The organism is Streptomyces sp. NPDC029151 (assembly GCF_055564315.1).
Genome location: NZ_JBVHWQ010000011.1, coordinates 211,543 through 256,279, shown reverse-complemented (window position 1 = coordinate 256,279; position 44,737 = coordinate 211,543). Strand labels below are relative to the sequence as shown.

Here is a 44,737-nt window from a genome sequence, read left to right as displayed (position 1 = left end):
CTCTGTTTTGCTCTGGTGTTTTTTGGACTGCGGGGACGGTGGCGGCCCCCTTGTCCGTGGGTTTGGCCTTCGGCCGCACCCCCCATCGGGGACCCCCCCTTTTTGGGTTTCCCCGCGGCCCTCACCCGCCGCGCCGCACCTCGAAGTGGTCGATCCGCCGCCCGTCCTGCGCCAGTGCCGACACCGCGAGCCGCGGTGCGGTGCCCGCCCGGACCTCCACCGACAGCAGCGAGAAGCCGGTGTAGCGCACCCGCGACCACTCCGCCGTCTCCGGCGCGCGGCCCCCGCCCTTCGTCCAGGCGAAGGTCCGCACGGCCTCGTGCCGGGTGACGTGACCCTCGTAGCTGTCCCTCACGCCCGTGGGGAAGCCGTACAGGTCACGGCCGCCGCCACCCGCCGTGACGTACACCGTGCCGTCCCGGGCGGGGTCGGTGGAGCCGCCGACCGGCACCGCCCGGCCGACCCGTCCGCCCCTGATCGCGTCCGTGCGCTCGTACACGTGGTTGTGCCCGTTGATCACCAGGTCCACCCGGTGCTCCGCGAACAGCGGCAGCCACTCCCGGCGCACGCCCCCGTCCGAGGCGTGCCGGGAGGTGGAGTAGGCGCAGTGGTGGAAGAAGACCACCACGAAGTCGACGTCCGCGCTCGCGCGCAGCCGGCGCAGCGTCCGGTCCAGCCAGGCCGTCTGCCGGCCACCGCTGTTGCCGAGGTTGGCGGGGATCTCGTACGACACGTCGTTGGCGTCCAGCGCGACGAAGCCGGCGTTGCCGTAGCGGAAGGTGTAGGCGCCCGGCGTGCCGCGCGGGTCGAAGCCGGTCTCCGGCAGGGCGAACCGGGCCAGCTGGCCGCCGTAGCCGTCCGCCGAGTACCAGGCCTCCATGTCGTGGTTCCCGGTCGTCACCATCCACGGCACGGACCGCGCGACCGGCTCGTTCTGCCGCAGGAACAGGTCCCAGGAGGCGGGGTCGTAGCCGTCCGTCGTGCGGCCCGTCCCGCTCACGTCCGCGTAGCAGATGTCGCCCGCGTGCAGGTGGAACGCGGGCTCCTGGCGCAGCAGCAGACGGTCGTTGGCGTCCGCCGCCCGGCTCACGCCCTGGTCGCCGAAGGCCGTGAACACGAACCGTTCCGGGCGCGCGGGCGCCGTGCGGAAGGAGGCGACGGCGGCGCGGTGGGCGGGGGCGGTGGGGTCCCAGCCGTCGTGGCCGACGCCGTAGTGGTACGTCGTGCCGGGCGCGAGGCCGGCCACGGACGCGTGCACGTAGTACTGCTCCAGTGCCGGCCGCACCCCCGCCACCCCGGGCGTGCGCAGCGGGCGGACCTCGGCCGGGATCCGGTGCCCGAGGTCGTCGGGCCGCAGCCCGACCCGTACGTACGGCCGCCGCACCGCCGAGGGCACCTGCCAGGAGATCCGCATCCCGCTCCGTGGATCGGCGCCGAGGGCGAGGTGGCGGCCGAACGGGCGCGCCGCCCAGCCCGGCACCCCGGAGGCGGCCGGCCCCGGCTTCCCGGCGGACGCGGCGCCGCACCCGGTCGGCAGGCCGCCCGCCACCGCGGCCGCCGTCACCAGCGTGCGGCGCGGGAGCACACGGGTGCGCAGGTACTCGTACTGCTCGGCCATGGTCAGTCGCCCGGCGAGCGGGCGGGGGATGCCGACGTCAGGGGTGTCCATGTCCGGGAACCTTCCACCGGACGCCAACTTCCCTGCCGCGCAAGGGTGAACAGCGGCCGACGGGATGACCTCCGCAACCCGTCCGGGTGTCCGCATGGCGGACAGGGTGTGTCAGCGGATGGGACGAGGAGTAGGGTGCCCGCATGTCTCGCAGCATCAATCTCGCAGTGATCCCCGGTGACGGCATCGGCCAGGAGGTCGTGGCCGAGGGTCTCAAGGTCCTCTCCGCCGTCCTGCCGCAGGATGTGAAGCTGGAGACCAAGGAATACGACTTCGGCGCCCGGCGCTACCACGCGACCGGAGAGACCCTCACCGACGCCGACCTGGCGCAGCTCAAGCAGCATGACGCCATCCTGCTCGGCGCGATCGGCGACCCGTCGGTGCCGTCCGGCGTCCTGGAGCGCGGCTTCCTGCTCAAGCTCCGCTTCGCCTTCGACCACCACGTCAACCTGCGCCCGTCGAAGCTCCTGCCCGGCGTCGCCACCCCGCTCGCCGGCCAGCCGGAGATCGACTTCGTCGTGGTCCGCGAGGGCACCGAGGGCCCGTACACCGGCAACGGCGGCACCATCCGCAAGGGCACCCCGCACGAGGTCGCCACCGAGGTGTCCGTCAACACCGCCTTCGGTGTCGAGCGCGTGGTCCGCGACGCCTTCGAGCGCGCTCAGGCCCGCCCGCGCAAGAAGCTCACGCTGGTCCACAAGAACAACGTGCTGAGCTTCGCCGGACACCTGTGGACGAACGTCTTCGACAAGGTGGCCCAGGAGTACCCCGAGGTCACCACCGACTACATCCACGTCGACGCGGCCACCATCTACCTGGTCACCGACCCGGCCCGCTTCGACGTCATCGTCACCGACAACCTCTTCGGCGACATCATCACCGACCTCGCCGCGGCCGTCTCCGGCGGCATCGGCGTCGCCGCGAGCGGGAACATCAACCCCTCCCGCGAGTTCCCCTCGATGTTCGAGCCGGTCCACGGTTCCGCGCCCGACATCGCCGGCCAGGGCAAGGCCGACCCGACCGCCACGGTCCTGTCCGTCGCCCTGCTCCTGCGCCACCTCGGCTACGACGAGGAGGCCGACCGCATCGACGCGGCGGTCGCCGCCGACCTCACCGAGCGTGCCGGGAAGCCGGCCCGCTCCACCTCCGGGATCGGCGACGCGCTCGCCGTACGCGTAGCCGGCTGACCCGCCGCGCTCACCTCCAGCCGCCGGGTCGCGACCGCACCCGGCGGCTTTTCCTGTGCCTCGCCGGGTGCCACCATCAACCCCTGGGCCGCTTCACCCCGATTCCGTCCGCCACCGCCCCCGCGCGATAATCGAACGCGGAGCCGCGGTATGAGGGAATGCTCGGACGTCCTAGCACTGGCGACCAGCAGTACAGGCGTGAGCGCGGCCCGTCACTACAACCGGTGAAGGACAACACATGACGACGCCCACGATCGAGCTCAAGCCCTCCGCCAGCCCGCTCGCCGCCGCAGAGCGCGAGGCGATCCTGGCCAACCCCGGGTTCGGCCGCCACTTCACCGACCACATGGTGACGATCAAGTGGACGGAGGGCCGGGGCTGGCACGACGGCCAGCTCGTCCCGTACGCGCCGATCCCCCTCGATCCGGCCACCAACGTCCTGCACTACGCCCAGGAGATCTTCGAGGGCCTGAAGGCCTACCGTCAGCCCGACGGCTCGGTGGCCATGTTCCGCCCGGACCAGAACGCCAAGCGTTTCCAGCGTTCCGCCCGCCGCCTCGCCATGCCCGAGCTGCCGGTCGAGACCTTCATCGAGGCCTGTGACGCCCTGGTCCGCCAGGACGTCGACTGGGTGCCCGCGCACGGCGGCGAGGAGTCGCTGTACCTGCGCCCGTTCATGATCGGCACCGAGGTCGGCCTCGGCGTCAAGCCCGCCAACGAGTACCTGTTCATCGTCATCGCCTCCCCGGCCGGCGCCTACTTCCCGGGCGGCGTCAAGCCGGTCTCCATCTGGGTCTCCGAGGACCGCGTCCGCGCCGTCCCCGGCGGCATGGGCGACGCCAAGACCGGCGGCAACTACGCCGCTTCCCTGCTCGCCCAGGCCGAGGCCGCCGCCAAGGGCTGCGACCAGGTCTGCTACCTCGACGCGGTCGAGCACACGTGGGTCGAGGAGCTGGGCGGGATGAACCTGTACTTCGTGTACGGCGACAAGATCATCACCCCCACGCTGACCGGCTCCATCCTGGAGGGCGTCACCCGCGACTCCCTGCTGGCCGTCGCCCGTGACCTGGGGTACGAGTCCGAGGAGGGCCGCGTCTCCGTCGACCAGTGGCAGCGCGACTCCGAGAACGGCACCCTCACCGAGGTCTTCGCCTGCGGCACCGCGGCCGTGATCACCCCGGTCGGCACCGTCAAGCGGGCCGGCGGCGAGTGGCGGCAGAGCGGCGGGGAGCCGGGTGAGGTCACGCTGCGGCTGCGTCAGGCGCTGCTCGACCTCCAGCGGGGCACGGCCGAGGACAAGCACGACTGGATGCACCGCATCGCCTGACGGCTCAGCGGGAACCGCGTGACAGGCGGTCGGCCGCCCGAGCGTCCGCCGTGGCCTGTCGCGTGGTTCCCCGCGCCCCTTCCGGGCGCTCCAGCAGCAGGTAGGCCGCCCCGCCGACCGCGCCCGACAGCAGGAAGCTGCAGTCCACCCCGCCCGTCCAGGCCAGCAGCGGGCCCTCGTACGACGGCAGGGACACCGCCAGCAGGCCGGCCAGCGCGCCCAGCGCCCAGGACGCGGTGGCCCGCGGGTTCCAGCCCGCCCGGTACCAGTAGGTCCCGCCCCGCGAGCGGCGGTTGAAGACCTGGAGGGCGTCGGGGTCGTACACCCCGCGGCAGCGGGCGAAGCCGATGAGGGTGATGACCGCCCAGGGCGTGCCGAGGGCGGTGAGCAGCAGCACGAAGGACGTCATCGCGGACTGCGCGTCCCAGGCGTAGTGGCCGGCGAAGACGCAGGCCGTGGCCACGACCGCCACGGTGCAGGTGGCGCGGGCGCGGGAGGCGCGGGGCAGGATGGCGTCGAGGTCCAGGCCCATGGAGTACAGCATCAGACCCGCGTTGCCGACCGAGCCGGCCGACGCCGACAGCAGCAGCGGCACCAGGTACCAGGTGGGGGAGGCGGCGACCAGCGGGCCCGCGTAGTCGGTGGCCGCGCGGGCCGCGTACGCCGTGAAGGTGCCGAAGAGCTGGGGGACCAGCAGGCCGAGGACCAGGCCGAGCCAGGTGGCGTGCAGCACCCGGCGCGAGGAGTGGCGGGCCGGGGAGATGTAGCGGGTGTAGTCGCCGAGCAGCGTGATGAAGGCGATGGGGCCGGACAGGCCCGCCGCCACCGCCGCGAGGAACCAGGTGGGCCAGAAGGAGCCCAGCAGGTAGCCGCCCGCGTCCGGCAGGGCGGCGGTGGTGAAGTGCGGCCCGTAGGCGAGGACGCCGAGCAGCAGCAGGGCCGTCATGCCGACGGCCAGTATCCGGGACATGGCGAGCAGGACCCGGTAGCCGTAGACCGCGCCCGCGACGGTCGCCGCGGCGAGCACCGCGTAGACGAGGGCGTACGACACCCCGTCCGCCGGCACCCCGAAGAGCCGGCCGAGGACCATCAGCATGACGTCGCCGCCGATCCACACCGTCAGGGCGGTGTAGCCGAGCGCCAGCAGCAGTCCGACCACCGAGCCGACGAGCCGGCCGCGCACGCCGAAGTGGGCGCCGGAGGAGGTGGACAGGTTGGTCGCGGTGCGCAGGGAGACCAGCGCCAGGGGGGCCGTGAACAGCGTGCCGATCACCGTGCCCGCCGCGATCGCGCTCACCGACGCCCACCAGCCGAGCCCGAAGGACGCCGGCAGCCAGCCGAAGACGATCACCCCGAGGCAGAGGTTGGAGCCGAGCAGGATCGACACGAGGTCGCGTGGCCCGCTGGTCCGTTCCCCGTCCGGGATGGTGTCGACACCGCGCTGTTCAATCGGCATGGCTGGTCTCCTTCGACGGCCGCCTCACTGGTTTAGAGCGACGTTCAATGTGACGTGTGGCCCGGCTCTCGGTCAATGCTTCTGTTCCGTGAAATCTGTGTTTAGAGTGGTGCTCTAATCTGCTGGAGGCAAGGAGGTGCCGGGTCGTGAGACTCACTCCCACGGAACGTGACCGGCTGCTGCTCTTCGGAGCCGCCGAGCTGGCCCGTGCCCGCCGGGCGCGCGGCCTGAGGCTGAACGTGCCCGAGGCCACCGCGCTGATCGCGGACACCGTCTGCGAGGCGGCCCGGGACGGCAGGCGGCTCGCGGAGGCCATCGAGGCGGCCCGCTCGGTGCTCGGCCCCGAGGACGTCCTGCCGGGCGTCGCCGACGTCGTCACCGAGGTGATGGTCGAGGCCGTCTTCGACGACGGCTCCCGGCTCGCGGTCGTCTCCGACCCCATCGGCGGCGGCTCGGGCCCGGAGGGGCCCGGTGCGCTGCTGCCGGGCCCCGAGCACCCCGAGCCCGGGCCCGCCCTGCGCCTCACCGTCACCAACACCGCGACCGTCCCGGTCTCCGTCACCTCCCACTTCCACTTCTTCGAGGCCAACCCGCGGCTCGACTTCGACCGCGCCCGGGCCTACGGCATGCGGCTCGCCGTGCCCGCCGGGTCCTCGGTGCGCTTCGGACCGGGGGAGAGCGCCGAGGTCGGACTGACGCCGATCGGCGGCGACCGGATCGCGATCGGCTTCGCCGGACTGGTCGACGGGCCGCTGGACGCGCCCGGAGCCCGCGAGGAAGCCCTGCGCAGGGCCGCCGCCTGCGGATACCTGGGAGTCTCCCGTGAGGAGGGCAACCGATGAGCCGCCCCGGAGGACACCCCGCGGAAGCCCGCCGTCTCACCCACTACGAGTACGCCGCCACCCACGGCCCCCGCGCCGGCGACCGCATCCGGCTCGGCGACAGCGGGCTGACCGTCCGGGTGGAGTCCGACGCCCAGAAGTACGGCGACGAGTTCCTCGCCGGCTTCGGCAAGACCGCCCGCGACGGACTGCACCTCAAGGCCGCCGCCGTCCGCGACACCTGTGACGTCGTCATCAGCAACGTCGTCGTCATCGACCCGGTCCAGGGCATCCGCAAGGTGTCCATCGGTATCCGCGAAGGCCGCATCCACGCCATCGGACGGGCCGGCAACCCGGACACCCTCGACGGTGTGGACGTCGTCGTCGGCACCGGCACCTCGATCGTCTCCGGCGAGGGGCTGATCGCCACCGCCGGCGCCGTCGACACCCACGTCCACCTGCTGTCACCGCGCATCATGGAGGCCTCCCTGGCCTCCGGCGTGACCACGGTCATCGGCCAGGAGTTCGGCCCCGTGTGGGGCGTCGGCGTCAACTCGCCCTGGGCGCTGCGGCACGCCTTCAACGCCTTCGACGCCTGGCCGGTCAACATCGGCTTCCTCGGCCGGGGTTCCTCCTCCCACGCGGCCCCGCTGATCGAGGCCCTGGCCGAGGGCGGGGCCAGCGGCTTCAAGGTGCACGAGGACATGGGCGCCCACAGCCGCGCGCTGGACACCGCGCTCCGGGTCGCCGAGGAGCACGACGTCCAGGTGGCCCTGCACAGCGACGGCCTGAACGAGTGCCTGTCCGTCGAGGACACCCTGCGCGTCCTGGAGGGCCGCACGATCCACGCCTTCCACATCGAGGGCTGCGGCGGCGGACACGTCCCGAACGTGCTGAAGATGGCCGGCGTCCCGAACGTCATCGGCTCCTCCACCAACCCCACCCTGCCCTTCGGCCGGGACGCGGTCGCCGAGCACTACGGCATGATCGTCTCCGTCCACGACCTCAAGCCCGACCTGCCCGGCGACGCCGCCATGGCCCGCGACCGGATCCGGGCCGGCACCATGGGCGCCGAGGACGTGCTGCACGACCTGGGCGCGATCGGCATCACCTCCTCCGACGCCCAGGGCATGGGCCGGGCCGGGGAGACGGTCCGCCGCACCTTCGCCATGGCCGCCAAGATGAAGGCCGAGCTGGGTCCCCTGGACGGTGACGGCGACGGCGACGACAACGCCCGCGTCCTGCGCTACATGGCCAAGCTGACGATCAACCCGGCCATCGCGCACGGCCTCGCCCACGAGGTCGGCTCGATCGAGGCCGGCAAGCTCGCCGACATCGTGCTGTGGCGCCCGGAGTACTTCGGCGCCAAGCCGCAGCTCGTCCTCAAGGCCGGGTTCCCCGCCTACGGCGTGGTCGGCGACCCCAACGCGGCCACCGACACCTGCGAACCCCTCGTCCTCGGCCCGCAGTTCGGGGCGTACGGCGCGACCGCGGCCGACATCTCGGTGGCGTTCGTCGCCCAGGCCGCCGTCGACCAGGGAGGCGACGCGATGCCCACCCGGCGCCGCCGGGTCGCCGTGCGCGGCACCCGTGGCATCGGCCCCGCCGACCTGCGCCTGAACTCGCGCACCGGAGCGGTCGACGTCGACCAGCGCACCGGCCTGGTCACCCTCGACGGCGACCCGCTGCGCTCCGAGCCGGCCGACTCCGTCTCCCTCAACCGCCTGTACTTCCTGTGAGGATCACCATGTCTGCTGCCGCCGACGGCTTCCGCATGCCCGCCGAGTGGACCCCGCACGAGCGCACCTGGATGGCCTGGCCCGGCCCCAACCCCACCTTCGACGACCCGGACGACCTGGCCGCCGCCCGGACCGCCTGGGCGTCCGTCGCCCGCGCGGTCCGCCGCTTCGAGCCGGTGACCGTCGTGTGCGGGCCCGGCCAGTCCGCCGGGGCGCGGGCCCTCCTCGGCCCCGGCGTCGACACCGTCGAGCGGGAGCTGGACGACGCCTGGATGCGGGACATCGGCCCCACCTTCCTCACCGACGGCAAGGGCCGGCTGGCCGCCGTCGACTGGACGTTCAACGGCTGGGGGGCCCAGGACTGGGCCCGCTGGGAGCACGACTCCACGATCGGCGCGTACGTCGGCGACCTCGCGGGCGCGAAGACGTACGCCTCGCGGCTGGTCAACGAGGGCGGCGCCATCCACGTCGACGGCGAGGGCACCGTGCTGCTCACCGAGACCGTGCAGCTGGGCCCCGAGCGCAACCCGCACTGGACGAAGGCGGAGGTCGAGGCGGAGATCCACGCCCAGCTCGGCACGGAGAAGGCGATCTGGCTGCCGCGCGGCCTGACCGGCGACTACCCTCCCCACGGCTTCGGCACCCTCGGCCACGTCGACATCGTCGCCGCCTTCGCCCGCCCGGGTGTCGTCGTCGCCCACCACCAGCCGGACCCGGCGCACCCCGACCACGAGGTCACCCGGGAGGTCATCGGCCTGCTGAGGTCGGCGACCGACGCCCGGGGCCGCCGCCTGGAGGTCGTGGAGGTACCCGCGCCCACCGTCCTGGAGGCCGACGGCCACTGGGCCGACTACTCCTACATCAACCACTACCTCTGCAACGGCGGCCTGGTCCTGTGCGGCTTCGAGGACCCGCGCGACGAGATCGCCGCCGGTATCTTCCGCCGCCTGTTCCCGGAGCGGACCGTGACCCTGGTGGACGCGCGTACGATCTTCGCGGGCGGAGGCGGTATCCACTGCATCACGCAACAGCAGCCGAAGGTCTGACACGTATCCGACACGTACAGGAGCAGCAGATGGCCGGTGCGGGCCGGGCGCGCAGGAACGCGCCGCCGCGCGAGGAGGTCCTCGCCGCCGCCATGGACATGATCGCCGAGCGCGGCCTGGAGAAGCTCACCATGGCGGGGCTCGGCCGCGAGGTCGGCATGAGCAGCGGCCATCTCCTGTACTACTTCCGCTCCAAGGACGAGCTGCTGCTGCAGGCCCTGGAGTGGAGCGAGGGCCGGCTGGGCGCGGAGCGGGGCCGCCTCCTCGCGGCGCCGGGAACCGCCCGTGAGCGTCTGTCCGCCTACGTCGACCTGTACGTCCCCGACGGGCACCGCGACCCGCACTGGACGCTCTGGCTGGAGGTCTGGAACCGCTCGCAGAACGCCGACGACGACGCCCGCGCCCGGCAGGCCGCCATCGAGGGCGCCTGGCACCGCGACCTGGTCGCGCTGATCGCCGAGGGCACCTCCCGCGGGGAGTTCCGGCGGGTGGACGCGGACCGCTTCGCGGCGAGGCTGCGCGCGCTGCTCGACGGGTTCTCCATCCACGTCGCCATCGGGTTGCGCGGCACCGACCGGGAGCAGGTCCTGCGGCACGTGCGGGAGTTCGTCGAGGACGCGCTGGTGGCGTCGTAGCCGAAGGAATCGTCGGCTCCGTCTTCGGGCAGTAACGGCCCATGGGACCACAACACTGGAAGAAGATCTGGGTCGGCTCGGCGGGCAACATGGTCGAGTGGTTCGACTGGTTCGTGTACGCGAGCTTCGCCACGTACTTCGCCGGCGCGTTCTTCCCGAGCGGCAACCCCACCGCCCAGCTGATGAACACCGCCGGCATCTTCGCCGTCGGCTTCTTCATGCGCCCCGTGGGCGGCTGGCTGCTCGGCAGGGTCGGTGACCGCAAGGGCCGCAAGGCGGCGCTGACGCTGACCGTCAGCCTCATGTCGGCCTCGGCGGTCCTCATCGCCGTCGCCCCGACCTACGGGGTGGCCGGCTACGGCGGCGCCCTCGTGCTGCTCGTCGCCCGGCTGCTGCAGGGCCTGTCGGTGGGCGGCGAGTACGCGGCCAGCGCCACCTACCTCACCGAGGCCTCGGACCCGCGGCGGCGCGGCTTCGCCTCCAGCTTCCAGTACGTGTCCATGACGGCCGGCCAGATCGTCGGCCTGGGCCTCCAGATCGTCCTGCAGCGCACCATGTCCGACGACGCCCTGCACAGCTACGGCTGGCGCATCCCGTTCGTGGTCGGCGCGCTCGGCGCGGCCGTCGTCTTCTACCTGCGCCGGAACATGCTGGAGACCGAGGTCTACGCGGAGGACACCTCGCACTCCGAGGAGCGCGGCACGCTGCGCGCGCTGTGGCAGCACAAGCGGGAGGCGTTCCTCGTCGTCGCCCTCACCATGGGCGGCACGGTGGCGTACTACACGTACACCACCTACCTCACCAAGTACCTGTCCAACTCGGCGGGCCTGTCCAAGCAGACCGCGACCCTCGTCTCCTTCACCGCGTTGATCGTCTTCGCCTGCCTCCAGCCGCTCGCGGGCGCCCTCTCCGACCGCATCGGCCGCCGCCCGCTGCTGATCACCTTCGCCGTCGGCTCCACCTTCCTCACGGTGCCGGTCATGACGCTGCTGAAGCACGCCGACGGCTACTGGCCCGCCCTCGGCCTCGCCCTGCTCGCGCTGGTCGTGGTCACCGGCTACACCTCCATCAACGCCTGTGTGAAGGCCGAGCTGTTCCCGACCGGGGTGCGCGCGCTCGGCGTCGCCCTGCCGTACGCCATCGCCAACGCCCTCTTCGGCGGCACGGCGGAATACGTCGCGCTGTGGTTCAAGAAGGGCGGCATCGAGTCGGGCTTCTACTGGTACGTGGCCGCCTGTGCCGCCGTCTCCCTCGTGGTGTACGTCACCATGCGCGAGACGAAGGACCTGGATCTGGCCCGGGTGAACGCCGCCGAGGACTCCGGGGAGTCCAGCCTGACGCCCGCATCCTGAGACGGTCGGTGAGCCGGGGGCGGTGCTGTGCCAGACTGCCCCCGTGCTCTCGTTCGCCATGATTATGGGCAGCAGGCGCGCCGGTCCGCAGTGACCACCTCGTACGACCAGGTGCGGGTGGCCACCGTCGTCCTCGACCCGCGCGCAGACCTCTCGCACCCGCGAGGGGTTTTTTCGTTTTCCGGCCCACCTTCAGCCGGAGGCGGAGCGCGAGGGAGCATGGAGGAACGGTGGAGCCGGTCATTCCGGTACAGACCGAAGATCCACAACAGGAGCCTTGACACCATGACCGAGACGGCAACCAACGAGCTGGACGACTCGTTCCACGTCTTCGACACCACGCTGCGCGACGGCGCGCAGCGCGAGGGCATCAACCTCACCGTCGCGGACAAGCTCGCCATCGCCCGGCACCTGGACGACTTCGGCGTCGGCTTCATCGAGGGCGGCTGGCCCGGCGCCAACCCCCGCGACACCGAGTTCTTCGCCCGCGCCCAGGCGGAGATCGACTTCCGGCACGCCCAGCTGGTCGCGTTCGGCGCCACCCGCCGCGCCGGCGCCAAAGCCGCCGACGACCCGCAGGTCAGGGCGCTGCTGGAGTCCGGCGCCCCGGTGATCACCCTGGTCGCCAAGTCGCACGACCGGCACGTGGAGCTGGCGCTGCGCACCACCCTGGACGAGAACCTGGAGATGGTCCGCGACACCGTGTCGTACCTGAAGGACCAGGGGCGCCGGGTCTTCGTGGACTGCGAGCACTTCTTCGACGGCTACCGCGCCAACCCCGACTACGCCAAGGCGGTCGTCCGCACCGCCTCCGAGGCCGGCGCCGACGTCGTCATCCTCTGCGACACCAACGGCGGCATGCTCCCCGCCCAGGTCCACGCGGTCGTCTCCACCGTCCTCGCCGACACCGGCGCCCGGCTCGGCATCCACGCGCAGGACGACACCGGCTGCGCCGTCGCCAACACCCTGGCCGCCGTCGACGCGGGCGCCACCCACGTCCAGTGCACCGCCAACGGCTACGGCGAACGCGTCGGCAACGCCAACCTGTTCCCGGTGGTCGCGGCCCTGGAGCTGAAGTACGGCAAGAAGGTGCTGCCCGACGGCCGGCTGCGCGAGATGACCCGCATCTCCCACGCCATCGCCGAGGTCGTCAACCTCACCCCCTCCACCCACCAGCCCTACGTCGGCGTCTCCGCCTTCGCGCACAAGGCCGGCCTGCACGCCTCCGCCATCAAGGTCGACCCGGACCTGTACCAGCACATCGACCCCGAGCAGGTCGGCAACACCATGCGCATGCTGGTCTCCGACATGGCCGGCCGCGCCTCCGTCGAGCTGAAGGGCAAGGAACTCGGCATCGACCTGGGCGGCGACCGGGAAGTGGTCGGCCGGGTGGTCGAGCGGGTCAAGGAACGCGAGCTGAAGGGCTACACCTACGAAGCCGCCGACGCCTCCTTCGAACTGCTGCTGCGCGCCGAGGTCGAGGGCCGGCCGCTGAAGTACTTCGACGTGGAGTCCTGGCGGGCCATCGTGGAGGACCGTCCCGACGGCACCCACGCCAACGAGGCCACGGTCAAGCTGTGGGCCAAGAGCGAGCGGATCGTCGCCACCGCCGAGGGCAACGGCCCCGTCAACGCCCTGGACCGGGCGCTGCGCGTGGCACTGGAGAAGATCTACCCGCAGCTCGCCAAGCTGGACCTGGTCGACTACAAGGTCCGCATCCTGGAGGGGAAGCACGGCACCTCCTCCACCACCCGGGTGCTGATCTCCACCTCGGACGGCTCCGGCGAGTGGTCCACGGTCGGCGTGGCCGAGAACGTCATCGCCGCCTCCTGGCAGGCCCTGGAGGACGCGTACACCTACGGCCTGCTCCGCGCGGGCGTGGAGCCGGCCGAGTAGCCACAGTGGAGGTATGACCTCACACACTGGTGACGTGCTGTCCGGGGCCCGCGTCGCGACCCGGCTGCCCGCGCGGGACCTGGACCGGGCCCGCCGCTTCTACGCCGAGAAGCTCGGCCTGTACCCGGTGGACGAGCGGCCCGGCGGGCTGCTGTACCGGTGCGCGGGCGTGGACTTCGTCGTGTTCCGCTCGACGGGGGCCTCGCCCGGCACCTTCACCCAGATGGCCTTCGAAGTGGACGACATCGAGGGGGTCGTGACCGAGCTGCGCCGGCGGGGCGTGGTCTTCGAGGAGGTCGACGTGCCCGGGCTGCGCACCCGTGGGGGCATCGCCGACATCGACGGCAACTACCCGAGCAAGGGCGCGAGCGGGGAGCGCGGCGCGTGGTTCCGCGACAGCGAGGGCAACCTGCTGGGCATCGGCCAGCTGATCCTCTGAGGCCGGCTGGTCCTGTGAGGCCGGCTGGTCCTGTGAGGCCGGCCGGTCCTGTGAGGCCGGCCGGTCCCTTGCGGCCGGCGGCGGCCGGGAGGTTCAGGGGGCCCGCCAGATGTTGTCGAAGGCGATGTTCTCGATGCGGCGCCGCTCGCGGACGGCCTCCAGCTCGGTGACCGCGTCGCCGACCGCCAGCAGCACGGTGAGCGCCGCCTGGTCGTCGGGCTCCGCGTCGGCCGGCGGGTCCGGCTGGACGCCGAGGGTGGCGGCGAGACCGGTCAGGACCGGGTCCCGGGACTCCCAGCGGTCGGTCGCGTGCCGCCGGGCGGGCGTGTCGGCCGGGGTACCGGCCGGCGTGCCGTCGCCGCCCCGGACCGGCCACCAGTGCCGGCGCCTCCCGGTGATCTGCCCCTCGGCCTCCAGCACGTCGCGGTAGGCCACGGCCAGCCCCTCGCCGCGCCGCCACAGCCAGTCCTCGACCGTCTCGTACGGCTCCTCGCGGACGAGCCGCGCCCCGGCCTCGTCCAGCATCCGGTCACCCGTGGTCAGCACCGGCCCGGGCACGATGCGCTCGCCGTCCAGCGTGAGCGCCCGCACCCCGAGCAGGTCGATCAGCTCGGCCCCGGCGAGCGCCAGTGCCAGATCACCCTGCTCGACGGGCTGCTCGCCGGAGACGTCCAGGCTCACGAGGAACAGATCCTGCGGTGTGGTCATACCCCCACCTTGGTCCCCGGACGGCCGATCCGCAGCACGCCACACCGTCCCGCGCTCAGCACGAGTCGTCGGCGAGCCGCTCGAACGCGGCGAGGCTCATCGCCCGGCCGTCCGCCCACACCCGCCCGGGCTTCAGCCGGCCGATCTGCTCGCCGGTGAACTCCACGGTCCCGTTGTAGGAGTCGCCGCCGGCGTAGTGCCCGAATCCCAGGACGTAGTGGTGCCCAGGGAGCAGGCGCTGGGTCCCCCGGTGCCGGGCCCGCCAGCGGGCGGGCGGGTCGAAGAGGGGGAAGTCGGCGTCGCCGCGCAGCCCCTCCTTCTTCGTGTCCCACCCGCTGGTGACGGGGCCCTCGTCGCCGGCGTGGGCCCGCCCGTCCAGGTAAGGACTCTGGTAGCCGTCGTCCCCGCAGGGCCGCACCACCGCGTACGGTGTCCCGTCCGCCGCGACCCGCACCCCCGCGAGCGGCAGGTCGACGGCGCCGCAGCCGCTCAGCAGCAGCGTCCCGCCGACGATCCCCGCCGCCACGGCCCCCGTACGTCTCATGCTCCGCCTTACCTCAGCTGCCACTTCTGGTTGGCGGCGCCGGTGCACGACCAGATCTGGATCCGGGTCCCGTTCGCGGACGCGTTGTCCGTGACGTCGAGGCACTTGTCCGCCGCCGTGTTCACCACATCACCGGTGGACGCGTCGTACGACCACCGTTGGGCACCGGTTCCGTTGCAGTCGTACAACTGCACCTTGGCCCCGTCGGCGGTCGAACCGGAGGTGACGTCCAGGCACTTGCCGAGCGCCTGCACCGACCCGTCGGCCTGGACGGTCCACTGCTGGGCGGCGGTGCCGTTGCAGTCGTAGAGCTGCACCGCCGTACCATTGGCGCCCGAACCGCCCGCCACGTCGAGGCACTTGCCCGCGAGCCCCACGAAGGCGCCGGTCCGCGCGCCGCCGCCGGACTGGGTGCCGGACCAGGTGAAGGTGGCCGAGGTCCTGCCGGGCAGCGCGTAAGTGGCGTGCTGCGAGCCCCAGTTGATGGTGACCGTCTTCGCCGCCGAGGAGGCGTTGTAGGCGATCAGCGCCTTGCTGCCGTCCGGGTTGCGCCAGGCGACGTTGGGCACGGCGGTGGACGCGGTGGAGGCGATCCGCTGGGCGCCGGGGCGGACGAACTTGGTCAGGTGGCCCATGTCGTAGTACTCGACGGTGTAGTCCACGGTCCCGCTCGCGCCGTCGCCGTTGTGCACGGTGACCAGGCCGGTGCAGGTGCCGCAGCCGCCGTTGTGCGGGCCCATGTTCTGGTCCACGGCCAGCGACCACTTGGTCACCGACTTCGCCCAGTTGCGGGTGTAGTCGATGATGTTGTTCATGTCCTCGCGCTGCTGGTCGGCGATCCAGGTGCCGCCGGAGTGCTCGGTGCCGAAGGCGTCCAGCGCCGGGTACCGGTCGTGCACGGCGGTCTGCTTGCCGACGTCACCGCCGTAGCCGTGCCAGGCGATGCCGCCGAAGTTGGGGTGGTTGCGGACGGCCGGGTCGTCCACGGTCTGGGCGGCGTAGGAGTCGTAGACGTCCCAGTTCCAGTCGTGCGCCAGCACCTTGGTGGTCAGGCCCGCCGCCTGGAGCCCCGGCAGCAGCTCGCTCTTGGTGAAGTAGGCGAGGCCGTTCGCGTTCCAGCTCATCGACGGATAGCCGGAACAACAGGTCGGCTCGTTCTGTGCGGTGACGTAACGGACGTCGATGCCCTGGTCCTTGTACGCCTGGAGGTACTTCACGAAGTACGAGGCGTACGCCCCGTAGTCCTCGGCCTTCAGCCAGCCGCCGTTGAGGGAGCCGCTGTCCTTCATCCAGGCCGGTGCCGTCCATGGCGAGGCCATGACAGTCAGAGAGGGGTTCAGCTGGAGCGCCTGCCTGGTGAGCGGCACGACGTCGGCCAGGTCGTGCGCGATCGAGAACCTCGCCAGGGACGGGTCGGTCTGACCGGCCGGCACGTCGTCGTAGGTGTAGCCGTAGCGGGCGAGGTCGGAGGCGCCCATCGGGTTGCGCAGGAACGACAGACCGATGCCGTCCGTCGGCGAGAACAGCTTGCGCAGGGTCGCGTCCCGGGTCGCCGGGGACAGCGCCCCGCTGCTGTTCATCAGCCAGGCGGCGGTGTCCGTGAAGGACGCGCCGCCGCCGGTGAACGTCTGGTACCGGGTGTTCTCGTCGACGGTGATGTTCTCGCCGCCACCGCCCGTCCCGGGCTGGAAGGCGAACGGCGTCTGCGGCTGGAGGCCGCGTACGACGTGCCGGCCGGCGGAGTCGTCGGTGGTGGTGAGCCAGGCGGTGACCTGCTCACCGGCCGCGTGGGCGGGGGGTACGGCCACGCCGAGGCCGGCGGCGGAGAGCAGCCCGGCGAGCAGCAGCCGGACCGTGCGGGGGGATCTCCTCATGGTGCGTCGCCCTTCCTCTTGCGATCGGCGGAGCTGACGGAGCGTCTTGACGGGGCGGACGGCCCCTAGTTAACTCACGGCGTGAGCTAAGCCCTGAGTGAACCGAGTGAACCACGAGAGCCGAGGGAAGGTCCATGCGAAGAACCGCCCTGCTCGCCTCCGCCGCACTCCTCGCCGGTCTGCTGCCGTGGGCGGCGACCGCACGCGCCGCCGACGAACCCGCCCCCGTCCCCGTGGACCGCTTCGAAGGCGAGGTGCCCTTCGCCGCCCAGCCCGCCGAGGGCCTCTTCACCTGGGGCGGCGACACCGACGACCCGCCCACGCTCCGCCTCGCCGACCGCGCCGACGCCCCCGAGGGGGGCAAGGTCCTCACCGGCGGCTACGACATCAGCGGCTACGGCGGCTTCACCCACGACTTCGCCGCCACCGCACCCGCCCACGACTGGTCCGCCCACCAGGGCGTCCGGCTGTGGTGGGAGGGCCGGAACAACGGCCGGAGGATCACCTTCGAGATCAAGGACGGCGGCGCCCACGGCGAGGCCTCCGAACTCTGGACGACCTCCTTCACCGACGACTTCACCGGCTGGAAGCAGATCAGCCTCCCCTTCACCGACTTCACCTACCGCACCGACTACCAGCCCGTCGGCGGCATCGACCACGTCCTCGGCCTGAAGGAGATGTGGGGCTACGCCGTCACCCTCCCGCCCGGCACCAAGGGCGACTTCGCCATGGACGGCGTGGAGCTGTACGGCAAGGCCGACCAGGCCCTGCGCGCCTCCGTCACCACCGACGCCCCCGTGATCCCGGTCCGGGAGGGCCGGACGGCGAAGGTCGCGGTCACCGTGGCCACCACCGGCGAGGCGCCCCTCACCGACCCGGTCACCGTCCATTACGCCACGGCCGACGGCACGGCGACCGCCGGCGAGGACTACACCCCCGTCTCCGGCACCCTCACCTTCCCGGCCGGCACCGCCTCCGGCACCGTCCGGACCATCGAGGTGCCCACCCGCCGGGACCGCACGGCCGAAGCCGCCGAGACCATCCCCCTGAACCTCACGACCACCGGTGCCAAGGCCCCCGCGGAGTCCCCCCGGATCGTGATCGACGCGCACGGACTGCCGTACCTGAACGCCCGGTTGCCGGTGCGGAAGCGCGTCGCTGACCTGCTCGGCCGGATGTCCCTGGCGGAGAAGGCCGGCCAGATGACCCAGGCCGAGCGCGGCGCGATGAGCCGCCCGGACGACATCGCCGCCTACGCCCTCGGCTCCCTGCTCTCCGGCGGCGGCTCGACCCCGACACCCAACACGCCCGCCGCCTGGGCGGAGATGACCGACGCCTTCCAGCTCCGCACGCAGGCGACCCGCTTCCAGATCCCGCTGCTCTACGGCGTCGACGCGGTCCACGGCCACAACAACCTCTCCGGTGCCACGGTCATGCCGCACAACATCGGCATCGGCGCCACCCGCGACCCCCGGCTCGCCCAGGAGACCGGCGCGGTGACGGCGGCCGAGGTCCGGGCCACCGGAGTCCCCTGGGACTTCGCGCCCTGCCTGTGCGTGAGCCGCGACGAACGCTGGGGCCGCTCCTACGAGTCCTTCGGCGAGGACCCGGCCCTGGTCGAGTCCATGGAGACGGTGATCCAGGGCCTCCAGGGCCGCGCGGACGGCAGGGACCTGAGCCGCAACGACAAGGTGCTCGCCACGGCCAAGCACTTCGTCGGCGACGGAGGCACCGCCTATGGCTCCTCGACCACCGGGACGTACACGATCGACCAGGGCGTCACCACCGTCACCCGCCGGCAGCTGGAGGACATCCACCTGGCGCCGTACCGCGAGGCCGTCGACCGGGGCATCGGCACCGTCATGCCGTCGTACTCCTCCCTGGACATCACCGGTGACGGCAAGGGCGCGGTGAGGATGCACGCCCGCGGCGACATGATCAACGGCGTCCTCAAGGACCGCATGGGCTTCTCCGGCTTCGTGATCAGCGACTGGAACGCCATCGACCAGCTCCCCGGCGACTACGCGGCCCGCGTCCGCGCCTCCGTGAACGCGGGCGTGGACATGATGATGGTGCCGTACGGCTACAAGGAGTTCGCCACCACGCTCGCCGACGAGGTGAAGGCGGGCCGGATCAGCGAGCGGCGGATCGACGACGCGGTCTCCCGCATCCTCACCGAGAAGTTCCGGCTCGGCCTCTTCGAGCACCCCTACGCCGACACACGCGGCGCCGCCGCCATCGGCTCCCCGGCCCACCGCGAGGTCGCCCGCCGGGCCGCCGCCGAGTCGCAGGTCCTGCTGAAGAACGCGGGCGGACTGCTGCCGCTGAAGAAGAGCGAGAAGGTGTACGTCGCCGGGTCCAACGCCGACGACATCGGCAACCAGACCGGCGGCTGGACCCTCACCTGGCAGGGCGCCTCCGGGAACACCGTCCCCGGCACGACCGTCCTCCAGGGCCTGCGCGAGGCGGGCGGGAACGTCACCTACTCCGAGGACGCCTCCGCTCCCACCGGCGGCTACGACGTCGGTGTGGTCGTGGTCGGCGAGACCCCGTACGCCGAGGGCGTGGGAGACGTCGGCAACGGCCACGACCTGAACCTGTCCGCCGCCGACCGGGCCGCCGTGGACAAGGTGTGCGCCGCCATGAGGTGCGCGGTGCTGATCGTCTCCGGCCGCCCCCAGCTGATCGGGGACCGGCTGGACGACATCGACGCCCTGGTGGCCTCCTGGCTCCCCGGCACCGAGGGCGAGGGCGTCGCCGACGTCCTCTACGGCAGGCGCCCCTTCACCGGACAGCTCCCCGTCACCTGGCCCAGGTCCGAGTCCCAGCTGCCGATCAACGTGGGCGACCCGGCGTACGACCCGCAGTTCCCCTACGGCTGGGGCCTGACCACCCTGACCGAGCCCCCGAAGGGCGGTACGGCCACCCTGCGCGACCTCGCCGCCCGGGCGGCCGCGGCCGAACGCCACGGCGACGCCCGCACCGGACGCGCCCTGGTGACCCGGGCGCGGCTGCTCGTCCAGCAGAAGGCGGACGGGCGTATGAGGGAGGCGGTGGCGAAGCCCTTCGCGGACGCCGACCACCTGCTGCTGACCGGCCGGTACGGAAAGGCGGTGGAGAAGCTGGCGGAGGCCTACCGGGCGGCTTGATCGCCGGGGGAGCCGACTTCCGGGGGCCGGGGAGCCGGTTTCCGGCGGCCTGCTCCCGGGAGGACCAGAAACGACCGGTTTGGGGAAGCTTCGGGTAGCGTCGAAGCATGAAGGCCGTCCCGCGGACCCGAAGCCTCCCCGCTCTGCTGCTGGCCGCCCTCGTCCTGGCGCTGGCGACCCTCTTCGCACCCGGGGCGAGCGCGGACAGCAGCGTCTCCACGATCGCCCGCGCCCTGCGCCAGAGCCCCGTCTACGTCGACCCGGCGGCCCGCGGCCAGCTGTCCGCCGCGGACGCCGCCACCCTCGCCGACCGCATCAAGGACGCCGACAAACCCCTCTTCATCGCCGTCCTCCCGGCCGGCTACCCCACCGCGAACCTCTTCTCCGACCTCCGCTCCGCCACCGGCGTCACCGGCCTGTACGGCATCCGCCTCGGCGACCGCTTCGACGCCCGCGCCGACTCCTCCGTCATGTCGTCCACGGCCCGGCGGAACCTGGTCCGCAGCGTCCAGGGCGAGGACGCCAAGGCCCAGCTGACCGACTTCACCGACCGGGCCCTGGCCAACATGGGCGGCCACGCGCCGCGCAGCTGGGGCGGCTCGGCCGGGGGCGGCGGTATGTCCACCACCGGCCTGATCACCACGGTCGCGGTCCTGGCGGCCGCCGGCGCGGGCGCGTACACGCTTGTCCGGCGCAGCCGCCGGCGCCGGGAGGAGGAGCAGCGGGCCGCCCTGGACCGGCTGCGCGTGGTCGTGGACGAGGACATCACCGCGTTCGGCGAGGAACTCGACCGCCTGGACTTCCACCCCTCGGAACCGGGCGCCGACAACGCGATGCGCGCCGACTACGAGCGCGCCCTGGACGCCTACGAGACCGCCAAGCAGCGCATGGCCGAGGCGAGGAGACCGGAGGACGTCCGGCTCGTCACCGAGGCACTGGAGGACGGCCGCTTCTCCCTCGCCCAGCTGGCCGCCCGCCGCGAACACCGCCCCCTGCCGGAACGCCGCCCGCCGTGCTTCTTCGACCCCCGCCACGGCCCCTCGGTCTCCGACGCCACCTGGACCCCGCCCGGCGGCACCCCGCGCCAGGTCCCCGTCTGCGCCGCCGACGCCACCCGTCTGGCCGACGGCCGCGACCCCGTGATCCGCGAGGTGGACACGGAGTACGGCCGCCGCCCCTACTGGGACGCGGGCCCCGCCTACGGCCCCTGGGCGGGCGGCTACTTCAGCGGCGGCCTCCTCCCCGGCCTCCTCGTCGGCACGGTCCTGGGCGGCCTGATGGCGACACCCACGTACGCCGCCGACTACGGCACCGGGTACGGCGACTTCGGGGGCGGTTACGAGGGCGGCGACGTCTCCGGGACGGACTTCGACGCCGGGGACTTCGGGGGCGGGTTCGGGGACGGGGGCGGCTTCGACGGAGGCGGAGGCGGCTTCGACGGAGGCGGCGGGGGAGGGGGAGGGGACTTCGGCGGCGGCTTCTGAAAGTCCGGTCAGCGCGCGTGACGGCGGACGACCCGCCGCCGAGTGGCGTAACGCTCACCGGCGGCATGCCACCAGCCCGGCGGCGAAGGCCCGGCCACGACGGACGCCGGTTGGCCGGGATGCAGCCCCAGCCGCCACAGGGCACCGGCCTCGACACTCACACCGAGCGTGCCGTGCCAGTGCCCGTCGTCGCCGACCCGGCACATCAGATCGATCCGCACCTCGTCCTCGGCGAACGGCATCCAGTCGATGCCGCGCTCACGCAGTCAACCGAGGAGCACGTGGACCGGGTTGCGGCGCCCGGGCACGTTCGCGTACGAGGTGATGTGGATCCACTCGGGCGCGGGTGCGGGTGCGGGCGCGGGTGCGGGTGAGGTCTCGGCGGTTTCGGATGCGCTTTCAGCGGGCCATGCCGTCAAGGAACTCGCTCCAGGTGGTGGGGGAGAGGGTGAGGACGGGACCGGTGGTGTTCTTGGAGTCGCGGATGTGGATGGCGGCGGGGTGGGTGGAGACCTCCACGCAGTTGCCGCCTTCGTTGCTGCTGTAGCTGGACTTGCGCCACGTGTAGGCGAGTTCGAGGCAGTCGCCACCCTGGCTGCCGCTGTAGCTGGACTTGAACCACGCCAGTGCTGCGGTGTTCATGACTCTCCTAGCAGTTCGCTCAGCAGGCTCACGCTCTTGCCGGGTGAGAGGGCCTGTGACCGCAGCATTCCATACTTCAGGTGATAATCGCTGACCTCGTTCGGGTCGTCGACGAGGAAGCTCGCGCGCTGCACTTCCAGGTACACCAGACGCTCGTACTCGGGCGTTTCCAGCAGAGTCATGGGGCCCGCGAGCCCGGCGTGCGGCATGCGATCCATGGGCATGATCTGCACGCTCATGTGAATCGGCTCTGTGTACTCAATGATCTTACGGATCTGAGCTCGCATGACCTCCGGACCGCCAACCTCCCGCCGCAGGATGCTCTCCTCCAGTACGAAGTGACCCACGGGCGGTCGATCCCGTTGCCAGATCAACTGCCGGTCCATACGGGCGTTCACCCACTGTTCGGCCGTTTCGCTGCCGAGTGCGGGATAACGAGAGTCGAAGGCGGCCAGACAGTACTCCCGGGTCTGAAGCAATCCCGGCACCATCTGCGTCTCGTACGACAGGATGCTCACCGCCTCCTGCTCGTGATCGATGAGCCCCTGCGCGAACTGAACGATCCGGTCCCGCACCGGCAGCTTGGCCACCACCACCGCCAACGCGCCGCCGGTGTCGAGGAGTTCGTCGAACTGCTCGGCGCGGTCCGGTTGGAGGGCTAACCGCCCCTGCTCGATCGACCTCACCGTGTCGACGGAGAGGCTGGCCCTCTCCGCGAACTGTTCCTGGGTGAGACGGGCCTTCCGCCTGAAGTGCGCCACGAGCGCACCGACCGCGTACCACGAACCGACCTTCTTGGGCCTCGCTGCCTCGTGCATGGCCGTTCCCTTCCCCCGTACGCACGCCGAGCTCTCGTAGTGGACTCGTAGGAATGAGAACTACGACTTCACTCACTGACCCACTGTAGTGACGCTTAGTGACACTCGCCTCATGAACGCAGAACCCCAACACCCCCGCACGCGCCAGGCGTTCTACCGCCGGGACCGCAGGTCGGTGCCGCTCGCGCGGGAGTTCGTACGCGGGACGCTGGCGGAGTGGGCCACGGCCGAGCGCGGCGACGACGTACTGCTCTGTGTGAGCGAGCTGGCGACCAACGCCCTCCTGCACGGCGTTCCCGCGGGGCGAGGTTTCCTGCTCCGGCTGGAGTTGCACCGCGACAGTGCGCTGCGCGTGGAGGTGCACGACAGCGGCCCGGGCGAGGTCCGCGCCCCGGAGACGTCTCCGGACTCGGAACACGGCCGGGGCCTGCTCCTCGTCGCCGCCCTCGCCGACAAGTGGGGCGTGGGGGAGCGGAACCCCGGCAAGATCGTGTGGTGTGAGTTCGCGGTGCGCGGTGGCGAGGCGACCGTCCCGGGCCGGCCGAGGTGACTGTCTGCCGACGACGTGGCTGTGGGGCCGCCCGCTTCTTCTCTCAGTGTCGGGCTTCCGCGAGGTGAGTCAAGGGCGCTCCCGTTCCGCTGCGCTCCACTCCCGCGTCGGCTCCGCCGATGGGCCTCCGGCCCACCCTTGACACACCTCGCTCCAGCCCGGGAAAGAAGCGAGCGGGCAGCCCGGGGAAAGTGGCCGGCTGAGGCCCGCCGCCCCCTTGGGTCGGCTGCGTTCGTGGCGTGGGTGAGGGGGCGCGGGAGGCTTCGCGGGCACGCCGGGTGAGATGGGCGGCTTCCCGTGGTGGGTCTGGCGGCGGGTGACCGGCGTGCGCATGCGCGGTGGGTGCGGTGGCGGACAGCTGGTCAAAGGCGGGGCGCACTCCGCCCCCGCGCAGCGGCTGGGGCCCTGCTTCGGCGCCCCATCGGCCCCGGAAGTCACACGAGGGCGGTATCTGGCGGATTTGGGCCACCTCCGCCGACGCCCCACCCCGCGATCCAGCCCTCGTGCTGCTCTCCCTGGCCCAGGTCCGCCAGTCACTTGGGGTAGGGAGACCCTCCAGTCCCACCAGACGTGTGTAAGGCGGAACCGCGTCCTCATCCCACCGACCGCTCGCCGCCCATCCCACCCGGCGTCGCGATCGGCTCCCGCGCGCGCCCGCCACCTTCCGGCCCGGCACTCGCCGATCCCACCCGGCGTGCCCGCGATCCGCTCCCGCGCCCCCTCACCCACGCCACGCACGCAGCCGACCTCGGGGCCCGGTGCCGGGCTGGGCCACCGTCTTTCCGGGCCGCTCGCTCGCTTCTTCCCCGGGGTGGAGCGGGGTGTGTCAAGGGTGGGCCGGAGGCCCATCGGCGGAGCCGACGCGGGAGTGGAGCGCAGCGGAACGGGAGCGCCCTTGACTCACCTCGCGGAGGCCCGACACTGGCCGGGAAGCGAGCGGTCCCACGGTCACTGGTGAACGCCGCTCGGGGCGGCGCCGGCGGTGCGCACGGCTCACGCCTGCTTGATGGCCGAGATGTCGAAGACGAGCTTGATCTTGTCCGAGACCAGGACGCCGCCGGTCTCCAGCGCCGCGTTCCAGGTCAGGCCCCACTCCGAGCGCAGGATCTCGGCCTTGCCCTCGAAGCCGACGCGCTCGTTGCCGAAGGGGTCGGTGGCGGAGCCGTTGAACTCCAGGTCGATGGTGAGCGGCTTGGTGACGCCGAGCAGGGACAGGTCGCCGGTGATGCGGAACTCGCCGCCGCCGAGGGCCTCCGCCTTGGTGGAGCGGAACGTCATCGTCGGGAACTCCTCGATCCGGAAGAAGTCGGAGGACTTCAGGTGGCCGTCGCGGTCGGCGTTGCCGGTCTCGATGCTCGCCATCTGGACGTCGATCTCGGCGGTGGACCGGGCGGGGTCGGCGCCGTCCAGGTGGAGCGTGCCGGTGAAGTCCTCGAAACCGCCCTTGACGTTGGTGACCATGGCGTGCCGGGCGACGAAACCGATCGAGCTGTGGGCCGGGTCGATCGTGTAGTCGCCGGTCAGGGCGGTCAGGTCGGGGCCGGCGGCGGGCTGGGCGGCGGGGGCGGGGGTGGCGGTCTTGCGGCCGAAGATGCCCATGACGTGCTCCTGAGGATGATGGTTGAACGTTGAACGAACTCGTGACTCAGAAGGTAGACCCATTCGGTTCAGTTTTCAACTTGTACCGGAGTGTGTCCACGTGTTCGCGCACAGTCGCTGTGCGCGCCCTCTGGCGGACACCCCGCCCACTCGGGCACCATCTGCCTGCACCACCTGCACAGCCGCCCCCATAAAGCACGGCCCGCCGCAGGAAGGTCCCCATGAAGCCGCTGAAGCCCCGCGCCCTCCTCACCGCGCTCGCCCTCGTCGTCGCTCCCGGTGTCGCCGTCCTCGGTACCGCGACGGACGCCTTCGCCGTCACCAAGATCAGTCACGCCACCGCCACCCAGATGTTCCGCGACGTCGGCATCACCTGGTCGTCCTCCGGTAACTGCTCCGACCGCAACAACCCCGCCTGTACCTCCTTCGAGCAGCTCAACCTGGCCACCGCCCAGGGCGCCCAGACCCTCAAGCGGGCCGCCGGCTGCGCGCTCAACATCACCGGAGGCACGGAGACCGGCCACGCCTCCGGCACCTACTCCCACTGGAACGGCTACAAGCTCGACTACGGCAAGAACACGTGCGTGACGTCGTACATCAAGAACACCTTCACCTACATCGGCCTCCGTGGCGACGGCGCCCCGCAGTACCGGTCCGGTTCCGGCAACATCTACGCCGACGAGGGCAATCACTGGGACGTCCTCTACTACAACTGCGGTGGCTGCTGAGCCGGCGGAGGGCGGTGACCGGCCCCATGGGTCTGACCCGACGCGCACTCCTGCTGGCCGCCGCCCTCGCCGCCACCCCGGCGGCCGGCGCCCGGGCGGCCGACGACGCCTACGACACGCTGCGCCGCCGGTGGCTCGACATCGCGCTGGGCGGCGGATACGACCCGGGTGTCGAGCCCTACGCCTCCCGGCTCGCCCAACTCGGTCAGCGGGCGCGGGAGTTCCAGGGCACCATGGCCCCCGCCCCGGCTTCCCTCTGGCCCGGGCACCCCTTCGACCCGCCCTCCGGTATCACCTTCAGCTACGGCCGTCTGTGGACCATGGCGCAGGCCTACGCGCAGGGCGGCACCGGCGGCACGGGTGATCCCGGGCTCCTCGCCGACGTGCTGCGCGGGCTCGACCACCTCTCCGCCACCGTCTACAACCCGTCCACCAGCCGCTACGGCAACTGGTGGGAGTGGCAGATCGGCAGCCCCCGGCTGCTGATGGACATCACCGCCGCCCTGTACGAACGGCTCGGCCCCGAGCGGATCGCGGCGGCCTGCGCGGCCGTCGACCATTTCGTGCCGGACGCCGTGCTCACCGACTACTCCGGCACCTCCACCGGCGCCAACCGTGTGGACCTGTGCCGCTCGGTCGCCCTGCGCGGCATCCTGGGCCGCGACCCGCGGAAGATCTCCCTCGCCCGTGACGCGCTCTCACCGGTCTTCCCGTACGTGACCCGGGGCGACGGGCTCCATGCCGACGGGTCCTTCGTCCAGCACACCTGGGTCGCCTACTCCGGGACGTACGGCCAGGTCCTGCTCGACGGTCTCGGGCGGCTGTTCGCGCTGCTCGCGGGATCCGAGTGGGAGGTCGTCGACCCGGCGCGGCGACACGTCCTGGACAGCGTCGAGCACGCCTACGCGCCCCTGATCCACGACGGACTGGTGATGGACTGCGTCAACGGGCGTGCCATCAGCCGGGGTTACCTCCGCTCCGACGACCTGCACGTGCTCCGCTCCGACCATTACCACGGGCAGGCCCTGATCGCCGCCATCGCCCTCCTCGCGGACGGTGCGAGCGGGGCGGAACGGGAACGCTGGTACGGGATGATCAAGGGATGGGTCGAACGGGACACGGTCGTACCGGCGCTGACGTCCAGTCAGTTCGGGGTCGCCGATCTCGCGCGGCTGCACGCCGTCGTCGCCTCGCCCGTGCCCTCCGCCCCCGAGCCCCTCGGTCACCGGCTCTTCCCCGCCATGGACCGAGCGGTCCACCGCACCCCACGCTTCACGGCCGCCCTCGCCATGGCCAGCGACCGCATCGCCCACTACGAGTGCGGCAACGGCGAGAACCCGCGCGGCTGGCACACCGGGTCCGGCATGCTCTCCTGGTGGCCACGGGGGTGCGGCGACCAGTACACCGACTGGTACTGGCCCACCGTCGACTGGTACCGGCTGCCCGGCACCACCGTCTCCACCCGGCGCCTCGCCGACCGCGCCGGCGGCGAGTGGGGTGCCCCCAAGCCGGACGTCCGCTGGGTCGGCGGGGTGACGGACGGTACGTACGCGGCGGTCGGCCAGCACCTGAAGGGGCTCGGATCCACCCTGGAGGCCCGCAAGTCGTGGTTCTTCCTCACCGACGCCGTGGTCTGCCTGGGTGCCGGGATCAGCTGCGCCGACGGTGTCCCGGTCGAGACGGTCGTGGACAACCGGAACCTGGGCGAGGGAGGCGGGCAGGCCTTCGTACGGGCCGCGCGCTGGGCTCATCTGGAGGGGCACGGCGGGTGGGTCCTGCCGTACGGCGGCGAGCTGCGCACCCTGCGCGAGGACCGCACCGGCGCCTGGTCCGACATCAACACCGCCGGCACCGACGAGCGGCGCACCCGCCGCTGGCAGACCCTTTGGCTCGACCACGGCACCGACCCGGTGGCCGCCCGCTACACCTACGTGCTGCTGCCCGGCGCCACCCGCGCCGAGACCGCCCTGCGGGCCGCCGACCGGAGCCGGCTGTCCGTCCTCGCCAACGGCACGGACGCCCAGGCCGTCGCCGTACCCGGCTCGGGGGTGACGGCGTACACCTTCTGGCGGGCCGGTACGGTGGGAGACCTCACCGTCTCGGCCGGCGCGAGCGTGCTCGTCGTCCGCCGGGGGCGGACGGCCACCCTCCACGTGAGCGAGCCGCCCCGCACCGGAGCCCCGCTGGAGCTGGTCTGGGACCATCCGGTACGCGCGGTGGTCCGGGCCGACGACAGCGTGGAGGTCCGTTCGGCGGACCGCCGTCTGAGGCTCCTCGTCACTCCGGGGATGGCATGCTCCACCCATGAATGTGAGGTGGCTCTCAGGTGACGCCTTTGTGGTCCTCCTACAACAGCGTGGCCTCCTGAGCAGTCGGAACGGCTGCATGTCGCCACGGTTCTGTTCACTCGTACCAGGAAAACGGGCCGGAGACTGTACAGAGTCGACGGCTCGCTTTTCTTCGGGTCCTTCGTAAGGTCGCTACATGACCGTTTTGGAAGAGACGACGGGTGAGCCGACCGGCGAGCCGACGGACGCGCGCGGACGGGTCGCCGAACTGCACGAGATCCGTGCCCGGGCCGTGGCGGGCCCGAGCGAGAAGGCGACCGAGGCGCAGCACGCCAAGGGCAAGCTGACGGCACGGGAGCGGATCGAGCTGCTCCTCGACCCCGGGTCCTTCCAGGAGGTCGAGCAGCTGCGCCGGCACCGGGCGACCGGCTTCGGCCTGGAGGCCAAGAAGCCGTACACCGACGGTGTCATCACCGGCTGGGGCACGGTGGAGGGCCGTACGGTCTTCGTCTACGCCCACGACTTCCGGATCTTCGGCGGCGCCCTCGGCGAGGCCCACGCCACCAAGATCCACAAGATCATGGACATGGCCATCGCGGCCGGGGCCCCGCTGGTGTCGCTGAACGACGGCGCCGGCGCCCGCATCCAGGAGGGCGTCTCGGCCCTCGCCGGCTACGGCGGCATCTTCCAGCGCAACACCAAGGCCTCGGGTGTCATCCCGCAGATCTCGGTCATGCTCGGCCCGTGCGCGGGCGGCGCGGCCTACAGCCCCGCCCTCACGGACTTCGTCTTCATGGTCCGCGAGACCTCCCAGATGTTCATCACCGGCCCCGACGTGGTCAAGGCCGTGACGGGCGAGGAGATCACCCAGAACGGCCTGGGCGGCGCCGACGTCCACGCGGAGACCTCCGGCGTCTGCCACTTCGCGTACGACGACGAGGAGACCTGCATCGCCGAGGTGCGCTACCTCCTCTCGCTGCTCCCGCAGAACAACCGCGAGAACCCGCCGCGCGTGGAGTCGTCCGACCCGGTCGACCGCCGCTCCGACGTCCTGCTCGACCTGGTCCCGGCCGACGGCAACCGGCCGTACGACATGGCCAAGGTCATCGAGGAGATCGTCGACGACGGCGAGTACCTGGAGGTCCACGAGCGCTGGGCGCGCAACATCATCTGCGCCCTCGCCCGGCTGGACGGCCAGGTGGTCGGCATCATCGCCAACCAGCCGCAGGTCCTCGCCGGTGTGCTGGACATCGAGGCGTCGGAAAAAGCTGCGCGCTTCGTCCAGATGTGTGACGCTTTCAATATCCCGATCGTCACCTTCCTGGACGTCCCCGGGTTCCTCCCGGGCGTCGACCAGGAGCACGGCGGGATCATCCGTCACGGCGCGAAGCTGCTGTACGCCTACTGCAACGCGACCGTGCCGAGGATCTCGCTCATCCTGCGCAAGGCGTACGGAGGTGCCTACATCGTCATGGACTCCCAGTCGATCGGCGCCGACCTCACCTACGCGTGGCCGACGAACGAGATCGCCGTGATGGGCGCGGAGGGCGCGGCCAACGTCATCTTCCGCCGCCAGATCGCCGACGCCGAGGACCCCGAGGCCATGCGGGCCCGCATGGTCAAGGAGTACAAGTCCGAGCTGATGCACCCCTACTACGCGGCCGAGCGGGGCCTGGTCGACGACGTCATCGACCCCGCCGAGACCCGTGAGGTGCTGGTCAAGTCCCTGGCCATGCTGCACACCAAGCACGCCGACCTGCCCTCCCGCAAGCACGGCAACCCCCCGCAGTAACCCCGCGGACCCACCGCGGCAATCCCGCGGACCTCACTCTCACGGAGACTGACACCATGAGCACTCCTGACATCCGCGTCGAGAAGGGCCACGCCGAGCCCGAGGAAGTCGCCGCCATCACGGCCGTCCTCATGGCCCGCGCCGCCGCCCGCCCCGAGCCTTCGGCGACTCACCGGATCCGCGCGAAGGCGGGCTGGCGCCGCCTGGAGCGCGAGCCCGGCTTCCGGGCGCCGCACAGCTGGCACTGAGGTTCAGCGCACATCACCGCGGCCCCGCCGACCCCCTGTGGGTGGCGGAGCCGTGGTGTGTTCAGCGGACGTCGACGCTGACACCGGGGAGGCGCGGTTCAGGGACGGCCCCGTCATCGGTTCTGCAGTCGACCAGCTCCAGCCATTTCAGCCGGGTCATGGCACGCAGGTCGTCGAGCCTGTCGGGCAGAAGACAGCCGTACAGGTGCAGGCCGGTGAGCTGTGGGCAGTCCGATATCAGCCGCCGAGTCAGGTCCCGGACGTCGAAGTTGTAGAACGTCAGGCTGAGCAGCGCCGTCAGCGCGGACAGAGGGCCGGTCTCGGGTAGTCGGCTGTGCCCAGGGCTGAGGAGGTAGAGGTTCTTCACGTTGCCGAACTGGGCCAGGAAGCCGAATTCGGTCTCCTCCGTGACGCCCGAGAAGACCAGATGGACCAGGCGCGGCAGGACGGGGAGACCTCCGATGCCGGCCGGGTCGGGGATCGGCAACTGGACGAGACGCAGCGCGTGCAGATCTCCCAGGGCCTCCGGGTGCCGAAGCGACCCGGCACGGATCAATTGGAGATGTTCCAGCCCGGGGTGCCCTTCCAGCAAGGACAGGTCGGCCGTGCCCCGGACACCCCAGCACGTCAGATGCTGGAGCGGCGGAAGCTCAGTGACGGCGGACAGGTCCTGAAGCTCGAAACGGATGTTCAGCGAGTTCAATGACCTCAGCCGCAGCGCCGCCCGCAGTTGGGCAGAGTGCGTCAAGGCCACCCAGTGCTGGTCCAGTGGCAGTCCGCTCATCACCCGATCGGCGTAAGCGTCCGCGTCGAAATAGTCCCACGCGTCGATGAGAGCGGCGACCACATCGCGTCGTTCGTCCTCCGCGTATCCCTCCAGCAGCCGCAACGCCTCCTCCCCGCCGATCAGCGCCACGGTCCGCACCGTCTGCACCGCCGCCTTCGACGTCAGTTCGCTCAGGGAGCGGGGCAGCCGGCGCAGCAGACTCGAACCGACCATCGCCAGCGCCGGCGGATCCGTCTGCCGGCGCGGTGGCAGCAGTGCGGACACCGCCTCCTCCAGGCGCCCCGCCAAACCGTCGGAGACCTCCGGCACCGTCTCCTGGCAAGCCGCCGCCAGCAACCGCAGCTTCCTGCCGTACCGGGGTTCCTGCCGCGCCCGGTCCAGGATGCCGCCCAGGAGTTCCTCGCGCTGGGGACGGTTCGCGTGGCCCGCCGCCATGATGACGGTCTCGCGCCACAGGTCCAGGTGGGCCCGCTCGACCAGGTTGCCGATGCGGTCCTCCTCCGTTGCCTCCTCGGCGGCCAGGTACTCCTGGAACGTCCGGTGCACGAAGTCCAGGCGGCCCTCGGCGGGGGAGCGCAGGATGCCCGAGCGGTCCCTGAGCTGCTCCAGTACCTTGCCGCCGTCCTGCTCGTCCAGATGGCGCATCCCCGCGAGCCGCTTGCCGACGTGCACGGCCGCCTGCTCCAGCCCGATCTCGCTGCGGTTGTTGTCGGACAGCCGCCACGCCAGGTCCCGCAGCAGCACCAGCTTGTCGTTCAGACTCAGCCGGCCGTCCATCGCGCTCGGCACGTTCCGGTCCGCGTCCCGCTCGTGGACCAGGGTGTGCAGCGCGTTGCGGTACAGCTCCATCCGGTCCCGGGGCAGCCGGCTGCCCCGGTTCAGGTGCATCGCGCACAGCATCGCGGCGAGCAGCGGCGTACCGGCCAGCGACTGCAGGTGCGGGCGGTCCTTGAGGCTCGTCAGCAACGACTGCTCGTAGCGTGGGAGTTCCTCCACCGTGCACGGCAGGTCGTCGTCCAGCTCCCGTACCGCCTGGTGCCACTGCCGTACGAAGGCCGCCAGGTCGGGCGGGGTCATGCGGTCCAGGTGGAGCGCCGTGAAGTCCTCGCGGCGCAGCCAGTCGGCACGAGCGGCGGCGGGACGCGAGGTGACGACCACCCGCACGTCCCCGTAAGCGGTCAGCAGCTTGCGCAGCCACTCCCGCACCCCCCGCCGCTCGCCGTCCAGCAGCTCGTCCACCCCGTCGACCAGCAGCAGCGCCCTGCCGTCGGCGAGCTGTCGTTCCACCCACGCCTTCGGCATGACGCCGGTGATCTGCCCGGCGACCGAGTCCAGCATCGCCTCCGGCCTCGGCAGCTCCCGCCCGCTGTACTCCCGCAGTTTCACGAACACCGGTGTCAGGCCGTTCCAGGCCGCCAGCTCGCCGGTGAACGCGCCGCGTGCCGCCGTGACCGCCAGCCAGCGCAGCAGCGTCGTCTTGCCCGAACCCGCCTCACCGCGCAGCAGCACCCGGGTGGCTCCGCCCAGGGCCGCCTCCACCCGCATCCCCGCGCTCTCGCCCCCGGGCTCCTCCCAGTCGCTCATGTCGGGCCGCAGCATCGGCAGGGAGCGGACCGTGCGGCGCCGGCTCCCGTCGTCACCGGTGGCGCGCAGGCTCACGTACGCCACCGACAGCCGGACCTGCGCCCCCGGCCGGTCCGACGTGCGCCGGAACAGCTCCACCTCGTCCAGGGTCGTACTGACCAGTTCCAGGTACCGGCGCCGGAACCCCGCGTCCCGGTCCGTGCCCTCCGGCGCGAACAGGGAGCGGTCGGGGAGCCGTTCCAGCACCCGGGCGATCTCGGTGCCGAGGGACGTCGTACGCGTCAGCAACTCGGTCAGTGCCCGCTCCTCGAAGACCGGCAGCCCCCGCACGATCCGCACGTAGTACTCGACGCACTCCACGAACAGCCGCTCGTACAGCCTGCCTTCCGCCTCGCCCAGCCCGACCGGCGGCCGTACCGCCCCCGTCACCCGGCGCACGATCTCCGCCGGGTTCACGTCCGCCGCCAGCACCGCCGCGTCCGACAGGTCCGCCGCCGCGAACGTGTCGCACACCGCGTCGATCACGGCCTGCCGGCTGCTCTCCTCCAGCCCCGGGAACTCCCGCTCCAGGAACGGCGCCAGCCGGTCGTACACCGCGTCCGCGATCTCCTCGAACTGCCGCTCCACGCTCCGCTGGAAGCGCAGGCCGGACACGCGCAGGCGCACCAGCCCGGCCATGTCCATCCGGCGTTCCTGCTCCCGCCGCCTGCCCCCGAGCCACGTCTGGGCCGCGGCCTTCGCCACGGTCGTCCCCAGCCGGAATGCCGCCGCCTCGGCCGTCATCGCCCGCCCCCATCGGTCACCCCGTCGATCGCGTCCGGAGCCAGTGTGGCAGCGGGGTACGGCAAAGGGGCCCTCTCCGGCCGGAAAGGGCCCCTCGCGGCAGGCGGGCGGCTAGCGTAGCCGCGCCATCAGCGCGTGCTCCACGAGCGTGATCAGCGCGCTCTTGGCGTCCGCGCGGTGACGGGCGTCCGTCGTGATGATCGGGGTGTCCGGGCCGATCTGCAGCGCCTCGCGCACCTCGTCGGGCGAGTACGGCTGCTGGCCGTCGAAGCCGTTGAGGGCGATGACGAAGGGCAGGCCGCTGTTCTCGAAGTAGTCGACCGCGGGGAAGCAGTCGGCCAGGCGCCGGGTGTCGACCAGGACGATCGCGCCGATGGCGCCGCGCACCAGGTCGTCCCACATGAACCAGAAGCGGTCCTGGCCCGGCGTACCGAAGAGGTAGAGGATCAGGTCCTGGTCGAGGGTGATGCGGCCGAAGTCCATGGCGACGGTGGTCGTCGTCTTGTCCCCGGTGTGGGTGAGGTCGTCGATGCCGGCCGAAGCGGACGTCATGACGGCCTCTGTGCGCAGCGGGTTGATCTCCGAGACGGCGCCGACGAACGTGGTCTTGCCCACGCCGAAGCCGCCCGCCACCACGATCTTCGCGGAGGTGGTGGAGCGGGAAGGACCGCCGCTAGAGCTTGCGAAGTCCACTGAGCACCCTTTCGAGCAGTGTCACGTCTGGCTGGCCACCGGCGTTCTCGTCGCCGCCGGGCTGATGGATGGCGACCAGGCCCGCCTCCGCCAAGTCGGCGACGAGGATCCTGGCCACGCCGAGGGGGATCGTGAGGAGGGCCGAGATCTCGGCCACTGACTTGATCTCCCGGCACAGGTTGCAGATCCGCTGATGCTCGGGCAGCTGGCCCTGCATCTGGTGCGGAGCGGCGGTGGTGTGCACCAGTGCCTCGATGGCGAGCTGGTAGCGCGGGCGGGTCCGGCCGCCGGTCATGGCGTACGGACGCACCAGGGGGTTGTTGGACGCCGCGGCGGGAGCCGGCTCCGGTCGGCGCTGCGGCTGGACCGGCTGGATGCGCGGGGCCGGCGGCTGGTCGTACGGCGAGGGGCCGGGGCCCTGCGGGGCGTACGGCTGCCGGTGGGCGGGGGTGGAGGGGAAGTCGTACCGGTTCGCCGAACCATCGCCCTGACCCTGGGCAGGGCCGTACGACCAGTTGCCCGAAGACGAACCGCCTGGGGGTGTTGCCACTTTCTCCTCCTCCGACTGCGCCGGGCACCCATCCGTGTGGAGCCGCGTCCCGAAACCTTACGGCCCCGGGACGCGAATACGCACCGTACGTTAATTAGTTGAGAAGGCTTCCCTGGAGCTCCGCGCGGAGATCCGGGGTGAGGACCGTGCCCGCGCGGTCCACCAGAAGGGCCATCTCGTACCCGATGAGGCCGATGTCCGCCTCCGGGTGCGCCAGCACCGCGAGCGAGGAGCCGTCGGAGATGGACATGATGAAGAGGAATCCCCGCTCCATCTCCACAACCGTCTGATTCACGCTGCCTCCCTCGAAGATCCGGGAGGCGCCTGCCGTCAGAGACGTCAGACCGGAGGCGACGGCCGCGAGCTGGTCGGCGCGGTCGCGGGGGAAGCCTTCGGACATCGCCAGAAGGAGTCCGTCGGCGGAGACCACCACCGTGTGGGACACCCCCGGGGTGTTGTCCACGAAGTTGGTGATCAACCAGTTCAGGTTCTGTGCCGCCTGGCTCATCGGGCTCACACTAACGCTCCTGGTCGTAGGTGCTGTCAGGACCGAAGCCCTGGCCGTTCGTTTCACTGCCTGCGCTGCGTCCGCGCTGGACGCCCCGGCGCAGGTTGCTCAGCCTGCCCCGGACGTCCTCCGGGGCGCGGGAGACCTGTGGGCCTCCCTGGGGGGTGGTCTCGGCGGCGCCCTCGACCAGGTTGGCCTTGGGGACCCGCCGCGGCAGACCGGAGGCGGTGACCCCGCCTGCCTTGGGCTTCCGGAGCTGCGCGGCCTGCTGCCACCGCTCGTCGTTCGCCGAACGCCAGCCGCTCTCGCCGCTCGCCCCCGGCGCGTTGCCCGGTGCGGGAGCCGGCGCTTCCTGCTGCGCACGCGCCGTGCCGTTCGGGGAACCGGCGCCGTGGGAACCGCTCGCGGGGGACCCGCGGCGGGGCAGCCCGGCGTCGGTCAGCGCGTGTGCGGCGGGAGAGGCCGTTCCCGGACGGTCGAAGCCTACGCCGTTCCGCTCGCTCGCGTCAGTGGCCTGCGGGGATTCCGCTTCCGGAGCGTACTGGGCCGGATAGCCGTTCTGGTAGCCGTCCTGCTGGGGCCAGTCGTCCTGGTAGGACGGCTCCTGGGCAGGCTCCGCATACGCGGACGAGGGCTCCGGGTAGCCGCCGTGGCCGAGGTAGCCGTCGGCCTGCTGCTGCTCGCCGTTCGACGCGTAGTACTGCCCGTCGTACTGCTGCTGTTGCTGCTGCTCGTACGAGGCGTGCTGCTGCTCCTCGTACGCGGGCGCCTCGTACGCCTGCCGGTGCTGCTCCTCGTACTGCTGCCGGGGCCGCTCCTGATACGACGGCGTCTCGTACGACTGCTGGTGCTGCTCCTCGTACGCCTGCTGCTCGCCGGGCTGCTGGCCGTGGGTCTGGGCCTCCAGGGCGGCGCGGCGCTCCTCGCGCATCAGGGAGCGGCCGACGGGGTCCAGGTCACGGGGGTCGTCGGGGACCTCCGTGTACTGGCTGTCGTCGAAGCCGAGTTCGGCGGCGGTGCGCATCGGCTGCACCTGACCGAACTCCTCACCCCGGAACTGCTGCTCCGGAATGATCTGCGAGACGGTGAACTCCTCGCGGTCCAGCGGCATCTCGCCGCCACCGCCGTGCGTGATCGCGTCCGGCAGCATGACCAGGGAGGTCGTACCGGCCTGCTCGCCGGAGGGGCGCAGCTGGACCCGGATGCCGTGCCGGTCGGACAGCCGGCCGACCACGAACAGACCCATGCGCTGGGAGATCGCGGCGTCCACGGTCGGCGGGTTGGCCAGCTTGTGGTTGATGTCCGCGAAGTCCTCGGCGGTCAGGCCGATGCCCTTGTCGTGGATCTCGATCATGACGCGGCCGTCGGGGAGACGGGTCGCGGTGACGCGGACCTTGGTCTGCGGGGAGGAGAACGTGGTGGCGTTCTCCAGCAGCTCGGCCAGCAGGTGCACGAGGTCGGTGACCGCGCGGCCGTGGATCTCGGCCTCCGGGACGCCGGACAGCTCGATGCGCTCGTACTGCTCCACCTCGGAGGAGGCGGCGCGCAGCACGTCGACCAGCGGGACCGGCTGGTCCCAGCGGCGGCCGGGCTCCTCGCCGGCGAGGACCAGGAGGTTCTCGCCGTTGCGGCGCATACGGGTGGCCAGGTGGTCCAGCTTGAAGAGGTTCTCCAGCTGGTCCGGGTCGGCCTCGTTGTTCTCCAGGTCGGTGATCAGGGTCAGCTGGCCCTCGATCAGCGACTGGTTGCGGCGCGACAGGTTGGTGAAGATCGCGTTGATGTTGCCCCGCAGCAGCGCCTGCTCGGAGGCGAGCCGGACCGCCTCGCGGTGGACCTGGTCGAAGGCGCGGGCGACCTCGCCGATCTCGTCCTTCGTGGTGATCGGGATCGGCGCGACCCGGGTGTCGACCCGGCCGGGGTCGGTACGGGACAGCTGGTCGACCAGCATCGGCAGCCGCTGCTCGGCGATGCCGAAGGCGGCGTTGCGCAGCTGGCGCATCGAGCGGCTCATCTGGCGGGCCACCAGCCCGGCCAGGATGAACGCGGCCAGCAGGGCGATCACGACGACCGCACCGGTGATGAACGCCGAGGTCTTGGCGTCGTCGGCGATGCTCGACGCCTCGCTCACCGCCTTGTCGGCCATGTCCGACTCGATCTGGCGGTACGCCTTGTACTTCAGCGTGTTGACCGCCCACCAGTTCTCGGCGGTGAGTCCGTTCGCCGCCAGCTGCTCACGGGTGAGCGCGCTGGTGTCCTTCATGTTGGCGACCAGCGTCACCATCCGGACCGGGTCGGACGGCGGGGGGACGTACTTGGGGTTGCTCGCCTTGGCCTTCGCGGCCATACCGGCGGCGTCCGTCTTGATCTGGGTCTCGGCGTCCGTCAGCTTCTGCGCGTCGGCCTCGGTGCCACCACCGATGTACTCCTCCCGGGCGATGCGCTCCAGGTAGGCGTACGAGCCGAGGGAGGTCCGCTGCGTCGTCAGGTTCGGGTCGTCCGGACCGGGCTTGACCAGCAGGTGGGTGCCGATCGACCGTTCCAGCGAGAGCGCCGCCTTGGTCAGCGAGATGGCGTAGACGGTACGGCCGTAGGAGGTGATGTTGCCGGTGCCCAGACCGAGCTCGTTGGCGAACTCCATCAGGGGGTGGCTGATGTCGACGTAGCCCTCTTCGGTCTGCACGCCGATCCGCTTGGAGGTGTACGCGGTCTGGCGCAGATCGGCCAGGTGCGGCTCCACCTCGTGGAAGAGCTTCAGCCGGCGTTCGAGGCCCGCGTCGGACGGCATGCTCGCCGTCGCCTCCTTGAAGGCGGCGGCGGCCTGGTCCGTGGCCTTGCGGGCGTCCGCAACCGTCTGCTTGCTGGCCGCGTCCTTCTTCTTCAGGAGCAGCGGCGCCGCGGTGACGTCACGCTCGCTCTCCAGCGCGTCGGCGTAGGTGAGGGCGGCGCGCACCAGACGGGCGGTGTTCTCGGCGTCGCGGGCTTCCTGCCAGGTGTCGATCGAGCTCTTCACCTGGAAGCCGCCCATGACGAGACCGACCGCCACGGGTATGAGCAGGATGGCGTTCAGCCGGGTCGGCACCCGCCAGTTCCGCGGGGAGAGACGGCCGCCGCTGGACGCGGGAGTGGCCGCCGGTTCCGCACCGGGAACGGGGGTGGGCGCCGCAGCGCGCGGCGGCGGGGTGAAGTTGCCCCGTGCCGACGGCTCGGGACCGTTCTTGCTTCGCCTCACTCGACCAACAACCTCTCGGCGGTCGGCACCTACGTCGTGCCGCAGTCTCTCAGAGCCCGGTTCGCCATCGACCACCAGTGCGTACGCGGTACGCCCTCAGTACGTCGTCGACCATTGGGCAGTTCAGGCATTCCAGCACGTGGACCAGCGCGATTCCAAACAGCGGAAACCGGCGGAGCGCGCACTTGTAAGGGCCAGATAAAACGGTCATACAGAGCGAGCCCCGCCAAAAGGCGGGGCCTTCGTGCGCGCAGCGGTACCGCGCGACCGCGTCGCGTGGTGGCGTCGGGAGATTCCTCTGCCGAACTGTTATGAACACCGGAGCCGACCGTGTCAAAGGCCACAGTCGGCTCCCGAATCCTTTACGACAACTGCCGTACGACCCGTCGTACTTGGGTGCTACTTCAGCCGCGCCATCAGGGCGTGTTCCACCAGCGTGATCAGCGCGCTCTTGGCGTCCGCGCGGTGGCGGGCGTCCGTCGTGATGATCGGGGTGTCCGGCCCGATCTGCAGCGCCTCGCGCACCTCGTCGGGGGCGTAGGGCTGCTGGCCGTCGAAGCCGTTGAGGGCGATGACGAAGGGCAGGCCGCTGTTCTCGAAGTAGTCGACCGCGGGGAAGCAGTCGGCCAGGCGCCGGGTGTCCACGAGCACCACCGCGCCGATGGCACCGCGCACCAGGTCGTCCCACATGAACCAGAAGCGGTCCTGGCCCGGCGTACCGAAGAGGTAGAGGATCAGGTCCTGGTCGAGGGTGATACGGCCGAAGTCCATGGCCACCGTGGTGGTGGTCTTGTCCCCGGTGTGGGTGAGGTCGTCGATGCCGGCCGAAGCGGACGTCATGACGGCCTCTGTGCGCAGCGGGTTGATCTCCGAGACGGCGCCGACGAACGTGGTCTTGCCCACGCCGAAGCCGCCCGCCACCACGATCTTCGCGGAGGTGGTGGCCCGACCCGCGTCAGAGCTTGCGAAGTCCACTGAGCACCCTTTCGAGCAGCGTCACATCCGGAGCGCCGCCGTTGTTCTCGTCGCCACCCGGCTGGTGGATGGCGACCAGGCCGGCCTCGGCGAGGTCGGCCACCAGGATCCGGGCCACACCGAGCGGCATGGCCAGCAGAGCCGAGACCTCCGCGACCGACTTGACCTCGCGGCACAGGTGGCAGATGCGCTGGTGCTCGGGAAGCAGCCCCATGAGCGCTGCCGGGTCGGCCGTGGTGCTGATCAGCGCCTCGATGGCGAGCTGGTAGCGGGGCCTGGTCCGGCCGCCGGTCATGGCGTAGGGCCTCACCAGCGGCTGGTCGCCCTCGTCCCCGTACGGCTCCGCGTACGGATCATGATGGGCGGTGGGCGGGGTCATGAATCCTCCGGGCGGGACAGCAAGTCGGTCAGTCAAGCCGTCTGACGGGGCCGGTGGGGGGATTGTGGCGGCCGGACGGTGTTTTCGTGAGGTGGGTGGTGCCGGGGGCGGTCAGTGGAGCAGACTGCCCTGGAGTTCGGCGCGCAGGTCCGGGGTGAGTACCGCCCCCGCGCGGTCGACGAGCAGTGCCATCTCGTAGCCGACGAGACCGATGTCCGCATCGGGGTGGGCCAGTACCGCGAGGGACGACCCGTCCGAGATGGACATCAGGAAGAGGAAGCCGCGCTCCATCTCGACGACCGTCTGCGCCACCGTGCCGCCCTCGAAGATCCGGGACGCCCCGGCCGTCAGGGAGGTCAGTCCGGACGCGACGGCCGCCAGCTGGTCGGCGCGGTCCCGCGGGAAACCTTCGGACATCGCCAGCAGAAGGCCGTCGGCGGAGACCACCACGGTGTGGGACACCCCGGGGGTGTTGTCCACGAAATTGGTGATCAACCAGTTCAGGTTCTGTGCCGCCTGGCTCATCGGACTCAACTAACGCTCCTGCTGGTGAGTGGGGCTCGGGAAGCTGCCGGTCTGGCCGCTGCCGGCCTGACGGCCCTGAGCGATGCCCCGACGAAGATTGGTCAGCCGTCCGCGCACGTCGTCAGGCGCACGCGAGACCTGCGGACCGGTTTGGTGCTGCTGCTGCTGGGCGGTGCCGGGCACGAGGTTGGCCCGGGGTACCCGGCGCGGCAGGCCGGAGGTGGTGACCCCGCCCGCCGCGGGCTGCCGGACGCGCTCCGCCTGCCGGACGAGTTCGTCGTTCGGCGAGGTGCGCCAGGAGCCGGTGTTGGCCGGCGCGGACCGCTGCGGAGCGGCCGGCGCGGGCGCCTGCGGCTGCTGTGCCGGCGCGCTCTCCTGCTGCTGACCGTGGAACCAGTTGGTCTCCAGGGTGTCGTACAGCGGGGTACGGCCGTCGCCCGGACCGCTGGCCGGCGGCAGGGCCTCCGGCTGCCTGCGGGCCGGACGCTGCTGCTGCGGCGCCTGCGGGCGCGGGGCGCCGAAGTCGTCGCGGGCGGGCGGCTGCGGACGCTCGAACTGACCGGTGTGACCGGGGTCCTGGCGGCCGGGCAGGGCGTGCTGCCCGGTGGAGCCGTTGTCGTAACCGCCGTTGTACCCGTTGTCGTCGTAGGCCTGCGGGGCCTGCGGGGCCGGGAACTGGCCCGTGTTGTTCCGGTCGCCGTCGTCCTGCCGTCCGGGCACCTGCGTGCCGTACACGTCGTTGCGGACGAAGGAGCCGGTGCCGGTGTCCTGCCGGCCGCCGGGGGCGTCGTAGCCGCCCTGCTGCTGGGCGAGGTCGGGCTGCGCGAACTGGCCGGTCTGCTGGGCGAGGTCGGGCTGCGCGAACTGGCCGGTCTGCTGGGCGAGGTCGGGGCGCGCGAACTGGCCGGTCTGCTGGGCCTCGTCCGGGCGGGCGAACTGGCCCGTGTGCGAGGCGCCGTTCAGCTCGGCGCGCGGGAACTCGCCCGTCGCGGCCGGTCCCTGGGCGTCGATGCGGGGCATCTCCGCGGTCGCGCCCGGGCCCTGCCGGTCGTCCACGCGCGGCATGTGCCCGGTCCGCGCCGGGTCCTGCTCGTCGTGGCCGCGCGGGGTGTCCAGCGAGGCGCGCGACAGCGGGGCCTGGGCGTCGCTCCAGTCCGGGGTGCGGGACTGCGGGTCACCGCCGGGCAGCTCGGCCCGCGGGCCGCCGCGCGGCGGCAGCTGGGGCTGGCGGCCCTGGTCCGCGGAGGCACCGGGTCGCTTGGGACCGCGACCGCGGCCGCGTCCGCCGAAGGCGTCCTGCTGCGGCCCGCCCGGCTGGGCGGCCTGCAGGCCCTGCGGGGCGCCGGGCGCCTGGGCGCCGAAGCCGGCCGGTGCGGGACGGTTCTGCTGGGGGCCGCCGGGGCCGCCCTGCGGGCCGCGCGCTCCGCCCGGTGCACCCGGACGGCCGCCCTGGCCCGTGCCGGGCAGCGCGGCCCGGGGGCCCTGGCCTGAGCCGACCTGGCCGCGCGGGCCCGGACCGGAACCGAGCAGACCGCCGCCGGCCGGCCCGGAACCGAAGCCTCCGCCGTTGGTGCCGTTGGTGCCGTTCTGCCGCCTGGCCGCGGCCGCACCGGCGGCGGCCTGCGCGGCGGCGGGGCCACCGGTGGACATGGGCGCGCCGGGCTTGCCCGGAGCGGGCTTCTTGCCGCCCTGGGCGACGTCGACGGGCAGCATGACCAGCGCGGTCGTACCACCGGAGTCGGACGGGCGGAGCTGGATGCGGATGCCGTGCCGCTGCGACAGACGGCCGACCACGAAGAGGCCCATGCGGCGGGAGACGGAGACGTCCACGGTGGGCGGCGAGGCGAGCCGCTCGTTGATCGCCGCGAGGTCCTCGGGGGAGAGGCCGATACCGGTGTCGTGGATCTCGATCAGCACACGGCCGTCGGGCAGCGCGTGACCGGTGACCTTGACCTTGGTCTGCGGGGAGGAGAACGAGGTCGCGTTCTCCAGCAGCTCGGCGAGCAGGTGGACGAGGTCGTTGACGACCCGGCCGGCGACCTCGGTGGTGGGCACGGCGGCCAGCTCGATGCGCTCGTACTGCTCCACCTCGGACGCGGCGGCACGGAGCACGTCGACCAGCGGGACCGGGCGGGTCCAGCGGCGGCCGGGCTCTTCACCGGCGAGGACGAGGAGGTTCTCACCGTTACGGCGCATACGGGTGGCGAGGTGGTCGAGCTTGAACAGCGAGGACAGCTGGTCCGGGTCGGCCTCGCGGGACTCCAGCTCGGAGATCAGCGACAGCTGGCGCTGGATCAGACCCTGGGAGCGGCGCGAGAGGTTGGTGAACATCGCGTTGACGTTGCCCCGCAGCAGGGCCTGCTCGGCGGCGAGGCGGACCGCCTCGCGGTGCACGTCGTCGAAGGCCGCGGCCACCTGGCCGATCTCGTCCCGGGAGTGCACACCGACCGACTCCACCGAGGTGTCGACGTCCTGCGGGTCCGACTCCGACAGCTGCTTGACCAGCTCGGGCAGACGGTCCTGGGCGACCTTGGTCGCGGTCTCCTGGAGGCGGCGCAGCGAGCGGATCATGGACCGGGCCACGACGAAGGCGCCGACCAGCGACACACCGAGCACGAGGAGGATCAGCGCACCGGAGATGATGGCGTCGCGCTGCGTCTCGCTCTTCAGCTCGCGCGCCTTCTGTTCCATCTCCTCGAGCAGCGTGCGCTCGATCTTCTTCATCTGCTCGATCTTGGTCGAGCTGTCGTCCATCCAGTCCTTGTACGACCGCGCGGGCAGCTGCTGCAGGCCGTCCGGGGAGTCGAAGGAGCGCTTGGCGTAGGTGTCCGCGGTCTGGATCGTCGCGTTGTTCTCGGTGATCGGCTTGAGCAGGTCCTCGGCGTCGTGGTTGGCGTAGATCTTGCGGAAGATCGCCAGCTCGGAGCCTTCGCTCTCGTACGCCGACTGGCCGTAGAGGCGGTCGTTCTCGGAGAGGTCGCCCTTGGTGTCCGTGGTCGCGGGCAGCGCGGCGGCGATCAGCGCGCGCTGCTCCGAGGCGTACTCCTTGGCGGTGGAGAAGGCCGCCAGGGCACGGGTACGGGAGATCATCTCCGGGTTGCTGGACGCCTCGGCCATGTCCTGGGAGAGGCCGATCAGCTGGGTGATGAGCCGGTGGTACGACTCGACCGTCTGGGTCGCGTTGTCCTTCGACGTGTACGCGGACTTGCGGATCTTGGCCAGGTCGTCGAGCTGGTTGGCGAGACCGACCAGCGCGTCGCGGACGCCCTGGAGGTTGCCGTCCTTGCTGGCCGCGTCGATCTGCTCGGAGGCGTCGAGGAAGTTCTCGCGGGCCCGGTCGGTCTTCTCCTGGTAGCCCTTGATCGTGTAGTCGCTGGCCTTCAGGCCGTGCGCCATCGGGCCGGCCGACTGGTCGCGCTCGTCCTGGAGCGCGTGGGCCAGCTCGGTGGCCTGCTTGGTCATGTCCGTCAGCAGCTTCATGTTGTCGAGCTGCTGGATGTCGTCCATGTTCTCGTTGATGCGCAGCGCGCCCAGCGAGGTCGCCGCCACCACGGGCAGCGCGAGCAGCGACACCAGACGGGTGGAGATGCGCCAGTTGCGCAGGGCGAGCCGCGAACCGGTGCTGGCCGGGCCCTGCGAGGGCTTCACCGTCGGGGTGGGGTTGCCCGAGGGAGCCGCGGTCGTGGATGCCGTCGCGCCGGACGCGCCGGGACGGCCGCCGCGCTCACCGCCGTCTCCGGCCGGGGCCTGGCCCGGGTTCTGGGCGTGCTGGGGCGAGGAGCTGACGGCCATGGGGCCAGTCCCGCCGTGCGGCTCCGGCTCCGCCGAAGCGCTGCCATCCCTCTTGAAACGTCCCTGCACTAGCGTCGCAACCTCTGGACCAGGCGCCCCTCCGCGCGAACGGAGGGACACGGTGTCGGCGTCGTGGAGAGCGCCCTGAATACGCCCCCCGTGGTCTGGAGTGACCGGCGCTGGTTCCCCCCTATCTCGCCGCCACTCGGCGCTGCTGCGCCCCCTGCGCGCCGGCTCGATCCTGCGGCGGTCCGTGGAATTCCAGCACAGTGCAGGATCTCCAACAAGGGCAGTGCGCCGAGCTGTGACCTCCGTGACGGCGCGTGAGGGGTGGATTACCGGCCGTCTAACCGGTTCCGGGGCATAACGGGCACATCCCTGCGAGTCGTCGCTCGGTGCCCCGTGTCCCAGTCGCCATGATCAGGAGCGGAATGGTGGCTTCAGGGGGTCAATGTCCGTTTCTTCGACGCTGGTTGTCGGCCGGAATTGACCGGTTTGCCCGTGAGTTCGTGAGCAAACTCACATGCTTCCCGTGCGGAGTTGGCGACTTGGCCGGGGAACCGGATGTTTAGCCTGACGCTTTACAGAACGTATGACTCTGCCAACCCGCTCAGTTCAGAGGGCACAGGACGACAACGGTGAAGACGACGATGATGTTCCGCAAGATAGCCAACCCGCGACGCACGACCCTGGCGCACCTGAAGGACGCCGGCGAGCTGCACACGCCCGAGCTGCCGGAGCACTCCGTCGACCTCCCCGCCCAGACGGCCAACCCCCGCCGCACCGTCCTCATGGACGCCCCGGCCGGCGTGGGTGCCGCGGCGGGCGAGTGACCGACGCGCGAAGCGGGCGCGGGGGGGGGGGGGGGGGGGGGGGGGGGGGGGGGGGGGGGATGGGGGGGGGGGTGGTGGTCTGGGGGTTGTTGTTGATCGCCCTGTTTT

35 protein-coding genes are annotated in these 44,737 nt (G+C 71.6%); 17 read left to right on the top strand and 18 right to left on the bottom strand.

The features are described 5' to 3' along the window. Window positions 1-121: 121 nt before the first annotated feature. A complete protein-coding gene (locus ACZ4VF_RS32970; RefSeq protein ID WP_467930596.1) occupies window positions 122-1,669 on the bottom strand; it encodes a purple acid phosphatase family protein in 1,548 nt (515 codons plus the stop codon). A gap of 143 nt (window positions 1,670-1,812) precedes the next feature. On the opposite strand from ACZ4VF_RS32970, the gene ACZ4VF_RS32965 reads away from it, so the two are divergent. Together ACZ4VF_RS32965 and ACZ4VF_RS32960 are read left to right on the top strand one after the other, a co-directional pair. Continuing rightward, the gene (locus ACZ4VF_RS32965) at window positions 1,813-2,856 is read left to right on the top strand and encodes a 3-isopropylmalate dehydrogenase (RefSeq protein ID WP_467930595.1); all 1,044 of its coding nucleotides are present in this window, start codon (window positions 1,813-1,815) and stop codon (window positions 2,854-2,856) included. Window positions 2,857-3,094: 238 nt separating this feature from the next. Beyond that, window positions 3,095-4,183 carry a branched-chain amino acid aminotransferase gene (locus ACZ4VF_RS32960; protein ID WP_467930594.1) on the top strand — a complete coding sequence of 363 codons (1,089 nt, stop codon included), beginning with the start codon at window positions 3,095-3,097 and terminating at the stop codon, window positions 4,181-4,183. Window positions 4,184-4,187: 4 nt separating this feature from the next. On the opposite strand, the gene ACZ4VF_RS32955 is transcribed toward ACZ4VF_RS32960, so the two are convergent. Then, a complete protein-coding gene (locus tag ACZ4VF_RS32955; RefSeq protein ID WP_467930592.1) occupies window positions 4,188-5,639 on the bottom strand; it encodes a cytosine permease in 1,452 nt (483 codons plus the stop codon). Window positions 5,640-5,785: 146 nt separating this feature from the next. Between ACZ4VF_RS32955 and ureA the strand changes: the two genes are divergently transcribed. From ureA to ACZ4VF_RS32920, 7 genes are all read left to right on the top strand, one after another. Further along, complete coding sequence (ureA, locus tag ACZ4VF_RS32950; RefSeq protein WP_467930591.1) at window positions 5,786-6,481, top strand: urease subunit gamma; 696 nt, start codon at window positions 5,786-5,788, stop codon at window positions 6,479-6,481. Next, window positions 6,478-8,199, top strand: a complete 1,722-nt coding sequence (locus tag ACZ4VF_RS32945) for an urease subunit alpha (RefSeq protein WP_467930590.1) — start codon at window positions 6,478-6,480, stop codon at window positions 8,197-8,199. The genes ureA and ACZ4VF_RS32945 overlap by 4 nt, the downstream gene beginning before the upstream one ends. Window positions 8,200-8,207: 8 nt before the next feature. Then, entirely contained in the window at window positions 8,208-9,245 is a 1,038-nt protein-coding gene (locus tag ACZ4VF_RS32940) for an agmatine deiminase family protein (protein WP_467930589.1), read from the top strand. A 29-nt stretch (window positions 9,246-9,274) separates the two neighbouring features. Beyond that, window positions 9,275-9,880, top strand: a complete 606-nt coding sequence (locus ACZ4VF_RS32935; RefSeq protein WP_467930587.1) for a TetR/AcrR family transcriptional regulator — start codon at window positions 9,275-9,277, stop codon at window positions 9,878-9,880. A 41-nt stretch (window positions 9,881-9,921) separates the two neighbouring features. Continuing rightward, window positions 9,922-11,232: an MFS transporter gene (locus tag ACZ4VF_RS32930; RefSeq protein ID WP_467930586.1), complete on the top strand. Its 1,311-nt coding sequence runs from the start codon at window positions 9,922-9,924 to the stop codon at window positions 11,230-11,232. Window positions 11,233-11,517: 285 nt separating this feature from the next. Then, a complete protein-coding gene (gene cimA / locus ACZ4VF_RS32925; RefSeq protein WP_467930585.1) occupies window positions 11,518-13,128 on the top strand; it encodes a citramalate synthase in 1,611 nt (536 codons plus the stop codon). A 13-nt stretch (window positions 13,129-13,141) separates the two neighbouring features. Beyond that, window positions 13,142-13,567, top strand: coding sequence for a VOC family protein (locus ACZ4VF_RS32920; protein ID WP_467930583.1), 426 nt, complete (start codon window positions 13,142-13,144; stop codon window positions 13,565-13,567). A gap of 93 nt (window positions 13,568-13,660) precedes the next feature. On the opposite strand, the gene ACZ4VF_RS32915 is transcribed toward ACZ4VF_RS32920, so the two are convergent. Genes ACZ4VF_RS32915 through ACZ4VF_RS32905 form a run of 3 tightly spaced genes read right to left on the bottom strand, consistent with a single transcriptional unit; the run spans window position 13,661 to window position 16,693 of the window. After that, on the bottom strand, window positions 13,661-14,275 hold the full coding sequence (locus ACZ4VF_RS32915; RefSeq protein WP_467930581.1) for a GPP34 family phosphoprotein: 615 nt from the start codon (window positions 14,273-14,275) through the stop codon (window positions 13,661-13,663). Window positions 14,276-14,330: 55 nt separating this feature from the next. Further along, complete coding sequence (locus ACZ4VF_RS32910) at window positions 14,331-14,819, bottom strand: hypothetical protein (protein ID WP_467930580.1); 489 nt, start codon at window positions 14,817-14,819, stop codon at window positions 14,331-14,333. Between the two features lie 8 nt (window positions 14,820-14,827). Beyond that, entirely contained in the window at window positions 14,828-16,693 is a 1,866-nt protein-coding gene (locus ACZ4VF_RS32905; protein ID WP_467930579.1) for a ricin-type beta-trefoil lectin domain protein, read from the bottom strand. A gap of 134 nt (window positions 16,694-16,827) precedes the next feature. Between ACZ4VF_RS32905 and ACZ4VF_RS32900 the strand changes: the two genes are divergently transcribed. Further along, on the top strand, window positions 16,828-19,842 hold the full coding sequence (locus tag ACZ4VF_RS32900; protein ID WP_467930577.1) for a glycoside hydrolase family 3 protein: 3,015 nt from the start codon (window positions 16,828-16,830) through the stop codon (window positions 19,840-19,842). A gap of 107 nt (window positions 19,843-19,949) precedes the next feature. Then, a complete protein-coding gene (locus tag ACZ4VF_RS32895) occupies window positions 19,950-21,326 on the top strand; it encodes a hypothetical protein (RefSeq protein ID WP_467930576.1) in 1,377 nt (458 codons plus the stop codon). A gap of 8 nt (window positions 21,327-21,334) precedes the next feature. On the opposite strand, the gene ACZ4VF_RS32890 is transcribed toward ACZ4VF_RS32895, so the two are convergent. The 3 genes from ACZ4VF_RS32890 to ACZ4VF_RS32880 all read right to left on the bottom strand — a co-directional run bounded on the left by ACZ4VF_RS32890 (window position 21,335) and on the right by ACZ4VF_RS32880 (window position 22,786). Then, window positions 21,335-21,568: a hypothetical protein gene (locus tag ACZ4VF_RS32890; protein ID WP_467930575.1), complete on the bottom strand. Its 234-nt coding sequence runs from the start codon at window positions 21,566-21,568 to the stop codon at window positions 21,335-21,337. A gap of 157 nt (window positions 21,569-21,725) precedes the next feature. Beyond that, window positions 21,726-21,968, bottom strand: a complete 243-nt coding sequence (locus ACZ4VF_RS32885) for a DUF397 domain-containing protein (RefSeq protein WP_467930574.1) — start codon at window positions 21,966-21,968, stop codon at window positions 21,726-21,728. Then, window positions 21,965-22,786, bottom strand: coding sequence for a helix-turn-helix domain-containing protein (locus tag ACZ4VF_RS32880; protein ID WP_467930572.1), 822 nt, complete (start codon window positions 22,784-22,786; stop codon window positions 21,965-21,967). Before ACZ4VF_RS32880 ends, ACZ4VF_RS32885 begins: the two co-directional genes overlap by 4 nt. Window positions 22,787-22,898: 112 nt before the next feature. On the opposite strand from ACZ4VF_RS32880, the gene ACZ4VF_RS32875 reads away from it, so the two are divergent. Beyond that, window positions 22,899-23,336 (top strand): ATP-binding protein, encoded by a 438-nt coding sequence (locus ACZ4VF_RS32875; RefSeq protein ID WP_467930571.1) that lies wholly within the window; start codon window positions 22,899-22,901, stop codon window positions 23,334-23,336. Between the two features lie 993 nt (window positions 23,337-24,329). Here the strand turns inward: ACZ4VF_RS32875 and ACZ4VF_RS32870 are convergent. Beyond that, window positions 24,330-24,935 carry a YceI family protein gene (locus tag ACZ4VF_RS32870; protein WP_467930570.1) on the bottom strand — a complete coding sequence of 202 codons (606 nt, stop codon included), beginning with the start codon at window positions 24,933-24,935 and terminating at the stop codon, window positions 24,330-24,332. Window positions 24,936-25,156: 221 nt separating this feature from the next. Between ACZ4VF_RS32870 and ACZ4VF_RS32865 the strand changes: the two genes are divergently transcribed. The 4 genes from ACZ4VF_RS32865 to ACZ4VF_RS32850 all read left to right on the top strand — a co-directional run bounded on the left by ACZ4VF_RS32865 (window position 25,157) and on the right by ACZ4VF_RS32850 (window position 29,991). Next, complete coding sequence (locus tag ACZ4VF_RS32865) at window positions 25,157-25,663, top strand: hypothetical protein (RefSeq protein WP_467930568.1); 507 nt, start codon at window positions 25,157-25,159, stop codon at window positions 25,661-25,663. A gap of 26 nt (window positions 25,664-25,689) precedes the next feature. Then, window positions 25,690-27,993 (top strand): polysaccharide lyase 8 family protein, encoded by a 2,304-nt coding sequence (locus tag ACZ4VF_RS32860; protein WP_467930567.1) that lies wholly within the window; start codon window positions 25,690-25,692, stop codon window positions 27,991-27,993. A gap of 154 nt (window positions 27,994-28,147) precedes the next feature. Then, the gene (locus ACZ4VF_RS32855; RefSeq protein ID WP_467930566.1) at window positions 28,148-29,743 is read left to right on the top strand and encodes an acyl-CoA carboxylase subunit beta; all 1,596 of its coding nucleotides are present in this window, start codon (window positions 28,148-28,150) and stop codon (window positions 29,741-29,743) included. A 56-nt stretch (window positions 29,744-29,799) separates the two neighbouring features. Then, complete coding sequence (locus tag ACZ4VF_RS32850) at window positions 29,800-29,991, top strand: acyl-CoA carboxylase subunit epsilon (protein ID WP_467930564.1); 192 nt, start codon at window positions 29,800-29,802, stop codon at window positions 29,989-29,991. 61 nt (window positions 29,992-30,052) lie between these two features. Here ACZ4VF_RS32850 and ACZ4VF_RS32845 read toward each other — a convergent pair whose 3' ends face one another. From ACZ4VF_RS32845 to ACZ4VF_RS32805, 9 genes are all read right to left on the bottom strand, one after another. After that, window positions 30,053-33,145, bottom strand: coding sequence for an NACHT domain-containing protein (locus tag ACZ4VF_RS32845; protein ID WP_467930563.1), 3,093 nt, complete (start codon window positions 33,143-33,145; stop codon window positions 30,053-30,055). A 111-nt stretch (window positions 33,146-33,256) separates the two neighbouring features. Then, complete coding sequence (locus ACZ4VF_RS32840; protein WP_093769009.1) at window positions 33,257-33,838, bottom strand: GTP-binding protein; 582 nt, start codon at window positions 33,836-33,838, stop codon at window positions 33,257-33,259. Further along, the gene (locus tag ACZ4VF_RS32835; protein ID WP_467930562.1) at window positions 33,819-34,388 is read right to left on the bottom strand and encodes a DUF742 domain-containing protein; all 570 of its coding nucleotides are present in this window, start codon (window positions 34,386-34,388) and stop codon (window positions 33,819-33,821) included. The genes ACZ4VF_RS32840 and ACZ4VF_RS32835 overlap by 20 nt, the downstream gene beginning before the upstream one ends. Window positions 34,389-34,482: 94 nt before the next feature. Then, window positions 34,483-34,896 carry a roadblock/LC7 domain-containing protein gene (locus ACZ4VF_RS32830; protein WP_004983065.1) on the bottom strand — a complete coding sequence of 138 codons (414 nt, stop codon included), beginning with the start codon at window positions 34,894-34,896 and terminating at the stop codon, window positions 34,483-34,485. A gap of 10 nt (window positions 34,897-34,906) precedes the next feature. Further along, window positions 34,907-38,125 (bottom strand): sensor histidine kinase, encoded by a 3,219-nt coding sequence (locus ACZ4VF_RS32825; protein ID WP_467930560.1) that lies wholly within the window; start codon window positions 38,123-38,125, stop codon window positions 34,907-34,909. Window positions 38,126-38,524: 399 nt separating this feature from the next. Beyond that, window positions 38,525-39,100 carry a GTP-binding protein gene (locus ACZ4VF_RS32820; RefSeq protein ID WP_230919148.1) on the bottom strand — a complete coding sequence of 192 codons (576 nt, stop codon included), beginning with the start codon at window positions 39,098-39,100 and terminating at the stop codon, window positions 38,525-38,527. Then, complete coding sequence (locus ACZ4VF_RS32815; RefSeq protein ID WP_009190816.1) at window positions 39,081-39,479, bottom strand: DUF742 domain-containing protein; 399 nt, start codon at window positions 39,477-39,479, stop codon at window positions 39,081-39,083. The genes ACZ4VF_RS32820 and ACZ4VF_RS32815 overlap by 20 nt, the downstream gene beginning before the upstream one ends. Before the next feature lie 111 nt (window positions 39,480-39,590). Continuing rightward, window positions 39,591-40,004, bottom strand: coding sequence for a roadblock/LC7 domain-containing protein (locus ACZ4VF_RS32810; protein ID WP_030346561.1), 414 nt, complete (start codon window positions 40,002-40,004; stop codon window positions 39,591-39,593). A 9-nt stretch (window positions 40,005-40,013) separates the two neighbouring features. Beyond that, the gene (locus ACZ4VF_RS32805; protein ID WP_467930558.1) at window positions 40,014-43,865 is read right to left on the bottom strand and encodes a sensor histidine kinase; all 3,852 of its coding nucleotides are present in this window, start codon (window positions 43,863-43,865) and stop codon (window positions 40,014-40,016) included. Window positions 43,866-44,434: 569 nt separating this feature from the next. Here ACZ4VF_RS32805 and ACZ4VF_RS32800 point away from each other — a divergent pair. Continuing rightward, complete coding sequence (locus ACZ4VF_RS32800) at window positions 44,435-44,629, top strand: hypothetical protein (RefSeq protein ID WP_467930556.1); 195 nt, start codon at window positions 44,435-44,437, stop codon at window positions 44,627-44,629. Window positions 44,630-44,737: the final 108 nt, after the last annotated feature.

Bases quoted from the DNA above. Each gene is read 5' to 3' on its own strand.
- ACZ4VF_RS32960 (WP_467930594.1), top strand. From the start codon at position 3,095: ATGACGACGCCCACGATCGAGCTCAAGCCCTCCGCCAGCCCGCTCGCC.
- ACZ4VF_RS32890 (WP_467930575.1), bottom strand. From the start codon at position 21,568: ATGCCGTTCGCCGAGGACGAGGTGCGGATCGATCTGATGTGCCGGGTC.
- ACZ4VF_RS32845 (WP_467930563.1), bottom strand. From the start codon at position 33,145: ATGACGGCCGAGGCGGCGGCATTCCGGCTGGGGACGACCGTGGCGAAG.
- ACZ4VF_RS32900 (WP_467930577.1), top strand. From the start codon at position 16,828: ATGCGAAGAACCGCCCTGCTCGCCTCCGCCGCACTCCTCGCCGGTCTG.
- ACZ4VF_RS32895 (WP_467930576.1), top strand. From the start codon at position 19,950: ATGAAGGCCGTCCCGCGGACCCGAAGCCTCCCCGCTCTGCTGCTGGCC.
- cimA (WP_467930585.1), top strand. From the start codon at position 11,518: ATGACCGAGACGGCAACCAACGAGCTGGACGACTCGTTCCACGTCTTC.
- ACZ4VF_RS32875 (WP_467930571.1), top strand. From the start codon at position 22,899: ATGAACGCAGAACCCCAACACCCCCGCACGCGCCAGGCGTTCTACCGC.
- ACZ4VF_RS32815 (WP_009190816.1), bottom strand. From the start codon at position 39,479: ATGACCCCGCCCACCGCCCATCATGATCCGTACGCGGAGCCGTACGGG.
- ACZ4VF_RS32945 (WP_467930590.1), top strand. From the start codon at position 6,478: ATGAGCCGCCCCGGAGGACACCCCGCGGAAGCCCGCCGTCTCACCCAC.
- ACZ4VF_RS32855 (WP_467930566.1), top strand. From the start codon at position 28,148: ATGACCGTTTTGGAAGAGACGACGGGTGAGCCGACCGGCGAGCCGACG.
- ACZ4VF_RS32880 (WP_467930572.1), bottom strand. From the start codon at position 22,786: ATGCACGAGGCAGCGAGGCCCAAGAAGGTCGGTTCGTGGTACGCGGTC.
- ACZ4VF_RS32865 (WP_467930568.1), top strand. From the start codon at position 25,157: ATGAAGCCGCTGAAGCCCCGCGCCCTCCTCACCGCGCTCGCCCTCGTC.
- ACZ4VF_RS32830 (WP_004983065.1), bottom strand. From the start codon at position 34,896: ATGAGCCAGGCGGCACAGAACCTGAACTGGTTGATCACCAACTTCGTG.
- ACZ4VF_RS32970 (WP_467930596.1), bottom strand. From the start codon at position 1,669: ATGGACACCCCTGACGTCGGCATCCCCCGCCCGCTCGCCGGGCGACTG.
- ACZ4VF_RS32910 (WP_467930580.1), bottom strand. From the start codon at position 14,819: ATGAGACGTACGGGGGCCGTGGCGGCGGGGATCGTCGGCGGGACGCTG.
- ACZ4VF_RS32905 (WP_467930579.1), bottom strand. From the start codon at position 16,693: ATGAGGAGATCCCCCCGCACGGTCCGGCTGCTGCTCGCCGGGCTGCTC.
- ACZ4VF_RS32930 (WP_467930586.1), top strand. From the start codon at position 9,922: ATGGGACCACAACACTGGAAGAAGATCTGGGTCGGCTCGGCGGGCAAC.
- ACZ4VF_RS32860 (WP_467930567.1), top strand. From the start codon at position 25,690: ATGGGTCTGACCCGACGCGCACTCCTGCTGGCCGCCGCCCTCGCCGCC.
- ACZ4VF_RS32915 (WP_467930581.1), bottom strand. From the start codon at position 14,275: ATGACCACACCGCAGGATCTGTTCCTCGTGAGCCTGGACGTCTCCGGC.
- ACZ4VF_RS32885 (WP_467930574.1), bottom strand. From the start codon at position 21,968: ATGAACACCGCAGCACTGGCGTGGTTCAAGTCCAGCTACAGCGGCAGC.
- ACZ4VF_RS32965 (WP_467930595.1), top strand. From the start codon at position 1,813: ATGTCTCGCAGCATCAATCTCGCAGTGATCCCCGGTGACGGCATCGGC.
- ACZ4VF_RS32955 (WP_467930592.1), bottom strand. From the start codon at position 5,639: ATGCCGATTGAACAGCGCGGTGTCGACACCATCCCGGACGGGGAACGG.
- ACZ4VF_RS32870 (WP_467930570.1), bottom strand. From the start codon at position 24,935: ATGGGCATCTTCGGCCGCAAGACCGCCACCCCCGCCCCCGCCGCCCAG.
- ACZ4VF_RS32940 (WP_467930589.1), top strand. From the start codon at position 8,208: ATGTCTGCTGCCGCCGACGGCTTCCGCATGCCCGCCGAGTGGACCCCG.
- ACZ4VF_RS32920 (WP_467930583.1), top strand. From the start codon at position 13,142: ATGACCTCACACACTGGTGACGTGCTGTCCGGGGCCCGCGTCGCGACC.
- ACZ4VF_RS32935 (WP_467930587.1), top strand. From the start codon at position 9,275: ATGGCCGGTGCGGGCCGGGCGCGCAGGAACGCGCCGCCGCGCGAGGAG.
- ACZ4VF_RS32810 (WP_030346561.1), bottom strand. From the start codon at position 40,004: ATGAGCCAGGCGGCACAGAACCTGAACTGGTTGATCACCAATTTCGTG.
- ACZ4VF_RS32850 (WP_467930564.1), top strand. From the start codon at position 29,800: ATGAGCACTCCTGACATCCGCGTCGAGAAGGGCCACGCCGAGCCCGAG.